A 54489-nucleotide genomic window follows, 5' to 3' on the forward strand; every position below is an offset into this window, starting at 1 on the left:
GACAACCTTGATCCGACCAGACCTTTCATTTTCTGGGCTAGAGTTGCGTCTGCTGGTCATACTGCAACAATTCAGCTTTTGCGGAGGTTGCTGAGCTAAGATGAACTTAGGCCTCTGCTTTAGTTCCAAATAAAACGGAACTCCTGTAATTGCTCTCGACGAATATACTTAACAGGTAAGCGGAATTGTGGTCACTGGAATCACAGGCACTGTTTACTGAGGTTGCAGTGATTGGCGTGTCGTCCTTTAGGATCATTGCCTGATTCGATCCTGTACGAAGCCACCCGGGTATCGCTTCCTGGGCGCTACGGTAGAAACTCGTTCGCAACGTACAACCGGCTCGTTGCTAAGTTGATTATGATTTCACCGGGGCGGAGGATGATTTTGCGTAAAGAGTTTATGGTCAGATTGCACCTTCGCAGCAGCTACCGCACGCCTGACCCTTCAACGAGTACTGGAACGGCACCTTGGTCCAGCAGATCACTGCCAATCCGGCATACACCGTGGAGTGCAATCGTTTGGTGCTGGTCAGAACAAAAAGCAATTGACATCAACACCCAAATGCGAATGGAAGTGAGGCACTCCCACCGCTTTATGCCATTCGTGGTCACATTGCATACCGTCTTCCTTCAACGGCGCAACTCTTTGGGGTGACAAAACGAGATTCCTACGGCCAGATTGCGGTAGATGTTCGTTCCGGTGTTAATGTTGTTTGAAGTACCAATGAACGCCGTGAAGAAATCTATTCTACTCGACCATTTGAAAGTCACATGGTAAAACCATCAAACTTGAGGGGTAAAATAGGAATCTGTAATTGTGTTCATCGACGGTCCAGCACCGACAGAAGACGGGGATGTTTTGCCGAGAAGACTTGGCGCCAACCAGTTTGTCAACAGGCATTTGCACGGTGATGCTGTCATTAAGCACTCCTGGGCAACTGCTGTCAGCCCGAGTTCATTCCAGAAGGTGTGGACCAAGCAGCCTAAGCCTTCCGAGGAAGCCAAGGCCCTGTCATCAACCCGACAGCGCCCGTCCAAGTTCCCAAGGAAGGTTCCATCGGCATCCTGCCGAGAACACTCTCCTGTGGCTGTGGAACACCCGCCCCGCCCTTTCCCGGCGGAAGGCGTGACTCAAGATGGCTCTGACGGTCGAAGACGGTACAGGGCTCGCGTGGGCTGACAGCTACGTGTCTGCTGCCGCGTTCCCAAACCCGTTACGGATCGAGGGTGTTCCGCATCCCGACCACTTGCCGATCTGGAACCCTTGTTTTCAAAGGTCGTGATTTCATCGAGCGGAAACGCTTTTGGGTGAAATTGAAGTTGGGGATTCAAGGGCTTATTTCCACGTCTGATTACAGACAAAGAAGGAACTGCCGTTTCCTGACCGGATTCCTGCAAAGTTGAAGACTGCTCAAATGCTCTGGCTTTGGAAAGCATGAACGGTCCTTTGACAGCAGCCAAGCTGAGCCAATGTAAGTATTTGGCATCCAAGATTGATTCAAATCTACTTGAAGTATGCCGACAGCTACAAGGGATCTGGCGATATTAGCTTCCCAAGATTGATGATTTGTTGGAAGAGGAACAATACATGCAATTGTATCATTTTGGAGGTGCGTGCGTAATGCACGAAGTTCATTCCGATGCCACCAGATTGCAATTGCACAAGATTGTTGAGTTCGGAATGGACGTTGCAATAACGCAAGGGCCGTTTGTTTATGATCCTCTCAAAGGTGAGCTTATTAGGATCTACAACAACCATCACACGCAAAGGTTTAAAAGATTACGGACTTTAGCCGTTTGATCTCAGACTTTAGAATTATCGGCAACGCATCGACAACGAAGGTTGATGTTGGCATTATGTTTGGCGGTGATGTCGAATTGCACTACGATGATGTGATGGAAGTTGAAGGGACTATAGGCACCATTGTTCAAATCAAAACACGTTGCTCGGCTGGTTTGAACATCTTTGCAGTATGCTTTTAGGGGCGTGTGTAATGTCCACGTTCGAGCAGCACCTGACGCTGCTGTTCAAAACAGGCTTGCTTATGCGAAAAGGATTCGCAACAAGTGACGCTTGACACAATGGTGAAATTATTGATAAGACGCCACACCTTACAGGTGCTTTGAAAGGCCTTTGGCATAGGAGGTTGGAGCACCTTCCGCAGACTCAAGCACTCCGTATAACCTGTAAAGACGGCAGAGCCTAAAGCCGAATTGAAAGCTGCTGTCGAGCGTTGGCCTAGCGAAGGCTCTCTTGTTTGCGACTAACAGAGAACGTCACGCAGAAGGGGTGTTGAGTTTGACGGTTGGGCAAGCAATCAAGCACCCATGGGAATGGTTCGTGGAAGTTATCGCAGGAAAAGCGGGACCTTGTAAAGCTGACTACAGGTGGTGGGAGAACAGAATGAGCTACAAAAAGATTCGCGAAGCTCTTGCAACTTCCGCATTTACCATCTGGTCAAGGAAGCCCAATTTCAATCTTGGCTGCGAACATCATTGCTGAAAATATGCCATCACCCGAGTCAACGAGAAATGGGCGCAATGCTGTTCTCGCTTAGACCGCCTTCTGTGGCCACATTGGGAAGCGGTGGACCAAAGACCGTTACTGGCGTGCTCTTGGTCAACATCCGAACAAGTTCTCGCTCGATCAAGGAACTTCCCAGGGGTTACAGGCCATAGACGCTTTCAGGGCTGCCTCTACCTGCTGGTTCCCGTCTTACCCCTTTGAAGGTCAAGAGGTTACAGTCCTTTCCATTGGGGCGGTGGATGGCGGGTGGTTGACGGCTTCTGGAGAACAGATATAACCATCCCCCTACAGAGCTTCATCCAACGAGGAGCCTAGTCATGGCAAATGAGCAACACACGCCGCCTTATTACATCGAAGAAGGGACTTACGGCAGAAATCGCAAGTCCAACGATGATTGCTGTCGCCATACCGATTTCGACATTGGTTTGACAGGCGACACCATTCGAGCGCGGAAATTCGTTCTGACCGAAACGTGAACTGATTTGCGTATGGCGCAAAACAAGTGCGGCGGTTCGTCGGAATGGAAGTCTTGAACGATGTTGGTTTCGAGACATTCATGGCCGCTGTTTTCGAAGCGACTGGAGCATCTGGCGAACTTGTTAACGGCTCTGTCCGTAAGTCATTTTCTCATGCTGCGCTATTTCGCTGATTTGGGTGCTGGAAACAAGCCTTACCACTCGATTAAAGGAATTGAATTCGCAATTTGCGATCTAAAAATCCCCACCAGTGGAATTGCAATCCGTGTCGTTTGACACCATCGCCAAGACTTATGTTCCTGGCGCTACGGCTCCTGCAACTTCAACGCTGACACCCGCAACCACAACTTCGCCAATGGATTCGTTCACCGGTGTTGTGCAAGAAGGCGGTTCTGTCATTGTTATTACGGAAGCCAACATCAAGTTCGATAACAAGATGGATCGTCGTTTCGTGATTGGTTCCAAGGATACCTTGCGGTCCTTCTTTTGCAGGGAAAATTTCCGGCTTCCGCAATATCACTTGTTATTACGAGTCGGCTGCGATGCTTGACAAGTTCCTTTGATTCTGCAAGCTCGCTTTCCATTCAGCTTTCCAACGGTAGTGACACCTTCACGTTGGATCTGCCAAACACTCGTTACACGGTTGGCGTGTTCCCGCAAAGACGATGGCCCCATCACCATCAACATGCCGTTCCAGGCCATCTATGATGCGACCACAGGCGGCGGTGCAAAAACGCAGGCGAACCGACAACATGAGGGTTTATAAATTTTTCTCGCGCCAAAAGCACGAAGAGGGGATCAAGGTTTTCCTTCCCTTCCAAACGGCACCGACACGACAGAATTTGTCATTCCTGCGGGTCGCGACTCCGCAGCTTTCCGCAAGGCTCAGGCTGCTTACCGCGACCGCAAGTTTGCGGCGGCTGCTGGTGAAAAGAAGGAATCTTGACTCCGAACTTGAAGGCATTAAGCTGACCGCTTCTGCAATCAAGTCCTGGTCGCTGGAAGAACCTTTCACCCAGGAAGCTGCTGTTGAGCTTTTGAGCAATGCGCCCTTACCCGCTCGACAAGCTGGACGAAGCGATGGTTGACAACTCGTTTTTTCCAGTCGAGGAGTAACGCAACTCTTTGTTTTTTACAAGGCGTTGTGTGCTGCAAACTCCCTGTAAAAGGGGAGCTCTACACTCCGGGAGAGCGACAGTCAAGCGAAGAAGACAATTGAAAAGCTGGGATTGCAAATTGCGAAACCAGAATCGAGACTTCGAAGTGTACCCAAAAGAGTTGCACTTAGTTCATTGGGCGCAAGCGTTACACATGAAAGATCCGTTAACGTATAGCAAAGTTAAGGTTTGGTCAGAATTGATGCAGATAGCCTTGAACCCTTGGGAAGTTGACATTTTAATGCGCCTGGATACAACGTACCACGCACTAAGGACTTGACAAAATGAGCGAGAATCTTGGGCTTACAATTGAAACCAAATCAACTGGTGAAGCTCAAGTTATCAAGAACCTTGATGATGTAAAATAAAGTCTAAGAAATGTAAAAGAGATTGAAACGTCTCAGCAAATTTTTACAACACCAAACAAACCTAGCGAGAGATTGGTTTGACGCCGTTGATAAAAGAATTGCCGAAAGGGCTAGGAGAAGAACAGAATCGCCAACCAAGTGATTTCAAAAGCACACGAAACAAACTTGCTGAAATAAAAGTTCGTTGAAGATGCTGATTTCAGAACTTGGCAAAAATCAACAAAAGGAGAAAGTAGCTTATTCCAAAAGATTTTGCAGGTCGTGACAGGTATGGGGGCCAAGAGATTCCCATGCGTTCAACTGTATAAGAAACTGCGTAGCCGACCAGCTTGCTTTAAAGGTGCTAACGCCGCCGAGTCTGTTAGAATTAGCAAGATTACACGAGCAGCAAGATGCTCATGTAAAAGCATTTTATCGCAACCAGAAGACGCTCAAGCAAACAAGCTCTAAGATTGCAACAGCGTGACGCTGCTTTGAAGCCAAGCTGCTCAGAATCGCGGCTTTAGGGTTGGTGTTGGTGCTGTAGCTGGTCAAGGCTTCTCGGTTGGTGGAATTGCCTCAGTCAATCCGTATGCCGCTGCTGGACTTGCTGCTGCCTACGCTGTCAAGAATGTGGCCACAGATCTTGTAGCCGAAGCAACTGTTTGGGAGAAGTTCAAGGTTGCGCTTACCGACATTGGGGAAGGATCTACAAAGGCTGCTCAGGCTACAGACGATCTTTACGAGCTTGCCAAACGTCCTGGTATTGGCTTGAAGGAAGCGGAACAAACCTACATCCAATTCCGTGCCTTGAATATGGAAGGTGCTAAAGCGCAAAAGGTTATCGCCGCTGTTTCAAATGCGGTTGCGTGGGGGTGGTGCTACTGAGTTCCAGCGAGTCAATTACCAGATTACCCAAATGCTTTCTTAAGGGTAAGGTTCCTCGAAGAAGACTTGCGTATCATGCGTAACTCTTTACCTCGCCTTACCGTTGCCATGCGCGATGCGTTTGGTACTACTACCGCCGAAGGTATCCGCAAAGCTGGTGTAAACGCCGAAGAGTTCCTTGCGAAGATTGTAACACAGTTTGAAAAGCTGCCGCAAGCAAGTCAGACTTTGGAATCGGCTCAGGAGAATGCTGCTACAGCAATGAGCAGGTTGAAAGCTGCGCTGGTGCCTGACTCTGCTGTAAAGTCTGGTATTGAAACTTGGACATCGGTTCTTGAAACTCTAACAGACGCGATCAATGGGGTTAAAGACGCTGCGTCTTCTAGCGGTGGAATTATTGGAAACTCGATGGATAATCTTGATAACGCTGAGTTAATCAAGAGAGCTGCTAAGTACGGAATTGATACCAAGTCCGTTATGAGCGGATATTCTACAGATAGCAACTCCCAATCAAGAATGTCTTTGGCGGCTTATAATGAAGCCAAGCAGCTTGCTGATTTGGAAGCCAAGCGTAAGAAGGATGAAGAAATTGCTAAGTTGATGGGGTCTATCAACTTCTCGAAAACGAGAAGTTGAAGATCCAGCTTAGAGATATTTCCGAGTACGAAAAGCAGCGGTTGATTACAATTGTCGAATATAACTATAAGATTGATGAAGCTAAGACCAAGGAAGAAAAGGCCGGTCTTGCTTCTCAGAAGAAGTTGCAACTTCAATTGCTGCTTTTGAAGCACAAGCAAGAGGAACTTGAAAAGCAGGAGAAGATTAAAGAAGAGATTGAGAAGACAATCCAAGCAGAGCAGAAGTTTGCCGACGAAACCTTTACAAACGCAACTGGCATTTCCTACGCTGCTTATAGCGTTGCAAATCCTGGTGGTGTAGATAGTGAGTTTGACCAGACCAAGTCTAGAACCAAGACAATGCGCGATGCTGACGACAAGCGTATTCAGGAGCAAGCTGACGCTTGGCAAAAGTCCGTAGACGCTGGTAAAGATTTGTCGATGAAATACGCACCTGAGTTTGACAAACTCCAAATGGAATACGAGAAGCAAAGACAAGCGATTGTTGATGCAACTTTCCGCACTGGTGAAGAACGCAACCGAGTGATGAAAGCGTTGAACGATCAGTACTTGCGCGATCAAGCTGAAATGCTTGCTAAGTCTGCAACTGCTGTGACTTCTGCTGGACAGTCCTTGTTCGGTGATATTGCCGGAGCCATGAAAATGCGCTCCGACTATGAGTACAACACGCAGAAGACGAACATTGAAAAGCGCCTGTCTCTTAACGGTCTTGAAGGTGATGCGCGGGTTGCCCAACAGCGCCGCCGTGATGAAGCCTTGGAAGCCCTTGACGAGAAGCGTCAGAATGATATGCAAGGTTCTTACCTAACCATGTTCATGATCGCTAAAGGCTTCGCCCTGGCTGAATCCGCCATCAAGCTGAATCTAGCCATTGCCAACGCCGCTGCTAGTGGACCTTTCCCGGCCAACCTCGCTGCAATGGCCGCTGTAGCCGCTGCTGCTGGATCTGTGGTCACAAACATTGCCGAGATCAACTATGCAGGTGCCCTATGACAAGGGTGGGTTCATTCCAGCCGGACAAGTCGGTCTTGTTGGTGAAGTTGGTCCTGAGCTTGTTTCTGGTCCTGCCAGAGTTACAAGCCGCGCCGATACAGCGGCGATGTTTGGTGCCAAGCCAACCGTAAACATCTACAACTACGGAAACGATAATGTTAATGTAAAGCAAAGCAGTGACGGTAAGTCTATTGATGTATTTGTTGGTGAAGTAGCTAAACGTGCCGAATCCCAAATGGCTACAGGTCTTCGTTCTGGTCGCGGTGAATTTTCATCCGCTTTGAAAGACACATTCAACTTGACAAGGCAGGGTGGATAATGGCTACAATAGCTTGGCCATTATCATTGCCTTTGCCAACCGCAAACGGCTTTAACGTAAACCCAAAACTGACTGGAAATACAACTACATTCCAGTCTGGAAGAACTAGGGTTACTAGAACAAGGTCTTTGCAAAACGACCGTTGTTACATTTCCTCATCTTTGAAGTTCATTTTTACGCTGCAAGAATACTCAGTCTTTGCAGAGTTTTACGACTCCAATTGGAAGAAGTTATCACCACAACAAAACTCTTTGTATTTCACAATTGGCGGAAACATTTGGTCTGGTTGGCCGTCTAGCAGAGTGCGTTGTTCTTTAGACGAAAACACTTGGTCAGTTTCTTTTGACTTTGAAGGATTCTTGCCGCAAGAAGCCTTTATCTTTTCCACTGACGAGCTAGACCCAATCAATCCTCTGTGGCCACAAGATGAGTTTCCTTTGCAGATAGGTTCTAAGTTTGATAGGTTTTCTTCCGATGTAATTGAAGCAAGTGACAACTTTCTGTTGTCCAGGTCAAATCTTGGCAAAGATGTTTTTTCATATTGCACAGTTAGTACAAAACCTTCTGACATTTCCAGAATCTTTAGGTTGTTGGTTTGGTGGAGTAGAGCTTGTTGTTGCGGAGCTTTGCCTTTCAAGCTATCGGCTGACAATTTAGATTTGGGATTGATTAACGGTATTCCAGCAACAGCTTCCGGTTTTTATGTCGGTAAGTTCTTAGCTCCCCCAACATTTACTTTTGACGGTTGGTTTGGAAAAGCGTCAGCAAACTTGGTTTTGCAACCTTTCCGTACTAGTTTTACAACAGTATCCATAATGATTGGAAACGATGGGGGCTTGGCTGGCTGGTGACAACGGATCTGTAATGGAAGGTGTTTCAAATGGCTGATCCTATCTTGAAAAGACTTTACGAGTATCCTTTAGCTTCAATCTTTAACGGGGTTTTGCTCAGGATAAACTTGGTGGAATTACCGAATCTGTTGGGCCGGATCAAGTATTTGCGGCTTTAGACGCTGAGGGTTTTGCAAGAGATATTGATTTGCCAGCGCCTTCGAGCGAGATGCCGCAAGATCTCGGAACTGCAAGTTCTGGTAGCGGTGACGATTATTCCCGCGCCGATCATCGGCATAAGAAACCCTCTTTAGCAGATCTTGGCGCGGCTGCTACATCGCACACGCACACAACGTCTCAGGTTACCGAGTTAGACTCTGCATTATTGGGCAAACTGCCACTAATCCAACTTTCAGGCATAGTTGCATTCGATAGCGTCAACGGCGAGCTTCCGTGCGCTGCTGAGATCAACGCGACAAGCGCCACGAATTCCCCGGCCAACATCTTGGCATCGGGCGGCAGGGGCTTCCTGATACAGGGGCGCGGTGCTGCTGGATATTTGACGCAACTGTTGACCGTGCCCGAGTTTGCCGCCTACCGCATGATGCCGTCCTCCGGCGTCTGGGCGGCGTGGAGGATCTTCTGGGATCGTGAGGCGCTTCCGATTTCGACGCTTGGGCGCGACTTGCTCAATGACACGACGGCCCCCGAAATGCGCGCAACGATTGGAGCGGCGGAGGCTCCGGCACTCATCACGAAATCGACAGCGTACAACTTCACCGGGATCACGGCGTCGCTCATCAAGCACGCGAATGGCGATGTCGTTGCGACGCTTTCTGGCGGCATCCCTGGCCGATCCTACACGCTCGTATCTGCATCGACGCTGCTGATAGTGATCCCCGCTGGCGTGACGCTTTACGGAACGAGCGGAATCTGGGATAACGCTTCCGGTTTCTCGCTTGGCGGTATGCGTCCGGTCACGCTCCAATGCCTGTCTGACACAGAGTGGCTTATTCCCAATTACGTACCATAGCAGCGATAGGATTTTGCAATGGATTTAGAATCGGAAGCCTTGAGAGAAGCCTACGCCGTAGCACCTGTTGACACGGTAGTTTTGGACACTCTTGAAGTTTCCAGATCTGGTCAACCTAGCATTTTCATAACAAACAACTACACACCTTTTTCAGCAGCTTTGGAAACAGGTTCTACAGTTACGTTTTTGCCAATACCTTTCAAAGTAAATCTTCCTAGTAAGGCAAAAGACACACTGCCTGTTATGAAGATTAGTATTGCAAATCCAGACCAATTGGTTAGTAACTATCTAAGATCTGCGTTGGTTGATAAATCTCCAGTTGTTGTCAAGTTTAGGCCGTTTTTATTAACCACAAACCAAGATCCACAATACCAACTGCCAACTCCTATGATTTTTCACATCGGGCCTGTTAATTTTGGATTAGCGCAAGTTGATGTTCAGTGTCTGTTTCCAAACATTGCTAACAAAAGATTTCCAAATGAATCTTACACCGTGCGACTGTTCCCCGGCTTGCGTGGATGGTAGGGTAGAAGCTGCCTTGGGCACCCGCTGGGTAGCCCTGGGGAAGGATTTGAGGGGGTTTGACTGCTGGGGCTTCGTTCGCTACGCACTAGGGTTGCTCGACGCTCCAGAAGCCCCGTTCTTCGACCAGCAGGCGCGGCCTGGGCAGATCCAGGAGCTTGCCAAGAGCTTTCAGCAGCTTCCGAACAAGACCGCCTACAGCATCATCCTGCTTGGCACCAAAGGCCACTTCAACCATGTTGGAGTCTACCACCCGACCGGAACAGTGTACCATTGCATAGAGCATGGCGGTGTCTGTGGCCACAGGTTTGACAGGCTTGGAATGTTGGGCTTTGATTGTTTTGAGTATTACAAGTGGGGTGCTTTGTGATAACGGTAAAATACAAGACAAATCCTTTTAAGAACTACGTTGTCAGCGAAGTTTGTTTTTGTGAACAGAGTTTACAGGATGTATTAAAACCTTTTATGCAAGGTTCTGAGTTTCAACACCCTACGGTAGTTAGAGTTGATACGGTTCCAGTTTTGCGTAAAGATTGGAACACCAAACTGTCTGACAACTCTGTTGTTGAAATTACCCCTGTCGTTGGGGCACCTTTGGCGACTGTTCTTTTGGTTGCTAATGTTGTAATGCTTGTAGGCAGCGTAGCCTTCACAGCCTATGGTGTCTACAAAGCTCGCAAAGCTATGCAGGCTTTTAGGGCTGGCCAGGGTCAAGCCGAAGCGAGTCCGTTTTTCTCCATTGACGGCAAGTCAAATAGAGCAAACTTGAACAACCCTGTTGAAGTTGGTTACGGCAGAAACAGAATGTGGCCAAGCTACATAACTCGCCCTTACAGAACTTTTAAGGATGATAGGTTGCACGGTTGGGACGGTACAGGTTTTGTAAAGAACTTAAACTACACCCAAATTTTCTGCATTGGTCAAGGTGCTTATGACATCCATTGTGTCAAGATTGGCGATACCCCTATTGAAACTTTTAGAGGTGTTACTTATGAAATTGTACCGCCTGGAGAATCTTCAAAATCCTTAGCTCATATTGTTTACGTTCAACCGGATTTCAAAGAGATTTCCATAACAAGTTCAAGTTCTACAGATTTGTTTTTAATGACTCCGGCAGGAGTCGCTTCAAACAGGTTTGAAATTGATGTAGAATTTCCAACAGACGGAGAGTTTACAATTGCTGTATTACTGTGGGAAGTAGACATAAATTCAGGCTCTATCATATCAGAAGATCCTTTGTTGCAAGTTCTACACAGACCTTATCATGTTTACATTGACGGAACCCCCAGTTACGCAGAATCAAATCCTCCTGCACATAGACATACGTTTTCTTTTGTTGTTGGTGATAGCACCAAACGTTACAAATTGAAGATTGAAAATACCGCAACAGGTCAAACTTTCAAAATACTGGAAATTAGATCTTTTTTCAATCCGAAAACACCAATCGGTTATGCTGACAAAACATTGCTTATTGTAAACTACTTCTTAATTGGAAGTTTGGAAAAAGACATTGATGATAAGGTTAATGTAATTGCTACAAGAAAACTTGAAGTTGTGTCCTATTCTGGATCTAACAAGTTAATTGTGGTGCAGCCGACACGGTCTATGCCTTGGGCGTTTAGAGACGCTTTGATTAACAAGGTTTACGGCGGAGGTCTTGACGATTCGTTTTTAGACATTGAAACGTTAATGGAACTAGATCAAGAGTTTAGCAGATCTGGTTTGACGTTTGACAACGTGTTTAATCAGAACTCCACCGTTGAAGATGTTTGCAAAGTAATAACAGCGGCAGGTAGATGTTCAATGGCCTACAACGGCTCCAGGCTGACATTGGTTAGAGATTCCTGCAAAGGTCCGGCAGAAGCAATGTTTTCTTGCGAGAACATTTTGGAAGGCTCTTTCTCATGGTCTTCTGAAATGTTTGATCCGGTAGAGCCGGATTGCATTGAAGCAAGCTACGTTGAGACAGAAACTGGTCAACAAAACACTGTAATTTTCACACCGGAAAATTCTCCAAGCAACAATGTTCAAAAAGTGTCAATTGTTGGAGTAAACAAAACAACAGCTTGGCGAGAAGCTGCCAACAAAATGAGAAGGCTGCAACTTGTTAGAGACACTTTCAAATTCAAAACAGGAATGGAAGGGTATATACCAAGCATAGGATCTGTCGCAATTCTGTCGTCAGAAATGCTTGGTATGGGCTACTCCGGATACGTTGTTAATTTCGTAGATGGGTTTGTAACACTGTCGAGATACGTTTCTGTGGCCACAGGTTCTGTCATAGCTAAAATGGTTTTTAGAAGAGACGATGGTTCGGTGTGTGGACCTTTCAACATTTCGAGCGCATCTGGATTTGATTCTAACGGATTGTGCAATGTTGTTAAGCTCGAAACCTCTGCCGATTTTGGTATTGATTTTTCAAGAACCAACAAAGAGCCTGTTCATTTTGTGTGCTGGCCTGGGAATTTGGATGCTCCCAAAGACACAAAGATTCAAATTGAAAGCGTAACGCCTTCCGACGATGGTGTTATTGAAATAAGCGCAAGCAATTACAACGCTAAGGTGTATGAGTTTGATAACAACGAACCTCCAGAAGATGAATACGCCCAACTAGATCCTATTGGGGAAATTCCGCAAATAAGTTGGGTTGAAGTCAGTTCTGTAAAAACCCCAAAAACCGACGAGGGTTTGCCTTATACAAGGCTTGTTTGGGGTAGTGTTTACGGAGCTACCAAATACCAAGTATCTAAAAGACCGTCACAAGCAGGCCCTAAAACACTGCTTTGGGAAGGTATTGAAACTTTTGTCGAGTTGGCTTTAGAAGCCGCTACTGATATTTATTTGCAAGTTGACGTTTTCAACGGGGCTGTTGCTGGTGTTGGATACCTAACCTGCTTGGATCTTGTACGGCCAATAAGCTCGACTGAGATTAAAACCAACTCAATCAGTTACGATTTCGATAACAATGGGGTTGTTGTAAGCTGGGATGGTGTTTTAGGGGTTAAGCATTACGAGGTTAGAGTTGTTGAAAGATTCACCCCTTTCACAGCATCGCCTTGGTACGTTTCAAATGCGTCAAGTTTCAAATACACAAAAGCTCAGTTCAAAATAGACTTTGGTAAAATTTCAACAAGCATGACAAGTCTGTCTTTTGATGTTGAGATTAGAGCAGTATTTGAGTCTTCAACTTCTCAAACAGCATCAATTGTGCTTATTATTGAAAGCGCCAAATCTGCCGAAAGTTTCAACATTGTCCAAGATCCTCAGCTTGTTATAGATAACTCGGTTTCCAGGCATAGAACGCTAACCTGGAAAGATCCGGCTTATCAAGTTCCTGGAACTGTATACAACATTCACATGGAAACTTATATATCCGGTTACGATCCTGCAACATTTACACCTAAACCTTGGAACAAAATTGTAAGCACTGAAACCTGTTCGGTGTCTACTAACAAATCTGTTGGTAGAGTTGAGTTGTCAGATATTGATATTCAGTACCTGCCAATTTCTTATGGTGGCGCTCCGTTGGATTCAGAAGGTAATCACCCTGTTTACGGTCCCGGTTGCATGGCGGATGTAAAAACATCTGGTGGTGACTCTGCTTTGATGAATCCTGGCGAATTGCAGAGCAACACTTTGTTTATCTACAATCCGGAAGATCCGGATAGCGGTTATTGGCATCCTTTGATAAAGTTTGGCACTAACCAAGTTGACGGAATTATATGGGTTGCAAAAGCAACACAATCTTACCTTACAGGCAAGAAGTTCTCAATTTTGTACCCTATAACCAGTGAGGATTCGGCAAGCGGTAGTGACTATAGAGTCAAGGGCGCTGTAATTGCTGACAACGGTTGGTTTGATTCATCAACAGTTAGTTTGGTCAGCTTTGACGTAGACCATTAAAACAGAGATAGCTTCTTAGCTTTAGGTCTTTGATAGTATCCGCAGTCGAATAACAATTCGACTGCTTTTTCTATGTACCAGTCATAGTCAAGGTCTTCCGGCAAGGTGTCTGGCAAGTCCATCAAGGGCTTGGCACCGTCACTGGTCGGCACCTTGTTGCCTGACAGGACGTAGGAGATGCACCCAGGCTCACCCTTGGCGTAGTACCAGCGCACGACCTTCCCCAGGTAAACGCCGTCCTTGTGGCCACCTCCCTTGACGTTCTTGACCGAGACGAAGCGGTGGATGTCGGTGCATTCCTTGATAGTCTGATCCACAGGCTTACCGTTGACAATGAATTGCAAGACTGCATCAACGCAAACCAATGTTTCAGGATTCTTGGACAAGATAGAGTTAAGGGCCGATCCCCTTTCAGAGAACGTGCCTTTGGTCTTGCAGCCAAGTTGTTCGTCAAGGAATCTAGCGTCTTTGTCACCGCCTTCAACCTTGATTGCGATGTAGGAGTTTACGTCTCGGCTGTAGACAGCTTTGTAACGGCTTTCTTCCGTCTTAAAGCAGGTCTGGTTTTCCCACTCGGCAATAACCGCTCTAACTTCTTCATGCCTGGACTTGTGATACTTGGAAATGATACCGTCAGTGTTTCCGCTAACAACATCAATTCCAATGTCAGTCAGCATTTCGATAAGCATAAGCAAGCAAAGCTGACCAGTGATTGTAACTTGCAGCATCAAGTCTGGTGCGTACAGTCTTGAGTATTTGTTTCCGAACTTGCCGAAGCTACCGTTAATAACAATCTTTAGCGAGTTAGCTTTCTTCTTATCAGTCTTCTTGGCTTGGATTCGCGTTTGTACAATGGTTTCATAAACCCGAAGGAAGGCTTCCCCAAGGTGAGATGGACATAGCTTCTGATTAAGAATTGTGATTGGATAATACGAGACAACGTCATTATCAACAACAATAATCTCATCTGTGGCCACATGAGAAACACAACTTTCGGTTGAGTGCAGCCCACCCATTCCCAGCTTGTAAACACTATTGCCGAGCTTAACAGATAAGTCGTCAAGCTCGGCTGGCATTATTGGCGAACCGTTCTTGTCTAGTTCAAATCTTGCGTTTGCAATAGTTTGCAAAATCTTATTCAGTTCTTGTGAACGGAACTTTACAAACTCAGGAACTTTGTATTGCAGAATAGCGTCTTCTGCCAAAGCCGATTTGCTTGGGTACCTGCCCAACACCTTTTGCAATTCGCTGCAAATAACAGTCTCGGCCAACTGAGCATCCGACTTGGACCTAAGATCCACGTTGTAAGTCGTACTCATTTCGCTACGCAGCTTTATTTCTGGATATAACTCATCCTTCAAAAGCTCGGTGTTGGACAAGTCATTGCAGCAATAATTCTTAATGCCAATCTGATCTTCGTAAGACAAGAAAGCGTCTGGTTCTATGGGAAGATCCTGCATTCGTTTGCAGTGAAGTCTTCCGGCATACAGCTTCAAAGAACCATCCAAAGGTGCAACTTCAATCAAGTCAATGTGATTAAGGTTTGGAATTTCAACCTTGTACTTGTGCTTGAACGCCAACAAAGTTTGACCTTCTTTGATTATGAAGTCAGACGCTTCTTTAAGCTGCTGGCAGGTTGCACCTTTCAAAGCCAATTGAATGATTGGCATATCGTACTTAATGCCGTTGAAGCTGACCAGACAAGCTCTGTTTAGAATCCAGTGCAGTTTGTCAATGTTCAAGGTGCAATAGTCTGACTGCTCAAACTCAACAATCTTGCCAGTTTTAGCGCATTTGAAAGCAACGTAAAAGAAGTTCTGGTAACACTCTACGTCGAACACGAAAGTACTACCATACGGCGTTTGCAAAAGTTCTTCGTCAGTCATGTATTCAACAACGGACAAAGCTCTATCCAGCTTTTGCAATGAAGGAAAACCAGCAAAGGCTTTCTTCGCTGGCTTCCTTTTAAGATCCCTGGGATCAACTTTTAGCGCCGTATCAAACAAGTCCATTATGCAATCTTTCCAAGACGTGCACGGCCTTCAATTCCATCACCTGCCCAAGAGACATAACCATTTTCAAATCTCAAGGCTGTTGCATTTGCTTCAATTAGTTTGACAGAAGCGTAAAGCCAATACCAGTTTCCAACCAAGCCTTCAACATCGGCCTTGGCCCCTCGATTGTCTGAGGATGAACAGACGTATCCATCCCTTATGTAGAAGGTTGTCTTTTCTTGCCCAACTTTGCCGAAAGGTTTTATGTCCTTGACAGCTTTGAAAAACCCTGGCAAGATTCCGTCAGGTAAATTGGCAGACTTGCCAATCTTTGCAACTGATTCCCATTTGGTGTAAATCGGTGGGCAGGACAAATACCTACCACCGCTAAAAACGGCAATGAAGCGATCTTCACGAATGGCTAGGTAGTCAGGGTCTTCACCAATTGCAACAATCGCTTCCGCAGCTTCCAAAGGAATTTGCATTTCGATTGAAGGATCTAAAGCAATGGAACAGAACGCAGCAGTGTGGCCACAGCTTGCGTACATCTTTCCTTGTCTTACCAGAATTGACGCTTGCCAAGGAAAGTTATCATCAACGGTTGTGAAAGGAAGCAACTTCTTCAAGTTGTTTACTAGTCCAACACCACCCATTACAGGCTGGCCGCTAAAGTCAGGCATTGGAAACTCATCCGTTGTGCAAGGGATTGTAACCGAGAAGCCTTTTCCCTGGAAGAACAAATCCCCATTTGTTAACTGTGTTGCTGCAAACTCATCGCCAAACCGCTTAACACCTTGCTCAAGCAATGTGCCATTTGGCGTGCAAGTTAAAGGGATTCCTACAGGCGCGGCCATAGCCAAAACACCATCATAGGCAATAGCATAGCCCTGGGTAATCCGAACGTGCTCCAGAACTGGATTCAGCTTGTTGCGCTTATCAATCGCAGGAGATAGAAAGTGCATCACTTCTGTAAGTTTCATGTTAGCCCTCAGAACGGTAAGTTGTCCCATTTACTACAGCCAATTACAGCTACAGATACGGGAATTTGAAGTCCGTTTTCTTTGCAGATTGAATCGTTGCGAACTGACAAGCAGTTTGAGCAACATCGCCAGCCGTGCTCTTTTACAAGTTTTACTTGCGCCGTGTATTGCTCGTAAGACTCTGTTCTGCAAGCATCAGAAATGTTAGGCAAACTCATAGTCTATAACCCTCGGCTTGTCAAGGTTGACATGAACCTTAATTCTGACAGGTGTTGCAAGGTAAGGCGTTGCTGTGGTTGCCATTTCAGCAGAGCTTGGAAACTCAACCTGTGTACGTCTTTGCCACCAACGCTTTGCGTTGACTTTTGCAAAGCCTTCGTGCGCGACACAGACGTACTCAGAGAAGGTGCGGAAGCCATTGCAGCAAACATAGTCAACTCTTAGGCTTGGCGGCTTATCTCTTTTTCGATGGACAGAATAAAGTATCTGGTTGACATCGAAGACTTCGACAATCGGACCTTCGGGCGGTCCCGCGATCAACTGAGCTTCGCTGGCCACCTGCCGTAGGTCGTTCTGGCTTGGCGGGAACTCAGCCCCACAAGATGAACAGATTGACGCCCTGGTGTGGTTGTAGGCCATGCAGGTAGGGCAGACCTTGACAGGGCAAGCTCCAGGCTCGTCCTTCTTCTTGGCCTTCATTGATGGCAAGACAGGGTCGTTGATCGGTCCCAGGCGCTGAGTGTTCCTGGCGAAGTCCAAGACAAGACAGTTAGCCTTGCCGGGGAACGGTCTGGTGCCACGGCCAAGCATTTGCACCCACAAGGAAGCCGATCTTGTTGGCCGTAAAATGCCAAGCAAGTCAATCTCTGGATAGTCAAACCCTGTGGTCAATACGTTGTTGTTTACGACAGCACGGTATTTGCCGTCCATGAAGTCAGCCAAGACCACGTCTCGGTTCTTCATGTTGCCTGTGACCACAGCACAAGAAATGTTGTACCGCTTCAACTCGTCAGCAATGTGTTCTGCGTGCTTGATTCCAGACGAGAACAAAAGCCAATGGTTTCTGTCTTGGCCTAACGTAACCAATTCACGCACGGCGGCTGCGGTAATGTCTGAGCGATCAACAGCGGCTTGCAATTCCTTTTCGGAATACTCACCACCGCGAATGGTAACGCCTTCTGCCGAAAGCTCGGTGTTGGTTTGCTTAGGGATCAAGCGGCAAAGGTAGCCTTCCGAAAGCAGCCTGTTGAAATCGTCTTTTCCAGTCAGATCATAGCAGCGGTCGGTAAAGATTCCACCAAGGGTCAAATCACCAAGACCGTGACGGTAAGGTGTGGCTGTGAATCCAATCACTTTCATGTAAGGATTAAGCGCCAACCCTTGTTCAAGAAAGGTGCGGTACATTGTGGTTTCTTTTTGAGATACCAAATGGCATTCATCAATAAGCACAATGTCAACCGGGAAAAACAGGTTAGGCTTTTTGGCCACAGATTGAATACCTGCAAATGTAATTGGTCGGCCTGTTTCCTTACGGCCAACACCGTCTGAGTAAATACCGATAGGCGCTGTAGGCCAATTGGAAACCAGTTTCGCGGCGTTCTGCTTAATCAGTTCTTCGCGGTGCGTAAGCATCAAAACCCTTGTGCCTGGGTAATGCTGCAAGGCTTCCTTAACAAAGATTGCAATTACAACCGACTTACCTGTTCCTGTAGGCAAGGCTTCAATTGGATTGCCAGTATTGCCAGCCGTGTAATACTCGAAAATGGCGTTTACCGCTTCACGCTGGTACCATCGAGATTCAAAGCTCATCGGAACATACTCGAAAGGATGTAGGTTTCGCAAGCTGCGAACTGTTCTTCGGCTGTTAGAATCTTATTCTTGTGGCCACACCACCAAACCCCGTTGTCACAAACCAAAACGTGTTGGCAAGACCGACAAGTTTTCATTATCGGTTGGTTCTCATGGCAGACAGAGTAAGCGTCACACCACTTGCAGGTTTGGTAAAGCGGTGAAGCGGAGCACTTTGTAGGCGCTGCAACAGCCGATACTACAGTGGTTGCCCTTGCTTCGTAAAGCCCCGCATTGATCCTGTCTGCTCTTATGATTTCCAAATGGATTTCATCGTTGTCTTTGCAGACTGCACAATACAAAGCAAAGCTAAGGTTGTGCTTGGCCATGTACTGTTGGCATTGAACATAGTGCTCATGCTTCGACGTTTGCACGCCATCTTTTACTAGCTTTAGGAAGGTCTTTAGGCTGAAAGTCTTGAACTCCAGAAGACCCCATTCGTTAGGCACTTCTGGACAGCCGAAAATCATACCGTCTAACGAGCCGCCGTAATGCCCACCAGCACCAGAAATACGGATCTGCTTACCGTTGTCAAGGTGAACTGTGTGAAAGCCAGCAGCACGAACCAAGGCAATCCAACGAGCTTCTTCCAGGTGTCCGCGATTGAAAAGCCTGAGCATTCTTGCATCAAACTTTTTCCAGAAAGCCCACCGCCATGATAGCCACAGAAAGCGGGTGCATTCTCGACCGATCAGCGAAGCCCCGAGATGCTTGCGTGGGTGCTTCTCCTGCTCAGGTTCAAATGCATCGCCAATTTCTTTAACAGCTTCCCCCAATAGACCACGGTACTTAGCTCCGCCGTCAAGTTCAAGGGCTGCGTTGATTAGTGCTTTTGATTGTGTTGCAAGTTCCATATAGCAGGGGTGTGGACTCGAACCACACGCTCGGCAACGTGGTATTACCCACCTCGTCAGTCTTTCCACTTGACTCACCCTGCAAAGACAAATGCCAACAGCAGGACTCGAACCTGCGACCTACTGATTACAAATCAGTTGCTCTACCGACTGAGCTACTTGTGCGTTTTGGCATACAATTCAGGTATGCCAGCCTAGCCGCCTTGTACTGTGGCAAAGTGATGGTACGTTTTCGGCTACCAACTGCTTACTTGTCTTTCCAAGAGTCCTGCCACGGTGTAGCCGTGACTATGCTAACTTAGGCGCTTGTACCTTTCGACCAAACTGGTCCATACGAATACCATCTATTCGCGGTGTCGGTTTGTTTTGGTCGAGTAGGCAATTTGCCTGTTTTCTGCTACGGTAAGCCAAGCGTTCTTCCGCAACAGAACTGTCTTGCTTGATCTCGTACTTAAAGGTTATGAACCAAATCAATCCGAGACAAGCAAGACAGCACAGGTCCAGTTCGATCAACGACCTGGAGCGCCGAACGGCGAAGGCGCACCCGGAACAGGCTGGAACGGTGCCGGAGCAGCGGGAGCCGGGAACGCACCAGGAGCAGCGGGAGCAAACCCCTGGGGTGCGTAGGCGACAGGCGCGGGTGCTGCCGGAGCCTGGGGCATCTGGAACCCAGCAGGTGCGGCCATCGGAGCCGGAGCCGCACCAGGGAAGCCCATTGGCGCTGCGGGTGCCGGAAACGCACCTCCTGGAGCCTGGGGCACTGCGAAGCCGCCACCGAAGCCAGCAGGACCAGCCTGAGCCGCAGGAGCGACCGGGGCTTGGGGCTGGTTCGCGTCAGCACCAGCGACATTGCCAGGACCAGCGTAAGGCTTGAAGGTCTTGATTTCTGCAAACCCGATGAACTCGCCAGGAGCGTTGTTCTTGGGAGAAAACTTGATGTCGGTCTTGATGGTCAAGGGCTTGCCGTGGAAAATGGCAGTGTCCTGGAACGAACCTTGATGACCGATTGCAGCCAACAAAGTTGTCATCTTGCGACGGCAAATTTCACCCGAACCGCCCGACTTGGAACCGTCCTTGGGAAGCCACAGGAAAAGGTTTTCGGAAATTTCGCTGCCACGTTCGGAGCCTTCAACAATCTGGAATGTGACCACAAGTTTCGGCTTTTCGGCGTTGGACTGGTCAACTTCCGTCTTGAGCAAGATGGCGTTGTACTCGCCCTTGGGCAAAGTGCTGTAATCCTCGAAAGGTTTGTAGTCAGCAGGGTTGAAAACGAATCCGAGATTTGCCATGTTCTTTTTCTCCAGGTTTAGGGGTTAAGCTCTATTGAAAACGTCTATGCCTGACACTGAATATACAGCTTCGGCTAACGCATTCCAACTGTTTTGTGGTGGCACTGGAAGATTTATTTCTTGCACAATGCCAAAGCGGTTTCCCGCAACGTAGGAAGGGGTACGGGAACAGCCCATAACACGCCCCTTGTTCTGCGAAATTCCCTTAGAGACTCGTCCTGCCTCAGAGACAAACAAAGGCTCGTAGATAAAGCCTAAGATGTCCGCCCACTGAGTCAGCATTTCACGCTTGCCGTAATTTTTGCCATTCTTGGGAGAATGTAGCAACAAATCCCAGCAGTCAAACTCACCAGCGGTAGGGTCGATGATCTTGCTACTGAAAACATGGCAAGTCAACACAATGTTAATGCCATAGGTAACCGCAAGAGTATCGAACGTGTTTAGAAGCAACGTAAACTGCGTGTTGGCCACAGCATAGGCTTTGCCGAAGCCGCCGTAAGCTGTTTCCATTGTGACAGTTTTTGCACCACGGCTTGCAACATACTCAGGCGAGTTTGATACCACCCATTCATGGATGAAACGCTCGATAGCTGTAGCACTATCAAAAGCAAGCGTTTTGTAAGGAAACTGGCCAGCAGCAACGTACTGGCAAATTTCATTGATGCAAACCCACAACTGATCCCAGCTTTGGACCATTGGTGTTTTTGGACAAGGCACACCAGCGAAACCGACTTCGCAAGGGACAAGCAAAACCCCAGGCGCACCAGCGCATAAGGTAGTTTTGCCCATCTTTTCTTGCGCTGCGGTTACGACACGCAAGCCAGACTTGGAAGCCCCTTGCGTGATTCCGCTTAGAAAGCTCACTTAGCGGCCTTGACTTCCAATTGTGGCGACCCATCCTTTTCCGTGACGGCGACAGCAAGGATTTGCTTGTCTTCATACGAAAGATCGCGGAACGCCTTTTTGTCAACAACGTGTTTGGTCTTGAACAGGCCAGCAGGAGCGTAACCGTTCTTCGCAGTCAGGTTGGCAATTGCAGCGTCCAGGTGGTCTTCGTCCACAGGGCGATTGATAACGCCAGTGATGTTCAAAACCCGACCGTCGATCAACGCGCACTTGTTGACGCCTTCGCGCAAGCCGTTGGGGAAACAGGTTTTGACCAGCTTGTTGCGAAGCTCGTCCTTGACTTCCTCGAAAGCCGCAATCTGAGCCTTAACAGCTTCCCAGGCCGTAACCCAAGCCGAAACCTCGTTGGGGTCGGCAGCGGAAGTGGCTTCCACCGGAAGCTCGGTGGGAACATACGCAGCCGGAGCCTGGGGCTGGACAGGTGCTGGACTTGGGAACGGAATCACGTTGGCTGGCATGACCTGGACCACAGGCAAGGCAACTGGAATCGCCGCTGGTGTTGCCGGAAGCGGAATGATGGGGGTTGCCTGGGGAACGATCGGTGCAAGGACCGGAAGCGGAGCCAAGACCGGAGCGGCCACAGGTGCGACAGGAGCCGGGAACGGCGAAGGCGCGGCGAAGGGCAGACCAGGAGCAACAGGCGCGGCGAAGCTGGGAGGAACCACAGGAGCCGGAGCAACGTAGTTCGGATCGCGAACAATCAAGCAGGTTAGGCCATTTGCCCAAGCTGTGTTGAACTCGGCAGGTGCGCCCGCTCTGGTCGATTTTCAATTCCAGCCAGCACGGGTCACCAGGTGACCAAAACTGCAACGTGTTGGTCGTCAGTTGGACGCACAAGGGGTGGTCGTGGTCAACGATCATCCAACCAGCAGGCACTGGAACTGTGTTCTTGGTGTTGTTGTAGTTGGTCCACTGTTGATCTGACATGGTTTTCCTCGGTGATTTTGTGGTGCCGCAGCCCTCTTGCGGCGGCGATAGTATAAAGTATAAAGCAACCACTTCCAAAATCCAAGTGAAAGGTTTATACTTTACAACATGGTCGAAAAGATACCCTTGCAAATGCGTGAGTTGCCTCAATGGATCGTCTCTAAACCTGTAGTTAGAGAGGATGGAAAAATCGACATCCCGCCGTTAAGCTCTGTCACTGGCTATGGTGTCGATCCGTGCAACCCTTGTAACTGGTCGAGCTTCGATCAATCTGTGGCCACAGGAATGCCCTACATAGGCTTCTGCCTGTCGCACTCCGATCCGTACACCATCATCGACCTTGACGACAAAGCGGAGAAACCAGCAACCGACGAGCAACGCGCGTTTTTCGGTCAGTTAATTCAAGCGTTTGGCAGCTACACCGAAGTTTCAAGGTCTGGTCACGGCTATCACATTGTCGTTCGCGGTAGGATTCCTGTAGGTCGCCGTAGCGACAAGCACAAGATTGAAGTGTACTCGGCAGATCGCTATTTCGTTATGACTGGAAACGTGATTCCAGGCTACACCGAGATTGTAGACGGTCAGCGCGGCCTAGACTGGCTTATGAGCCAAGTTCTAAGCGCCACGATCCCAGGCCACCACTCTTACGAGCTTGACCAGCATCTAGAACAGCCTGAGACAGATCAGGAAATGATGAACCGCATGGCAGCGGCAAGCAACGCAGACAAAATCATAGCCCTTTGGAACGGAAGTTGGCAACAGTTTGATTACCCTTCCCAATCCGAAGCTGACATGGCTCTTATGGACATCCTATGTCACTACTCGCCTAATGATGAGCAGTGCAGGAGGATGTTCCGTTTTAGCCAGCTCGGTCAACGCGAAAAGGCAAAGCGTAACAACTACCTGGATTTCATGCTTCGCAAGAAGCGCGTTGAACAGATTGAAGTTGATTATAGTCAGTTGTTGCCGATCAAGAAACCTGTATCTGTGGCCACAGAATCGGAACCTATGGAAGCACCAACCACAGAACGCGAAACAACAAGCGGTGTTAAGCAACTACAGTTTGCGCCTGGAGCCTTGGGCTGGTTGCAATGGTACTCGTACTGTTCTGCCGAACGTCCGGCGTTGGATATTTCCCTTGCCGCTGCAATTGGCTTCCTGTCAGGAATGGTAGGCAGGTCTTACAACTGCGAACGCAGCGGATTGAACCAGTACATTTTGCTACTTGCACCTACAGGAACTGGCAAGGATGAGCTTGGCAAACTGCCTGAGCGTATTATCAACCAGCTTTCCGACACAATTCCTGCAATCAAGACTTTCGCGGCCCTGGCACTTTTGCCAGCGGCCAAGCTCTGATTAAGCGGTTGAACAAGCAATCTTGCTTCTGCTCTGTGATGGGTGAGTTTGCCGAGACAATTGCACCGCTTTGCGGAAGTAACCTAAGCTCTGCTGACAGTATGCTAAAGCGTGCGCTGCTTATGCTTTACAGTTCGTCAGGTGCAGACGGTACTTTGCAGTCAATGGCCTACTCGGATGCAGACAAAACCACCGACGAAGTTAAGTCACCAGCCTTGACAATGTTGGCTGAGACTGCACCGGAAAAGTATTTTGCAGCCTTGTCAGAAGAACAGATTGACAACGGTTTGCTTCCAAGATTCTTGACTATTGACTATCGCGGTATGCGCCCACCAGCAAACCCAAATAGCGGCATGAAAATGCCACAGGAAATGAAGAACTGGTTGGTTGAACTTGCATCAATTTGCTTATCCCAATCGCAGCGCGGTGGACCGATCCAAGTACAAATGGACCCGGAAGCCGCCGAAATCCTACGCAAAGGCGGCGACTTTGACACAAACTGCGACAACCTAATTAATAACGGCGACAACAGCGAAAGACAACTATGGAATCGTGCTCACCTTAAAGCAATAAGGTTGGCAGGTCTTGTCGCTGCTGTAACATATCCTCATCAACCAGTAGTAACAAAAGAGTTTGCGGCTTGGGCTGTGGAACTCGTAACAAGGGACATTAAAGCTATGCTCAAGAGATTTGAAGAAGGTGTTGGAGAAGGTGACGCGAAACAGCTTGCCGACCTGCGTAAGGCTTTGTGGCAGTACAAGGAATCCAGCCCTGAGAAGGTCATGGAGTCCTATGGCATTAAGGAAGCGGCTGTACGCTCTGGCCTTGTGCCTTACGTCTACCTGCAACGCAAGCTGGCTGGCATCACCAGTTTCCGCAAGGATCGAGCAGGTAGCAGCGTTGCAATTAACAGGTCTTTGGCCACATTGATTGCAACTGGGGAAATTGTCGAAGCGTCAAGGGAAAAGGCGCTATCTCTAGGTTACTCAGGTAAGCTATACATTTGTAACTTTGGAGACTAAGAAAAAGGCCGGGAGATCCGGCCTTTACTTTTACATCGAATCTGTTTGCAAAGCCCAAGCTCCAGCCTGTAAAGCTGGTTTTGGTAGTTCCGGTTTTAGTTCGTGAGCATTCACACCCAAAAACGGACCACCTTTCTTGCGGTCGCTTTGCCAGGACCAGCAACTGTGAATTGCGCGGTGAATGTAGTTCTGAGCCTTGGCCAATTCCTTTTCAGCGTTGTCCTTTTCCCCGCAACGCATCATGTACTTGTTGGCCTGAGCAAGGTTGAAGTTACGTTTGACAATCGCGTGTAGCTCAGGCGGAATATCGTTGCAAATGATTGTTTCTTGAACCTCGATTGGTTCAACTCCACGGCCTTCAATCTTGCGATAGTGTTCGTCGTGTACGTTGGTGGTCATTGTTTTCTCCAACCAGCCATAGCGCGGTATTGCGCCAAATCGCGCTGGAACTTAGGGGTGTTGTCGAAGTTTTCGTTGCACTTGGTCATTTCAGGACAAAAGCCGCGATAGATGCACTCAGGCACCATGACCGCAGCAACATCTTCATCAAGTGTGGCCACAGATTGTTTTACGCCAAGCCACTCCCTACGGGTTTCAGGGTGAGCATTAAAGCAAAGTCGCTTCCTGGACACCGTGATTAGCGACTGTGGGTTAAGGTCCATCGAATGTTCGACGCTTGCGCTTTGCGGCTTGTCGTCTCTGGAAACGCCTGTACGGTCGTCGCGTTGGGTTGTTACGAAATGCTCAACACCAATCTTGTGCCGGACAAAGTGAACCGAGATCCAGGATTTCAGCCTTAGCTTTACACCAAAACCAAGTACACGGATTGGGGAATGTTCGGCAAGCAAGATTGCTCTGCGAAACTTGCGTGTTACTTCCTTGGAAGCGTCCTGGTCAGGCTTGTTTACTGTGGATCGAGCAAGGTTCAAAACCCTTAGCCAAGATCCATCCATCCATTTGTCGATAACCATTTTGCTCTTTCTGGATAAAAGAAAACCCCAAGGGGGTCGAATCCCTTGGGGCTGGTCCCACACTAGACACCAACTCTCCTAAAAGGTTTGCGGGTCAGTGGCTTTTGTGTAGGGCCGGATTACACGGCAGGAGCGTCAGCCTTGGGCTTGCGAGGAGCGCGGGGCTTCGGGGTGTCGTTCCATGTCAGGGTGTAGCCCACAAGCTGACCCGTCGTTCAGGACATCGTCCAAAGGGGTTTCGTCGGGAGCGCCAACGGCCTTCTTGAGCAGTCCACCAATCTGCTCGGCGGTAATGTTGACGTGCTTGCGAACGGACTTGGTGACTTCCTTGGTGACTTCGATCTTCGTGCTCATGATGTTCTCGTTTCTCGTTTGGGTTTGTGCTTAGGCGATTTCGCCGTTGCGGTCGATGCGAACTCCAACCATGTAGGAAGGAACGTTGCTGGCAGGATACTCGCTTGCAACAGTGTTGTGCAAGCGGGTTTCAAGTTCAAATGCCTTATTCTCGGCTGAGATTCGGCGCTTTCGTTCGTAGTCCAGGTCGCGGATCAAAGCGTTTGCACGCTTGTGACCAGCTTCAAATTCCTTGATGAAATTGTCACGCTGGTCCAGAGCTTGTTTCAGGTTGCTTGCTTCGTTAGCCAACTGCGTGCGAAGGTTTGCGATGGTTGTGTTTGCTTCTTCTGCCGAACCCTTGAACAGATTGCGTTCGGAGTGCAACGTCTTTGTTGCGTTGTTCAACTCTGTGGCAAGCTCTTTGTAATGCTCACAGGTGTTTTTGAGACTTGCATTTTCCTTCTCCGCTGCGATCAGTCGGGTGGTAAGTTCTTTGGTTGTAAGACCCTTGTAGCTCGACATAGTGTTTGCCCTCACTTGTTTCTGTAGACTAAGTTACAGTGTTATTTCCTAAAAGTCAAGCCCTCTTTGACTTTACTTCTTTGGAATCTTTTATTCGTACTTGGCCACTTTCCAGTAGACACCAGTACGCTCGTACTCACGGTCCCGCAGATCGTTGATTTCTTTGCTGGTTGACCTTACGGAGTTGTCTAGGGCGATTTCACGCCCATTGGATAGAGTTCTGGTCAGTCGCCAAGGTCCGTCCATCTGGAGCTTCGCACGGCACTGTACAGCCGCTTGATCTTCCTGGCTACCGTACTTGGCAATGTACTCTTCCTGTGTCTTCCATTCTGAATTGCTCATGGTCGAAATATACTCAGTACTTTCCACCAAAGTTCTTATTTGTCATACCCATTGGTATAATCGAGTTGGGCGGAACCACACCAGCATAGACCAAAACCGATAGGATCTTGGCACAATTGTAAAGTTGGTTCATGCTCATCTTGGAATGGTCGTCAGCTTCAATCAGTCGCCAAGCCCACTCGCAAAGTTCCACGGCTGGCAGTCCCCAGGGTGCCATAGGAATTTGGTCCGGTGCGTGGTAGATGATAGCGCGGCCACCAGGGTTCTTCTTGGCGTGCTTCCTGGACACCTTAGAAGGTGCTTGCTCTAGCACAGGACGGCTCTTGGCGGTCAGGTCAGGCTTCTCCAGGGGTTTCGGCGCGGCTGGCTTGATGGTGCTTGGGAGCAAGGCTACGCCTGGGATGTCGAAGGCCGGACCTTCATAGGCTGTAGCCTTGGGAGTCTCGAAGACTTTGGCTGCTGTGATGGGCTTTTCTGTGGCCACAGAAGCGAACTCAGGTCGCCAAGCGGCGTTTGCATTAAGCAACCCAACGGCACATTCTTTGTCCATTCCAGTTACAATAAGGAATGATTCAAAAAGCGCGTTACCAAACGCAATTTCGTATTGAGATTGCTTGACAGTTTTTGCAGCAGCGGCCTTGTCGTGAGCTTCCGAGATCATGTACTCGGCTTTTTTAGAGCATTGGTTGTTAACCATCTTCATTGTAGACACAACAAGCATTGCTGAGTTGTCTTCATCCCAATCAAGCATCATTTAGCCTTAATGTAAAGGTGTTTGGACTCTTCGCGTTTACGCCTTATTACCAACAGACGAGCTATAGACGGGCAAGCCACAATAAGCAACGGTATTGCTGAAACAACTACACCAACAATAGCACAAGTCAATAGCATTTCATCCACTAGTCTTTTTCCTTAAAGACATGATGGCAGTGCTGACAGTAAACATGACCGTCACGCGAACGGGTGTATTCATGGCCAAGAAAGCCACAAATCTTTACGGCAATATATACAATCAAGTTGTCAATCCAGTTTACCATTTGAAACATCCTCTGTGTTTTTTCAAATTTCTAACAAAACGGGACAAGTCGCAATGGTTTTCACCAACAGGATTGTCCCAAGTCACCCTGGTTAGTATTGGTTTGTAAGTTGTGCTATCTGCATTGAAACAGGCCGAATCTTCTGTCTCAACAAGAGAGTAAAACATATCTGTAAAAACCTCACAATTTGGTTTCTGAGGTTCTGTGTAGGTAACGTCGCAGCTTGTTAGAAAAGCTGTTAGTAAAAGCATTAGCAATAGCTTTTTCATTTTAGTTGTCATCTTTCTTCCAACAACCCCTACAACCGTTACAAGGATCGTCAGAGCTAGTGGTTAAGTCGTTAAAGGTTAAGGCTTCACACTCTTTGCAGTCGGTGGCAGTGGTGTCCAGCTTGTAGCTCTTGCCATCGGCTGTCATTGTGTCGCCACTGATAGAGCATTCGGTCATCGGCTCACCGCGATAGTAACCAAAACTATAGCTCATAGGCTTCACCTTTCATAAGCTCCAACTCAAGTTCCGCAATGTACTTATCCTTGCACGTTGGACATTGGCCGTTTTCTATGTCGCAATCTGCCGTTTCATAATAACCAAAATGGTCAAATGTTTGTAAGGCAAATTTCTTTCCACAGTATTGTTTTACGATCATCCTAAAACCACCACTTCTTTTGCTTCCAGGTACTGAGCTAAGAGCTTTTCAGACTTCTCAAGCAAGTGCCTGTAGTGTGCCAAAGCGTGTTCGTCAAGCAGGATTCTACGGTCGGTGTCGAACTTCTCGCAGTAAATCTTAATCAATTTACGTTGAGCAAGGATCAAAAGCTCCAAGGCTGGTAGCGCAAGGTTTCCAGACTCACCATGGCAAATAAGCATTTGCACATGACAAGGCTCCGGCTCGATGATATGGAAGTAGCTCTTGCCGACTTGTGCAACAAGGTCTGCTGTGACTTCGATGTGTATGTAACGCACAGCCTTAAACCTTATCAACAAAGTTTGGGGTAGTGGCGTTTTCGCGAAGCCAATTTGCTTGCGCCGCCCACGCCGACTCCGCCGCCCACGCCGACTCCGCCGCCGACCACGCCGACTCCGCCGCCGACTCCGCCGCCGACCGCGCCGCCGACCACGCGGCCGACTCCGCCGACCACGCGGCCGACTCCGCCGACCACGCGGCCGACCACGCCGCTAACAGTTCTTGGTCGGTTACAGTTCCTTCCAACCATCCGCGACGAGCTTCAATAGCCTGTTTTGGCCTGTGGTCTTCTAGATAGACCTTGTACCAGTTCACCAAGCTCTGTTCTGCACACCAGCAAGCGAACAACCAAAGCGTGCGATCATCCAAGACTCCTGGGCGGGTGTAGACCCAAATAGCCCAATCTGGACGAGCGGTAGCCACAACTTCTGCAAGCGTGGTGCATTCCTTGGAAGCCCAAGTAAAACCTTCGTAGCAAGCCGAGTTTTCTTTGAGCCAGTTGATTGCGGTTTGGTTGAGCTTCATGGTAAGTCTTTCTTGTTAGCGGTTAGCGACTAAGAACTAAGTTACAGTCGTTAGCGTTAGAAGTCTACTTCTTTTTCAACTTTCTTTTGGCTCGGTTCTTAGCCACAGTTTTAGGGTTAGGCTTGCAGGATGTTGGAGCTTCACCTTTAGCAGGTTGGAAGCTGTGTGGTTTGTAGGTTTTCTTAGGCTTTGGTGTTAAAGGCCATTCGTTTTCAATAATACTTAGGAAAGCATCCGTTTGCATTTGTGTTTTGCCAGGACTCAGACCAGGAAGCATTGCGTATCGGTGCAGGTCTGCAATGTGGTCTTCGGCTTTGAACTTTCCGTATCTGGAGTTTTGCAAAAGGTGTATTGAATCCAGATCAATAATTTCCTTAGTTTCCCAGGCTTCCAAAACTTTCCTAAATACTTCCGTTTGTTGATCGGACTTACCTGGACCGCGATGCATTCGCAGAACGCTTAGACCTGGAACTAGTAGAACCTTTTGAAGTTCCTCCATTGACAAGAAGCGAACAACTTTGCATTCAGCTTCTAAGCCGTCTGGTCCTAGCTCGAAGTCTTGGTACTCCTTGCTCATCTTACTTGTTCCTGAAAATTAGAATGGTTTTCTCAGCAACAAGAGCTTGACCGATGAACAAGCCTGTAAGACAAGAGAACTTCTTGCCAGAAGCCTTAGCCCAACGCTCTTGTGTGCGCTGCCTGACTTGACGTTCTTCAAGCTCTGTGGCCACAGATACTGCAATCACATCGCCAACGGACATTGCTTCCATTAGCTTGCGGGTGTTGCTCTGTGCGTTTGTATTTGGACCAACAGCCCCAGGCTTGCGACCACGCTTCTTTGGTGCTGGCTTTTCATCAACACCAAACAAAGTCTGTTTGTACTTAGCTTCGCGGCTCATTCGCTAACCATTGGGCAAGGCATTTCAGGCAACTTGACAACATCCATGTTGCCAAGCTCGGTTACTGCTTCGATCAGTTCTTGGCGTTTGGCTTCAAGCGTTGTGATTGCAATGCTGTGACAGTAAGTGTTGTTGTCTGGGATTGGTTGACATTCCAAAGTCTTGATACTATGCTGCAAATCCGAAATCATCCGTTCGAGCTTCTTGGTTCGGTCGTATGCTTCTGACATTTTCATTGGTTAGTTCTCCACTTTAGGAAGTTCAATCACAAGCCAGCGCGGATCTTTCAAGTTGATCGAGCCGTAAGGCATTTGGCGGAAGCCCAAATAAGGCAAAACCTTTTCAAGACATGGACAACCTTCGTTGGAGTTTTCACATGGGCGCAAGTTGTTGCACAAGTCACCCATGCCACAGCGCGGAACTTCTTGACTGGAAGGCTTAACCCACAAGGTTTTGGCATAAGGTTTAACCTCTTTAACATTCACACCTTCGTCACGGTTAGCCTTAGTCAACAAGACAGAGAGTTTAGCATCAACCAAACCTGGGTGATTGCACTTCTGACAGTGCTTGTTCTTTGGGCTTGTGTAACCCTGCGGGTAGCCATCATGGTAGTGGCCACATTCAGGACACATGAGAATGTCATCGGTAACACCTGCTGCTAGGCACATTACTTAACCTCCACTGCTTGATTTTTAACACAACCGAAATATCGACGGATGCCACTCATTCCGCCAAGCACGTCACTAACCTTATCGACATGGCAAGTACCGTTAGTGCTTAACCATTCGATCTTAGCAAGTCGTGGCGCAGATCCATCGCCACAGGTAGAAGTACTGTCAACGTACTCAGCAACAACGCGCTTGGTAGTACGGCACCATGTACCCAGGCCACCGTTACGCTCGTCCTTCAAGCTGTAAGGGTTGACAGGTTCGGTGTCCACCAGACAGCCGCTTAGTGTGGCCACAAGGACGAGCAGGGTGAGTAGGTGTTTCATTGCTTGGACTCCTCTTCCAACAGTTCAATCTCGTCAGCAAAGACGTTCCAGCCGTTGCCAGAAGGTACAACACCGTTGCAATTGTGCGAGTCCCCAAACTCCTGGTCAAGCTCAACCTGGATGCCCAAAAAGCCTTTGGAAAAGCCGCGAATGGTTCCGGTGTAGTCACAAGCGGGAAGGTCGTAAGCCTTCACCTTAACACGTTGGCCAATTGCAAAAGTCATAGTCAACTCCTTTAGTTTTTCTCGGTCTTTGTAGCCAGAACAAGTGTGGTTGCAGACAGTAATTCTCTTGCCAGACTCTTCTTCGTTGCCACACTGACCAAAGATATTGGATCTATCCTGAGTCATGCCCAAGAAGTTCCACCAGTAGCAGCCGTGGCAAATGTCTTTGTTTGTGTTAGTCATGTACCTAAGATATAGCAGCTAACGACAAACAGCAACAAGTTTCTGCACCAACGCTAAAATAGTTCTGTAGCCACAGATTAACAGCTAGGTAAAGCGCACTAAGGGCTAAGAGTGTGGACAAGTGTAGTGAGTATGAAAGGTCGGGAATGTTGATAGTGATTCCGGGAATTTCATAGTTTGAGACAAAGTTGCTAAACGAAAAAGTGAACTATTTTTGGGCTGCCATTATACTTTCTTCATACGTATGAAGCTGGGGGAGGGTTTGAAATTTTCCGAAGGGTATGAAATTTCCGGAAGAGTATGAAAAAAGTCTACCAAAATTTCATAGCTGCGATTCTGGCGAAATTTCGACGGTATGAAAAAAGTACCCCTGAAGTTTCATACAAGTATGATTCCGGACCTTTTATACTTGTATAAAGTATGACGAGTATAAGGGGACCCCCTCGACGGGAAAAGTTCTGGCGACCTTTCATACTCTAGGGGGGTGTGTCCCCCGGTATATTTCATACTTAAAAGGGGGGTGATGCAAAAAAGTAATCAACATTCCTACCTTTTATACTTTAAATCTATCAACAGTCTACTTTTCATACTCATAAATCTTGTCCTTATCCTTAGTTCTTATGTATTATATATGTATGTATAAAGTATAACTATAGACGCAAGCAATTTTTGTTAATAAGAAGCACTATACGCTAAGGCTTAATCTTAGTGCTTGTTGATAGGGGTTATGTTCCTAGGATAAGAGCCGTTCTGACTTTAGGTAGGGGGTGCTTTCCTAGGGTGTAAGCCGTTCTAACTTTTCGAGCCTGGGGACTGTTTCCTAGGTTGCCAGCCGTTCTAATTGTGGCTACATTCTATTACATGACAAGAATCAATGTTCGCACTAAAGGCGCTGTTGGTGAACGTGAAGCCGCTGCGATCTTGCAAAAGGTTGTCGACGAGGTTTTCACTTCCTGTGGCCACGAACCACCTAAGCTGAGGCGCAATGTTGAACAAGCGCAAGTCGGTGGTGAAGACTTGGTAGGCTTGCCGTGGTACTCGTTTGAGATCAAGCGGGTTGAGCGAATTGACCTCGACAAGTGGTGGCAGCAAACGTTGACGCAAGCGGCACGCAAACCGCCGTTAGCGTCGATGGCATTGGCGCAACGCTTCGGCGGCTGGAAGTCGCTGGCTGCTGGCTCGGCTAAGGTCGGCACGGGTGCCTTGGGTGAGGCGGTCGGCTCGGTGCCTGGGGCTGGCTGTGGGGCGGCTGGGGCCGGGCGGGTGGAGGTCGGCTCGGCTGGGTCGCATGAGGCTGCTGTACGGCCTGTGGCAGGGCAAGGTGTGGGTGTGGATAGGCCAGCTTGGGCACTGCCAAGGCTGGACGAGGCGATGCAGGGCACAATTGAGCAGTGTTCGTTTGTGCGCGGATCGGTGGCACCTTCCCAGGCAATACCGTTGCCGATATGGGCTAGTGCTAGGACGTTGGAGCTAGTTCCTAGTGCTAACGGTGGTCCGGTTGGTAGTTTGGGCTCTGTAGGTGGTCCCTTGCCTGTTGCTTGCGTTGGTGGACTGGGGGAGGGACAAGGAAAGCCAGTTTCTAGCCCTTTGGAGGGTGGATCACCCCTTGTGGCCACATTGACTAGGTCGGAAGGTCCGAACGCCGAAAAACCCCTTCCTATGGCTAGGGAAGGGGTTTTGATCTGGAGACAGAACTCTAGATCGTGGCAAGTTAGGTTTTTAGGCACTTTGGTTTCCCACAACGGCACAAGGCTCGCATCCGTTGTGGATGCGAGCCTAGAGAGTTGGCTAAAACTGTTTAGGGAAGATCTAAGGGCTAGGCTTCGCACATAAGAGTTTCGAGCCTACATCTAGGACAATTACTAGAGACGTTAGGTTTAGGAATAGGCTTGAAAGTTACAGTCCTAGTATTATGTCCACATTGAAAGGTGGTTATGTTGACATATTCACATAAACCAGATTGATAGTTTAGAACCTGTTTTTCTGTTTTTATCTTATTCATTGATTTTAAATCCTTCATAGTAATTTTCACCAAGACTCCTGTTTAGTGGTAAGGGACTAGCTTCTATAAATAGGTAAAACACGCCTTTTATGAGACGTGTTTTAACAATGATTTGAGATTTATTTAGTAATCAATCAAAGATACCGAAAATTCCAGTTTTCTACCTTCGTCGTTAACTGTTATTTTCGGCAAAATTCCCCGAACTAAATACCAACGCGAATTAAAAAGAATGTAAATCTTTCCATTTTCTTCGCTAAATTCGCATCTAATCGAACGAAAACAGAATTTTTCTTCAAACTTGTTTTGTGAGTAGGAATGTACTAAGTAATAAGGATATTTGTTAGACATTACATTACCTCAATTTCTAAGGTTTCTGGATTGTGCCAAAGGTCACATTCTCCAAACGTCTTAGATGCTTTTGTTAAAATGTCGCCAATTTCACCCAAGCCGCGATCCCAAAAACCAGCACCGTGCCAGTTTCGAGTTAGCCAAAAATCATGCGCGAATTGTTCAGGCGTTCCACCTTCATTTTCGTAATCTTCCAAGGTTTTCGCGTGTTCTGTTTGGCAATACTCGACAAACTTGTCCAGATCTTCCTTCATTTTGGTTTCTGCACTATCGGAGAATTGATAGGAGTCTAAAGGCTCGCCGTTTTCGTCTGTGCTGGACCAAGCTGCACACGTTAGATAGTCGTCATAGCTTGCGTACATATCATCCTCCGAAAGTTACGAAAAGAATAGTGCAAGATCCGTAAGGCTTAAAAGAAATCATATCGCCGGATTTGCTTGTAACTCCCTGCGTTCCGGAAAGCTGCATTTCTTTCTTTGCACGCCTTAGAATCATCCTTTTTGTGGCATTTTCAGGCATTTCTACAGTTGATCTTTTCACCCAACTATAGTTAGCCTCGCCGGAAAATGTATCGGTGTATTCGATGTTAATTTGCATCATGCTTTCCTTCCACGTTTTACAATAATGTTAGGATTGTATCCGTCATGATTGATTAGAGACTTTTCAACCTCTTCTACAGTGTAATCTGTAAAGAAAACTGTATCAATCAATTTTCCGTTTAAGTAAACATTATATCCAAAGGTTTTATTAAACATTAGAAACCTACCCCGAAACCTTTGGAGTTGTAATACAGTTTCCGATTAAATACCTTGGTTTGTAGTTTGGATTCAATGCGAAAAATGCAGGTGATTTTCCAGCTAACATATCACAAACCGTCCTTAGGTTTTCTAAATACGGTACGTTATTCAAATCGCAACCAATTCTAGATTTCCAAGGTATAAGATGATGCCTTATGTTTATTTTGTGGTCGATTTTCATTTTTAAGCCTTTCGAGATTGTTCAAAATGCATTCCAGCGCGAAATTGTTGGATTCTATCGTAAGTTTCGCGCTTGGTTTGGAATCCGCTTGTAATGTCGCGACATCCTCCGCCATTGTTGCAAGTTTGAACAAGTTTTGTTCCTCCATAAGCAAAATCAATATGAAAGTTTCCCGGATTGCATTTTCCAGTTTCCTTATTGAAATAGTCAACAGGATTTCCAGTCTCCTCGTTCAAGATTTGAGCGAGATTTTTCAAGTCTTTTTCTGTAATTCTACGGTTCATTGTCTTATTCCTTATGATTGTGTGGATTACAGGTTTTCGTACAGATCAAAATAGTATTGATCGTTACGAGTAGGGAAATTTTCTTGGGCAGCTTGGAAAGCATCTTCACTGGAATAGAACCCCCAGCAGGAGTCTATTTCGTTTCCATCCTTGTCCCCAGTAACAAAACCCACACATTCACCTTCCAACCATTGACGGTAGGTTTTTGCTACCGAGTCGACATATTGTTGGGCGGAAAGTGTAGAACCTTCCTTAGTCCATTCCTTGACGTTTACAACAATTTCTAACCAAGTACGATCGTGTGTAGGTATTTGCGACCTTGCAAAATGCTTTTTTACAATAGCTTCGCGATGGGATTCTAACTTTTCATCATCCGGGAAATCTTGGTGAACATCGGTCGCTAAATACTGTAAATGATCTGATTCTGTTCTACCTGTTGAAATTGCACTACGGTATTCATTCCTACCATATTGATACAGTTTGCATACCTCGTCACAAGATTCTAAAGGGCTATAACAATCTGTATCCGCATACAGTTTAACAATGAAATCCCCAAAGGTTTTTGAGTCTAGTACTTCCATCTTATCACCCCTTTACCCAATAGTGTAAAGCAAAGAACGTAATTACAGTAGGAGCTACGATGTAGGTAGCTAGTGCATGTATGTAGATTGTAGTGTCCATGATTCAGTTTTCCGACCAGCAAGAGCCGTAAGCATTTTGGTAGCAAGTGGAAAGGCTTTCCGCCTTATGCACTTCCCTTGTAACAACCTGCACAAGTGCAGTGCTAACAGGAGCAACAAACTTGCTAACACGCTCCATGTTAGGACGTGTAACAGGTGCAGTGACAATCAAGAGAGCTAGTGTGAGAGAGTCAATCATTTTGTTTCTCCAAGTCTAGTGTTGGTGGCCAGTTGCTTTCTCTTCTATAAATATACACTATCCACTAGCGCTAGTCAATAGATGTGACGAAAATAAATGCGATAATGCAAAATAGTTTGGCGCTTGTGCATAGATCTTATGCACAAAGTATTAACACAATGTGGATAAGGGTAATACCCCTAATCATATATGGTAGGTAGGGAGTGGGTGCTCGAAGTAAAATTATAGAAAAGAAACGGAATTTCATACTTTCCAAAATTATAGAAAGACCTTTTAACTTCATACTCTATAAGCCTTAACACTTACCCACTATGACTTAGTGCCTATCCCCAAAAAGAAAAGCCAACCCTAGCTTCATACTCTACCTACTATCCTGGATACGAAAAAGCGGCCCAAGGTAAACCCTGAACCGCTCTTGCGTGTACCACAGTCTCTTTCCCATTCCCAATTGCATTCCGTTGTTGGTTCCCCGTTGAGTTTCCTAACCAACAATCTGTGGCCACGACTTCTACAGCAATGTAGTTTAATCGTGCTCGATGCTACCGTCTGGTCCAAGCCGCTTGTTCAACCGATCAAGAGTTATGGACACCAGCCCAACAACTTCAAAGTGGTTGCCTTCGCTTGCCCAAGTATAACTGTGGCCAGTGGACTTGTCATCATTCTCCAAAGCGAAGGACGCTGTAATCACAACAGCACTAGCACCAAGTTCAATCAGTTCTTCACGAACTCTTGCAATCTTGGCCACAAGCGTTTTCTGCTCGTCTTCGTCTAATCTTGTTGCGATCATTTCAAGACCCAATAGCCGAACGTAAGCCAGCAAGCCAGGGCGATGCCTACAAGCAACGGCGAAGCTCCACAGTCAACAGCCCTTGCGTAGCAAATGCCAGCGCAAGCCGAGCCTGACAAAACCATGATTTTTCTGTTCATACTTCTTCAAACCATTCGGCAATTTTTTCATTGTCATCGCCCCAAACCTCATAAACAACCTCACCGAACGTATCCGGTGTCAGGCCAATGGTGGTTTGTGCAAAGCTGGAGTCCCTTGTTGTTTTGGTTGCTGCTGGTGTAAAGATTGTACCAGCCGGGATTATCAAATCTTTCTTAAGCCTTACGGCTTTAGTCTTGCTCATACTTTCCTGAATCCTTGCAGCTTGAGTTTCAATTCCAGATCGGTTGTCGCACCTGCTTTAGACGTGTGCCAGCCGCTGTACTGGATTCCAGCGTAGCAAGGGATGTTGCCACCACCAATTGCATTCTGCAACCTGAAAGGCTTTTGGAACGCCTGAGCACAAAACATCCCAGGCATTTCCTTAGACTCCAAGAACCTGACATCGACGTTGTTTGGATCTTCACCAGCGATTGTGCTCAAGGTTAACCCCATACGTTGACGAACACCCAACTGGAGCCGTCTGCTAAAAGGAATGGAAAGATCTTGTCTGGTTGGTAAGATACACACTTGCTAATGTGTGGCCACAACCTTTTGTACTTGTACTTAGACTCATGGCCTACAACCAGTTTCCCAACTGCATATTGCGGATACGCTGAGAACCTAGTCAAGACCATTACTTGCTCTCAACCAACTTGGTTTCAAGCTCCGCAATCTTACTTTTCAAATCTCGGATTGTTTGGCAAACCTTGCTGGTGTACGCAATCCGCTGCCCTGAATGGCGATCAATCCCACGCACAGTACCGCACGGCCATTCGTCGCGGTCGCCAAGCTCAGGGAACCAGTCGTGAAATTTGCCGCCATCCATCCCGCACCCAGGGCACAGGTCTTTGATTGGTTTTCCTGGCATTACAAAACCTGTGACGCGATGATTAGAAGCAAGCCGATCAAGACCAGACCGATTTGCAAAGCTGTTATGGCTACCCTGCTCATGGCTTAAACTCCACCGAGTTAGTTGTGTCACACTTAGCAGTATCTGAGCAACCGCAAACAACAGTTTGAACTTTGGTTGTTTTTCTTAGGACTGTGTTTTCGTTAACTGTGTTGATAGTAAGTCCTAGCAAAATTAAACACCCTGCTAGAATTGCTACCAAAAAGAGTTCATCCTTGCTCATCGCAAATACCGCTTGAACTCAAGCACACGCCGACCGTTCTGGCACTTCTTAGCCTTCTGGCCACAGCCGCAAGGACATAGGCCGTTGCGCTCCGTTTGCTTGATGGCTTTGACACCAGCCGCACGCTGTTCCGCAGTCATGGTCGGTTTGGTGGTCGGTTCGATCCTGGTGCCGAGCTTGGTAGCAAGATCTTGTGCGGTAGGTTCGGTGTTCACAGTGTCAGTCCTTTTGGATGTTGTTCGAGAAGGGAGCCAAGTGTCAGGTGTTCGGTGTATTGGAAGTGTGGACGGTCTTTCTTCTTGCGCCAATCCCCACCCCATTCAAGCCCAAGGTCGCGGCCAATTTTGCCGATCTTTCCCCAAACCAAATCATCATCCCAAACAGCTTTGCCTTTGACCACTGGAACAACGTCGAAAGCACGCTGCCAGTTGTGCCAGGACTCGCCAGCTTCGGCCCAAGTGACAATCTCGCCAATTTGTGTACGGCCTTGCGCGTACAGCTTGGTTTGAGCTTCAAAGTCGCTGTACGTCCTGGTGACGATCAAGTCAATACTAGCTTCACCACACAAGCGTACAAGTTCCAAAGCAAGGTCCTCAACCTGTGGCAACAGATCGCTTGTCTTCCTGCTGGTAATCATTTCTTGAAAGCCTTTGGAACTCGGAGTTGTACCCAACCCCCGTTGGTTGTTTCAGTTGCTTTGACGTATCCGACCAAGTGTTTAGCCTTCATCTCGTCAAGCACTGTTCTTACGTCATAGAAGTTAAGCTCAGAATCTTGTAATTCCAAGCGAATTTTTATGCGTTGGAAGATTTTTATTGCCGAAGGTCCGTCATGGCCAATAACTGCCAAGATTTCCTTTTCAAGATCTAAGCCCTTCTTAGGCTCAGACTTAGGCTTGTTCTGTGGCGTGACTTCAAACTTACCTCAACTCTTTCAACAAATTAAGACTTGTTTTCTCGGTAGCTTTGCAAACAGGTAAAGCTACCCACGTTTCAAAAGTAGTCTTCCAGTCTAGCTTACGCTCAGGATGTGCAGCCCTGGTCCTGACAATCTCTGCGGTACCTTCCGGTTCCCACTTGCGCTGTTCCGTAAGCTCGTACACCATCCCGTTCATGTTCGGTGCGTGTGACCGCTTGACGGTACCTACAAAGAGCAATCCATCAAGGATGTTCTGTAGGTCTGGAACTTTAACACCTGCAACGTGCAAACGCAGCCGGATGCCTTCAACCGTTGTTGCATCACCGCTGTTGATCGCGGTTAGGACTAAAGCGGTTGTCATGTTTTTATACCGTCTGTAGCAGCCTTTAGCTTGATTTTCAAATCCTCAATCTTTTTTTCCAACTCCCAAATGTCTTTGTTGGTGTTAGGGCAATAAAACCACCCAGTTCCTTCTACGCACAGCTTTCCGTTTTTATTGCTAGTTTTAGTTTCTTCGGTACACCTTGACGCTTTACGACAAGAATTGCAAAAGTTCATGGCTTCTTCACCGAGATAACAACACCTTCTTCCCGTAGTGCTTTGATGAAGTTTCCAGCCATGATCGCCATGTTGCAATCAGTCTCTGCATGGCTAAGTGCCAAAATAACTCTAGACTCAAGGTCCAGGTTTTCGGTTAGGATTTGGCCATCGCTAACGTACTCTTCCTTCTTGGATTCCATTTCTTCAATTGTGGCCACAGCTTCACTGTAGCCCAACGAAGCGGTCAGCATTGTCGGTTTTGTCATCGGAATCAACCCCTTTGTTGTCGGTTTGTTCGTATCGTTTGGTTAATCGTTTCTCAAGTAAGCGAACTTGCAAAATTCCGTGATGCTTGCAGAACTCGCCAAGCACAAGGTTTTCATTGCTTACAAGAACTTCAACCAAGCCAAGTTCTTCAAGCTCAAAAATTGCGTTTAGCACCGCATAGCGGTGCTTAGGGCTTGGCTCGTTGGCGTAGTCTGCGTTCCAGCTAAACACCCGAATCCGGCACTGTTCATAAGTCATCCAACCATAGCGGCGAAGACCAAGCATGATTGCAAATTCAGGATCTTTAACAACTGCACGTTGTTCACACTTCGTACCAAAAGCGTGCTCTGCAATCTGTGGTGTTTCTTCGCGCAACTGGAAGCCCTCCCTTGTGCTAAAGGGAAGTTAAGTATAAACCTACAGTCTGGCAAGAAACTTTTACGCTAAGAAAATCTTTTTCTGGTTCCAGCGATCAGTTGCTTCAACCATTGCTTGCAGATCGTCAGACGCTTCTTCGGCAGATCCGTCGTTCCAAGCGCCTTTACCGCCAACGCGAACGCCACTGAAAAGAAGGTTTGCGCGAAAGCGCGAAGCTCCAGAATCTACAGCGGCGTCAAACAGGATTTGGTCGGCCATAGCACGCGCATCGCCTTCGTCCTGGTCCGGTAAGGAAAAGCGGGTGCCGTAGAGCAAGTCATGGGGAAAGGCACCCCAGACACCTTGGCCGAACGGCGACAGGATAGGCCACAGTGGGCGCGGGATCGAGAGTAGGTCTGTCTGGTACCCTGCTGGGACCGCAATGTCCAGGGGTGCCCATTTGCCGTATCCAGGCCACAGGTACACGAAGTCGGCAACCAGGATAAAGGGGTACTTTGGTCGCCCTGGGGGAAGCTCAACTCTTGGCCGTCCGAGTGGGAATCTGTCGAGGTTCACTGTTCATCCTCGCTACGCCAAGCCAGGGGTGATGTTGCTGGGCGAATTTTATCTTTGGCAGGTGTTGGTTCTTTGTCAGGCTTAACCGCAAGTTCTAGTAGCGGTGCGTTTGCGCTTCTGCGATCTTCACAAGTCTTTTCCAGAACTAACAATCTCGTGTCCTGGACAGCGTTCGTCTCTCTTGTGGCCACAGTGCTTGTCAATTGCCAAACCGCAATTGGTAGCAGCAAAGCGTTCATAACCCCCATGAACAAAACACCCGCTTTGATGATGCCTTTTGATTCCGAAATTGTTTCCTGTACTCCATCCATCTTGGTTTCCAGGGTGGATAGGCGGTCGGTAAGTTCGGTGTGCTGGTCCATGTCGGAAAAGATACAGGCCAAGTCGGGTATAAACTCCCGTGGTATATTAAGGGCATGAATTTACAGACTCCGGCTTGGGCGGTCGGGGCCGAAAAGCCCAAAACACCGCTCAAAAATCCATTTGAGACACCGCTTGCCTTGAAAACCCAAAGCTCCGCTAAGGGTGCAAAGGATGTTGTTGCGGTCAACGACGATGATGTAATAGAGCCTGTTGAAGTAACAGACGAAATTAGAGTCTTATCGGCAGATCAACATTTGGGGCCAAGAGACTTCATAATGTTGTCTTCAATCTCCATCTTAGGGCAAATGCCTAAAGAGGAGCGTGTTTTACGGACAACCTTTGTTCGTGAATACCTTTACGATTTTGACGCTGTTGAAGCTAGTACAAGGCTTGGATACCTTAACGTAAAGACACCTTATGAAAGGTGGTCCCCTGCTGAGAAGGTTGCGCGGGTGCTTATGGGCGAACCTGCTGTAAAGCGTTTGATTAAAGAATGTATGTTGGAGCTTATCAACCAGGAAGACTCTGACAAAGTTGTTTTCACTATGCTTTTGCGTGAAGCAACAAACTGTGGACCTTCGGGTAATGCTGCGGCAAGAAACACCGCAACTAAGCAATTGATGGATTTGTTATTGCGTGCTAAGGATAACCGTAACCAAGGTGAGGTTGTTCGCGGTAACGTGATGGTAATGCCAAGTGCAATTGAAAGTGAAACTGATTGGGAAAAACGCGCAAAGGCTTCGCAAAAAGAACTAAAGGATAGCATTGGTGCTTGACGTTACACCTAACGTAGGCGAAATTGTCAACGGTTATCGCGTTGTATGGAAGCCGCTTCCTGGTATGCAAGAGTTGGCGTTAACCTGTCCTGCTAACGAATTGCTTTTGGAAGGCACTCGCGGCCCTGGCAAGTCCGAAATTCAGTTAGCTTGTTTCCGCAAACACGTTGGTCAAGGCTACGGATCGCATTGGCGCGGTGTCATTTTTGACCGTGCTTACAAGAATCTTGACGACTTGATAACCAAATCCAAGCGTTACTTTGGCTCTTTGAACGATGGTGCGGAATGGAAAGCAAGTAACAAGGATTACAAGTGGGTTTGGCCTACTGGTGAAGAACTGCTGTTTCGACAGCTAAGAACCAAAGACGAATACTCTAACTTCCACGGTCAAGAGTATCCTTTTATTGGCTGGAACGAACTTACAAAGTATCCTGACAATTCGCTTTACGAAGATATGCTTTCTTGCAACCGTTCTTCGTTCTTGCCACCTGTCGGTAGTGGTATTCCAGAAATGCCTTTGCGGGTGGTTTCTACCACAAACCCGCTAGGCCCTGGACATAACTGGGTCAAGACTAAGTTCATTGATCCTGTGGCCCCAGGCGAGTTGCAGGTAATTTGGCGCGAAGTGTTTAACCCTAGAACCAAAAAACGTGAGCAAATTAAGCGCACAATCTGTAGCCTTTTCTGCTCTTACAAAGAGAACATTTACCTAGCTCCAGAGTATATTGCTTACCTAGAAAGCATTAAAGACGAAAACAAGCGCCGTGCTTGGCTGCTTGGCGACTGGTCAATTACATCCGGTGGTGCGCTTGACGATGTTTGGACATCGGCTAACACGGTTCCAAGGTTTGTAATCCCGTCAAATTGGCGCGTAGATAGGTCTTTTGACTGGGGATCTTCACATCCATTCAGCGTTGGTTGGTGGGCAGAAGCAAACGGCGAGGAAGTTACGCTTCAAAATGGCCAGAAATGGGCACCTGTAAAAGGATCTTTGTTCCGTATTTATGAGTTGTACGGTGCAGAAAACTTAGAAGCTGGTGTTAATACTGGACTTCGTTTGCCACCTAGCCGCATTGCTGATGAAATAATCCTTATTGAAAAGAAGCTGAAAGAGCTTGGCTGGATCAATAGCAAAGTGCAACCTGGACCTGCGGATAACCAAATTGACAATGTTGTCCTTCCAGGAACGCCAACTATAGCCACAGAATTTGCTAGTAAAGGGATTCGTTGGACTAAATCTGATAAGAGTAAAGGATCTCGCAAGATTGGTCTTGAAGTTACGCGCCAAATGGTTGACAACGCAAAGACTGGTGAAGCGCCTGCTTTGTACGTTATGAGCAATTGTAAGGCTGCTTTGAAGCTACTTCCGACCATTCCGAGGGATGAAGATGACTTGGACGATGTAGATACCAACAGTCCTGACCATATTTATGATGAAACCCGTTATAGGGTTCTTGCCGCTTCGTTCCGGCCAGGGGTCTTGGCTGTTTCATAACCGAGGTTGATATGTCCGTCACAGGCTCCGCATACTCTTCACAGCATCCTGACTATACCAAAAACTTGCAAAAGTGGAGTCTTATCAAAGATGTTTTGGAAGGCGAGATTGCTGTCAAGTTTAGAAAGCAATTATACCTTCCTTTAGAAAATACCGAACGTGACAAAAAGCGTTACGACGAACGGTACAAAGTCTACATCCAAAGGGCCAAGCTCTACAACGCAACTGCACGAACTCTTGCGGGTTTTGTTGGTCAGGTTTTCAACAAACAACCTGCTCAGGAATTTCCTGCCGAGTTGAGCTATTTGAAGGACGATCCTACAGGTACTGGTGCTAACCTTGAGCAGTTTGCAAAAGGCATTACTGGTGACGTGGTTTCGTTTGGCCGCTGCGGTATCTGGATTGACTTTCCAAAATTTGAAAAAGGCTATTCCGTTAAGGATGTAACTGACGGGGTTGCGCGGCCAACCTTGAAGCGTTACAACGCTGTTGATGTTGTCAACTGGAGAACAATCCAGCGTGGTGCAAGAACACTGCTTTCGCTGGTTGTCTTGCGCGAACAAGTTTTGGTCGATAGCAACGATGAATTTGTTGCAGAATACCGATACCAATATCGCGTGCTTCGCTTGCGTAATAACATCTACACAGTTCAAGTATACAGAGATTGGGAAAGTGTTGAATCTCCTGCTACAACTCCGCTAAACCATAAAGGCGAACCTTTCGACGAAATTCCTTTTGTCTTCATTGGCATTAAGGAAAATGATTCAACTGTTGATGATGCTCCCATGTATGACATGGCGTCTTTGAATATCTCGCACTATGTTAACAGTGCTGACTATGAAGAAGCCTGTTTCATGGTTGGCCAGCCTATGCTTTGGTACGCTGGCATAGATAAAGGTTTTGCTGACGACTTTTTGCCGGACGGTGTTCGCGTTGGTTCGCGTGGTGGATTGCCTCTTCCTCCTGGTGGTGCTGCTGGCTTACTGCAAGCGCAATCAAACGGCATGGTCAAAGAAGCGATGGACCAAAAAAGAAGCTCAAATGATTGCTTTGGGTGCTCGTATTATCCGTGAATCTGGTGTTGCTAAGACCGCCACCGAAGTCACAGGCGATAAAGTTACAGAAGTTTCGACGCTTGCCGCCGCTGCTCGTAACACTTCTGCTGGATTGCGTAAAGCATTTGAATTTGCTCAGAAATTTGCTGGCACAAACGCTGAAATCAAATTCGAGCTTGCCACTGACTTCGACATGACAACCATGACTTCCCAAATGCTGCTTGCAATTGTGGCAACATGGCAAGCCGGATTGATGGTTTCCGAGGATGTTCATGATGTGTTTACCCGTGCCGGGTTTACCAACTTGACATTCGAGCAAGCCAAAAAGAATGGAATGTTGGAGAAGCCGCCCGAACCACCTGTGGCCACAGGAAGTCCAGCCGCACGATCCGACAACCAAGCAAGCAAAACCTGACAAACTTCCGTGTAAATTGATTGAACCTAGAGGGGGTACAAATGGCTCTGAAACACACTGTTGCAAAAATCGAAGACGTTGAAGAAGTCTTCCGATCCCATTACAAGCCTGTGGACGCTGCCGATCTGTCCAAGGGCTACGTCATTGATCTTGACGGCGCTCCGCAGCCGGAAGATGTTGGCGCGTTGAAGCGCACTGTTGAGCACGTCAAGCGCGAACGCGACGAAGCGATTGCCCTGGCCAAGGCCAACGGTTCCAAGACTACCGAGGAAATTGAAGCCTTGCGTAGGTCTGCGGATGCCCAAATCAAAACCTTGAAGGACCAGATTGCGGAAGCCGACAACCGCGCTCGTCAAGCGTTCTTGGATAAGAGCGTTTCCGAACTGGCTGCTGACCTTGGCGGCACCCGCGCTGGTCTGCTCTTGCCCCATTTGAAGAACCGTCTGGTTGTTGAAGCTCCTGACGGTGTACCTTTGGTGCGCGTGCTTGGCAAGGACGGTAAGGCTTCGGCGTTGTCGCTGGAAGACCTGAAAACCGAGTTCAAGACCGACGAACTTTTCGCTCCAGTGATCCAGGCTGGACGTGCTTCCGGTAGCGGTGCTTCCGGTGGTCAATCTTCCCAAGGCGGTGCCGGGGGTGGTTCTGGAAAAAAGGTAGGCGAACTACCTAAGAACGCAACACCTTCGCAAACAGTGAAGTGGTTGGAAGAACAAGGAACACCCGGATTCGCAAAAGAATCATAAGGAAAGGCACCGATCATGGCATGGCCAGCTTCTGCACCCGCATGGGATATTCTCAACGAACTGTTGTACGGCGCGTACCCTCAGTTGTTGAGCTACAACGCCGACCTGTTTAATCAAAATTCGATGGGCGGTTTGCTGCTTTCAACTGGACCTGACATCCAGGGCGATTTCCAGAAAATGTCCTACTTCAAGTCCATTGCTGGATTGGTTAAGGATCGTGACATCACGGCTGACACCGATTTGAGCACTGTCCGTTTTGAAATGGACAACCTTGCGATGATTAAGTACGCCAAGGGTACGCCTTTGGTCGAACTGATCCCACACCAGTGGGATTGGATTCTCAAGGATCCCAAGGAAGGCATGGCGATGCTTGCCCAACAGCTTGCGGAACAGACGCTTGCTGACAACCTTGCAACCGCCGTCAATGCCCTGGTTGCCGCTAACACCAATGTCGGTTCGACTCTGGTTTGGGATGGCACTGCCGGAACCGCCACGCTCACCGGACTGACCAATGCGGCCAATCTTTGGGGCGACCGGGCAGGCAATGTTGCTTGCTGGGTCATGCACTCCAAAACCTTCAACGATTTGCAGTTGGCCGGACTGACCAACGCGCAAAACCTGTTCAAGTTTGGCGATGTGAACTTCATGCGCGACCAGACCGGACGGCCTTTCATTGTTGCTGACCTGCCCTCGCTGGTCTACACCTCGACCGGAACCAAGTATCACGTCCTTGGCTTGGCCCCTGGTGCTGTCAAGATTGAAGCTGGTCAGGAGTTCCGGTCGTTGTTCCAGGAAATTGGCGGCAAGGAAAACATCAAGACAACTTGGCAGTGCCAGTGGACCAACAACATCGAACTCAAGGGCTTCGGTTGGAACACAGGCGCGGTTGCACGCAACCCGACAACTGCACAGATTGGCACTGGTACCAACTGGACCAAGAAGGCAACTTCGGTCAAGGATTGCGGAGCGGTCCTGGCGAACTTCCAGTAAGCCAGCAGCGCCGCTTCGCCCTCACAGCGGCAAACCTGGGTTGGGGTACTCTGGAAACGGGGTACCCCTTCTATATTTGTGGCTACATCTTGGAGGTTTGAAATGGGAACTTCGACACTGCATTTGAACAATCCTGTACCCTCCAACGGTGCTGTAGCTGCGTCTTTGGGTGGCAAGCATACCGTTACCGCAACGCTGGCTGGTGTTGGTGCAATTTCCTGTAAAGTCCAGGCTTGGGCAAGCTCGAATAACACCGACTCCAAAATGCTTGGCGCTCCGGTTGTCATTTCTGGCACAACTACAGTTTCCCAAACGCTCACATTCGACGCAGGAGATTGCAACCAGTTTTGGTTGGCTCTTGTCGAGATTAGCCCTGCTTGCACTTTCACAGCAACTGTTGAAAACTCCGGCGACGTGCAGTTCGGGGGGCGGTGATTGCTCACAGCGTCTCCCTCCCATCTGGCGTCGGCATCCAGGCCGCGATTGACGGCCCCGTCACCCTCTCGACCTACGGTGACTCAACAGACACGTGGTACAACGGCAAAACCACGGACGCGTCATACGCATCCAACGCCTATTTTGATCGCTCGGCAATCCTGGCAGAAATCCCGGCGAGCGGCACCAACACGTTCCAAGTAAATTACGCCGCCTGCCCCTTGCTGTACCTTGGCCCCAACTACCGCTACCTCGGACAAGGCGGCAAGCCTGGCGACTCGACCACGGCCATCGCAGCGCGCAACACGGCGGTGGCGGCTCTGGATCGCAAATCCCTGTACGACATCGCGTCTCTGCGCGCGCGTGTCGCCATCGTCAATGGGCTCTCGATCAATGACCTCCAGTCCCTCCCGGAAGGCAGTGACGACACCGCGCTGAATGCCATGATTGGCCGATGCTCGGAGATGATCCGCTACCTCGCCGGCACGCATGAGCTGGTGATTTGGACGGGGGTCCTTCGGCTTCCACAATCCTGCATTCCCGGACGCTCAAAACGAGATGATTCGGGGGATGCTGATCCGCTCGCACGCAGCTTTCGCCGCCATCGCCGCGACAATCCCGAATGTCGCATGGATCAATCCTGTCGGGCTGACCTGCGACAGCTCCGGCCAGTGGCTGCCGGGGATGTACGCTTCTGGCACAGTCAGATTGCATCTCAGTCAGCGGGCAGCGCGACTGCATGGCGAAGTCATCAAGTCCATTCTCGATGCGAAATACGCGAGCAGAGAAAACGCGATCCAGAACTACGACACCGTCTCAGCGTGGTACACCGTTTCAAGCGGCGAACCGACTGGCGTTGACACCGCCGCTGTAGGCTCATCGACCATCGGGACGCGCGCCACAGCGAATGGCATGCTGTCGATCCCGTTCACCACCACCGCCGACGCAGACGGCGCACACGTCCTGTTCACCGGCCTCAAAACATGGCTCACAGGCGGCGTCACGGGCGACAAATTCCGTCTGATTTTCGATCACGAGCTTGGGCGCAGATGGCACGCGCCTCCCGTACTGGCAAGCGCAATGGATATCCGCCTTGCTGTCTCCGGCAGGGGACATGTGACCTCCAGCATCCATACAATGAGCGCTCCGGCGGTGACGGGTGCTCGTCGTTCGTGGTCGAGCTGGACCGCGATGTCTCCGCGCTCTCGACAAGCTGCGTTGCATGGCTCCTCATCAAGCCAATGCGCGGCGCTGGCAGCTTCACCTCAAGGTCCGCCCGATGCGGGTACTCCAGCGTGACCCGCCCCTCCCTCCCCTATCCGCCCTGATCCTCGCCACGGTCGTGGGGGTGGGGGCGCTGGTGTGGGCCGCTGAATGACTTTTAAGAAAGGTTGAGCAATGCCTACAAAGTGGATTGATTCGACAGGTGTTGAAATTGACACAAGGTCTGCTGGAATTACAGCCAATGGAACGTATTATCTGGACAAGCTAGGTTCTGACAACCTTGATCCGACCAGACCTTTCATTTTCTGGGCTAGAGTTGCGTCTGCTGGTCATACTGCAACAATTCAGCTTTTTGCGGAGGTTGCTGGAGCTAAGATGAACTTAGGCTCTGCTTTAGTTCCAACAAACGGAACTCCTGTAATTGCTCCTGACGAATATACCTTAACAGGTAAGCGTGGAATTGTGGTCACTGGAATCACAGGCACTGTTTACCCGGAGGTTGGGCAGTGATTGGCGTGTCAAGTCCTTTAGGATCATTGGGCTCGGATTCGATCCTGTACGAAGCCAACTCCGGGTATCAAGCCCTGGGCGCTACGGTAGAAACTCAGTTCGCAACGTACAACTTGCCTGCTGCTAAGTTGATTGGTGATTTCTTCACCAAGCGGAGGATGATTTGCGAAGAGTTTATGGCTGGGATTAACTTCGCAGCAGCTACCGCACGCCTGACCCTTAACGAGTACTGGAACGGCACCTTGGTCCAGCAGATCACGGTCAATCCGCAATTGACCGGAGTGCAATCGTTTGGTGCTGGTCAGAACAAAGCAATTGACATCAACACCCAAATGCGAATGGAGTCAGGTACTACCACCGCTTGCGCCATTCGTGGTCACATTGCATACTCGTCTTCCTTCAACGGCGCAACTCTTTGGGGTGACAAAAATGAGCATTCCTACGGCCAGATTGCGGTAGATGTTCGTTCCGGTGTTAATGTTGTTTGGAAGTACCAATGGAACGCTGCAAGCAATCTATTCTACTTCGATCATTTGAAAGTCACTTGGTAAAACCACTAACCTTGAGGGTAACATGGAATCTGTAATTGTGTTCATCGACGGTCCAGCACCGACAGAAGACGAAGTTGTTTTGTTCGAGAAGGTCAAGGCCAACCAGTTTGTCAACAGGCATTTGCACGGTGATGCTGTCATTAAGCACTCCTGGGCAACTGCTGTCAAGCCTGAGTTCATTCCAGAAGGCTATGTGACCAAGAAGCCCAAGCCTTCCGAGGAAGTCAAGGCTCCTGTCATCAACCCGACAGCGCCTGTCCAAGTTCCCAAGGAAGGTTCCATCGGTATCCAAGCCGAGAACACTCCTCCTGTGGCCACAGGAACACCCGCCCTGCCCTTTCCTGGCGTGAAGGCGGACTAAGATGGCTCTGACGGTCGAAGACGGTACAGGGGTCGCAGGGGCTGACAGCTATGTGTCTGCTGCTGCGTTCCAAACCTGGGCTACGGATCGAGGGTATTCCATCCCGACCACTTTGGCCGATCTGGAACCCTTGCTTCGCAAAGGCTGTGATTTCATCGAGCGGAAACGCTTTTTGGGTGAAATTGAATTTGCGGATCAAGGGCTTTCATTTCCACGTCTGATTACAGACGAAGAAGGAACTGCCGTTTCGACCGGGATTCCTGCAAAGTTGAAGACTGCTCAAATGCTTCTGGCTTTGGAAAGCATGAACGGTCCTTTGACAGCAGCCGCTAGAGCTAACAAGTACTTGGCAACTAAGATTGACCAAATCTACTTGAAGTATGCCGACAGCTACAAGGGATCTGGCGATATTAGCTTCCCTGCGATTGATGATTTGTTGGAAGAGTGGGAATACTACACTTCTACAATTCGCACGGTGCGTGCGTAATGCACGAAGTCTATTCCGATGTTTACCAGATTGCAATTGACAAGATTGCTGAGTTCGGAATGGACGTTGCAATAACGCAAGGGCCGTTTGTTTATGATCCTGTCAAAGGTGAGCGTACAGGATCTACAACAACCATCACACGCAAAGGTTTGAAGATTACGGACTTTAGCCGTTTGATCTCAGACTTTAGAATTATCGGCAACGCATCGACAATGAAGGTTGATGTTGGCATTATGTTTGGCGGTGATGTCGAATTGCACGATGATGATGTGATGGAAGTTGAAGGCACTAAGTACACCATTGTTCAAATCAAACACGTTGCTCCGGCTGGTTTGAACATCTTGCAGTATGCTTTAGGGCGTGTGTAATGTCCACGTTCGAGCAGCAATTTGACGCTGCTGTTCAAAAACAGCTTGCTTATGCGAAAAGGATTCGCAACAAGTGGACGCTTGACACAATGGGTGAAATCATTGACAAGACGCCACACCTTACAGGTGCTTTGAAAGGCTCTTGGCATAGCGAGGTTGGAGCACCTTCCGCAGACTCAAGCACTCGTATAACTGGTAAAGACGGTGCAGAGCCTAAAGCCGAATTGAAAGCTGCTGTCGAGCGTTGGCCTAGCGAAGGCTCTTTGTTTATGACTAACAGAGAACGTCACGCAGAAGGTGTTGAGTTTGACGGTTGGGCAAGCAATCAAGCACCTATGGGAATGGTTCGTGTAGTTATCGCAGGAAAAAGCGGTGACCTTGTAAAGCTGACTACAGGTAGTGGGAGAACAGAATGAGCTACAAAAAGATTCGCGAAGCTCTTGCAACTTCCGCATTTACCATCTTGCAAGCAAGCCCAATTTCAATCTTGGCTGCGAACATCATTGCTGAAAATATGCCATCGCTCCGAGTCAACGAGAAATGGGCGCAAATGCTGTTCTCGCTTAGACCGCCTTCTGTGGCCACATTGGGAAGCGGTGGACAAGACCAAGCGACAGGCGTGCTCTTTGTCAACATCCGAACACCGCTCGATCAAGGAACTTCCCAGGGGCTACAGGCCATAGACGCTTTCAGGGCCGCTCTGCCTGCTGGTTCCCGTCTTACCTTTGAAGGTCAAGAGGTTGCAGTCCTTTCCATTGGGGCGGTGGATGGGCGGGTGGTTGACGGCTTCTGGAGAACAGATATAACCATCCCCTACAGAGCTTTCATTCAACGAGGAGCCTAGTCATGGCAAATGGAGCAACACACGCCGCCTATTACATCGAAGAAGTGACTTACGGTGAAATCCCTGCAAGTCCAACGATGATTGCTGTTCGCCATACCGATTTCGACATTGGTTTGGACAAGGACACCATTCAGAGCGCGGAAATTCGTTCTGACCGAAACGTAACTGATTTGCGTATGGCGCAAAACAAGTGCGGCGGTTCGTTCGGAATGGAAGTCTTGAACGATGTTGGTTTCGAGACATTCATGGCCGCTGTTTTCGGAAGCGACTGGAGCACTGGCGAACTTGTTAACGGCTCTGTCCGTAAGTCATTTTCCATGCTGCGCTATTTCGGTGATTTGGGTGCTGGAAACAAGCCTTACCACTTGATTAAAGGAATTGAATTCGCAACTTGCGATCTAAAAATCCCCACCAGTGGAATTGCAACTGTGTCGTTTGACACCATCGCCAAGACTTATGTTCCTGGCGCTACGGCTCCTGCAACTTCAACGCTGACACCTGCAACCACAACTTCGCCAATGGATTCGTTCACTGGTGTTGTGCAAGAAGGCGGTTCTGTCATTGGTGTTATTACGGAAGCCAACATCAAGTTCGATAACAAGATGGATCGTCGTTTCGTGATTGGTTCCAAGGATACCTTGCGTCCTTCGCAGGGAAAATTCTCGGCTTCCGGCAATATCACTTGCTATTACGAATCGGCAGCAATGCTTGACAAGTTCCTTGCGGATTCTGCAAGCTCGCTTTCGATTCAGCTTTCCAACGGTAGTGACACCTTCACGTTGGATCTGCCAAACATTCGTTACACGGGTGGGCGTGTTCCTGTCAAAGACGATGGCCCCATCACCATCAACATGCCGTTCCAGGCCATCTATGATGCGACCACAGGCGGCGGTGCAAAAATCACAAGGAATCCGACAACATGAGGGCTTCACAATTTTTCTCGCGCCAAAAGCACGAAGAGGGGATCAAGGTTTTCCTTCCCCTTCCAAACGGCACCGACACGACAGAATTTGTCATTCTGCAAGGTCGCGACTCCGCAGCTTTCCGCAAGGCTCAGGCCGCTTACCGCGACCGCAAGTTTGCGGCGGCTGTTGGTGAAAAGAAGGAATCTTTTGACTCCGAACTTGAAGGCATTAAGCTGACCGCTTCTGCAATCAAGTCCTGGTCGCTGGAAGAACCTTTCACCCAGGAAGCTGCTGTTGAGCTTTTGAGCAATGCGCCTTACCTGCTCGACAAGCTGGACGAAGCGATGGTTGACAACTCTCGTTTTTTTCCAGTCGAGGAGTAACGCAACTCTTTGTTTTTTACAAGGCGTTGTGTAAGCTAAACTCCCCTGTAAAAGGGGGAGCTTCTACACTCCGGGAGAGCGACAGTCAAGCGAAGAAGACAATTGAAAAGCTGGGATTGCAAATTGCGAAACCAGAATCGAGACTTCCGAAGTACCCAAAAGAGTTGCAGTACTTAGTTCATTGGGCGCAAGCGTTACACATGAAAGATCCGTTAACGTATAGCGAAGTTAAGGCTTGGTCAGAATTGATGCAGATAGCCTTGAACCCTTGGGAAGTTGACATTTTAATGCGCCTGGATACAACGTACCACGCACTAAGGACTTGACAAAATGAGCGAGAATCTTGGGCTAAACATTGAAGTTAAATCAACTGGTGAAGCTCAAGTTGTCAAGAACCTTGATGATGTAAAAAATAAAGTTGTAAGAAATGTAAAAGAGATTGAAAACGTCTCAGCAAATTTTTACAACACTCAAACAAACCTAGCGAGAGATTGGTTTGACGCTGCTGATAAAAGAATTGCTGAAAGGGCTAGAGAAGAACGAATTGCCAACCAAGCGATTTCAAAAAGCACACGAAACAAACTTGCTGAAATAAAAGCCGTTGAAGATGCTGATTTCAGAACTTGGCAAAATCAACAAAAGGAGAAAGTAGCTTACCAAAAGATTTTGGCAGGTCGTGATACAGGTATGGGGCCAAGAGATTCCCATGTTCAACTGTATAAGAAACTGCAAGCCGACCAGCTTGCTTTGGAAAAAGCTAACGCTGTCCGAGTCTGTTAGAATTAGCAAGATTAAGTACGAGCAGCAAGATGCTCATGTAAAAGCATTTTATCGCAACCAAGACGCTCAAGCAAAACAAGCTCTAAGATTGCAACAGCGTGACGCTGCTCAAAGCCAAGCTGCTCAGAATCGCGGCTTTAGGGTTGGTGTTGGTGCTGTAGCTGGTCAAGGCTTCTCGGTTGGTGGAATTGCCTCAGTCAATCCGTATGCCGCTGCTGGACTTGCTGCTGCCTACGCTGTCAAGAATGTGGCCACAGATCTTGTAGCCGAAGCAACTGTTTGGGAGAAGTTCAAGGTTGCGCTTACCGACATTGAAGGATCTGCTGTAAAGGCTGCTCAGGCTACAGACGATCTTTACGAGCTTGCCAAGCGTCCTGGTATTGGCTTGAAGGAAGCGGAACAAACCTACATCCAATTCCGTGCTTTGAATATGGAAGGTGCTAAAGCGCAAAAGGTTATCGCTGCTGTTTCAAATGCGGTTGCGCTTTCTGGTGGTGGTGCTACTGAGTTCCAGCGAGTCAATTACCAGATTACCCAAATGCTTTCTAAGGGTAAGGTTCTCGAAGAAGACTTGCGTATCATGCGTAACTCTTTACCTCGCCTTACCGTTGCCATGCGCGATGCGTTTGGAACTACTACAGCCGAAGGTATCCGTAAGGCTGGTGTAAATGCGGAACAATTCCTTGACAGAATTGTAACGCAGTTTGAAAAGCTGCCTAAAGCTAGTCAGACTTTGGAATCGGCCACCGAGAACGCTGAAACTGCTTGGAGCAGATTGAAAGCATCTTT

74 protein-coding genes (1 of these 74 only partly in view) are annotated in these 54489 nt (G+C 48.2%); 34 read left to right on the forward strand and 40 right to left on the reverse strand.

Features of this window, described 5'->3' with window-relative positions:
- Window positions 1-425: 425 nt before the first annotated feature.
- From IPP74_13020 to IPP74_13030, 3 genes are all read right to left on the reverse strand, one after another.
- Entirely contained in the window at window positions 426-611 is a 186-nt protein-coding gene (locus IPP74_13020; GenBank protein ID MBL0320190.1) for a hypothetical protein, read from the reverse strand.
- Between the two features lie 519 nt (window positions 612-1130).
- Window positions 1131-1436: a hypothetical protein gene (locus IPP74_13025; protein MBL0320191.1), complete on the reverse strand. Its 306-nt coding sequence runs from the start codon at window positions 1434-1436 to the stop codon at window positions 1131-1133.
- A 1401-nt stretch (window positions 1437-2837) separates the two neighbouring features.
- Window positions 2838-3080, reverse strand: coding sequence for a hypothetical protein (locus IPP74_13030; GenBank protein ID MBL0320192.1), 243 nt, complete (start codon window positions 3078-3080; stop codon window positions 2838-2840).
- A 187-nt stretch (window positions 3081-3267) separates the two neighbouring features.
- On the opposite strand from IPP74_13030, the gene IPP74_13035 reads away from it, so the two are divergent.
- From IPP74_13035 to IPP74_13085, 11 genes are all read left to right on the forward strand, one after another.
- Complete coding sequence (locus tag IPP74_13035) at window positions 3268-3552, forward strand: hypothetical protein (protein MBL0320193.1); 285 nt, start codon at window positions 3268-3270, stop codon at window positions 3550-3552.
- 154 nt (window positions 3553-3706) lie between these two features.
- Window positions 3707-4090 (forward strand): hypothetical protein, encoded by a 384-nt coding sequence (locus IPP74_13040; GenBank protein MBL0320194.1) that lies wholly within the window; start codon window positions 3707-3709, stop codon window positions 4088-4090.
- Between the two features lie 1049 nt (window positions 4091-5139).
- The gene (locus IPP74_13045) at window positions 5140-5394 is read left to right on the forward strand and encodes a hypothetical protein (protein ID MBL0320195.1); all 255 of its coding nucleotides are present in this window, start codon (window positions 5140-5142) and stop codon (window positions 5392-5394) included.
- A gap of 75 nt (window positions 5395-5469) precedes the next feature.
- Window positions 5470-6030: a hypothetical protein gene (locus IPP74_13050; protein ID MBL0320196.1), complete on the forward strand. Its 561-nt coding sequence runs from the start codon at window positions 5470-5472 to the stop codon at window positions 6028-6030.
- Window positions 6027-7025 (forward strand): hypothetical protein, encoded by a 999-nt coding sequence (locus tag IPP74_13055; protein ID MBL0320197.1) that lies wholly within the window; start codon window positions 6027-6029, stop codon window positions 7023-7025. Before IPP74_13050 ends, IPP74_13055 begins: the two co-directional genes overlap by 4 nt.
- Entirely contained in the window at window positions 7009-7344 is a 336-nt protein-coding gene (locus tag IPP74_13060) for a hypothetical protein (protein MBL0320198.1), read from the forward strand. Before IPP74_13055 ends, IPP74_13060 begins: the two co-directional genes overlap by 17 nt.
- Window positions 7344-8195, forward strand: coding sequence for a hypothetical protein (locus tag IPP74_13065; protein MBL0320199.1), 852 nt, complete (start codon window positions 7344-7346; stop codon window positions 8193-8195). Before IPP74_13060 ends, IPP74_13065 begins: the two co-directional genes overlap by 1 nt.
- A 208-nt stretch (window positions 8196-8403) precedes the next feature.
- The gene (locus tag IPP74_13070) at window positions 8404-9207 is read left to right on the forward strand and encodes a hypothetical protein (GenBank protein MBL0320200.1); all 804 of its coding nucleotides are present in this window, start codon (window positions 8404-8406) and stop codon (window positions 9205-9207) included.
- 18 nt (window positions 9208-9225) lie between these two features.
- Window positions 9226-9732, forward strand: a complete 507-nt coding sequence (locus tag IPP74_13075) for a DUF1833 family protein (protein ID MBL0320201.1) — start codon at window positions 9226-9228, stop codon at window positions 9730-9732.
- 13 nt (window positions 9733-9745) lie between these two features.
- On the forward strand, window positions 9746-10099 hold the full coding sequence (locus IPP74_13080) for a C40 family peptidase (protein MBL0320202.1): 354 nt from the start codon (window positions 9746-9748) through the stop codon (window positions 10097-10099).
- The gene (locus tag IPP74_13085; GenBank protein ID MBL0320203.1) at window positions 10096-13632 is read left to right on the forward strand and encodes a hypothetical protein; all 3537 of its coding nucleotides are present in this window, start codon (window positions 10096-10098) and stop codon (window positions 13630-13632) included. The genes IPP74_13080 and IPP74_13085 overlap by 4 nt, the downstream gene beginning before the upstream one ends.
- Here the strand turns inward: IPP74_13085 and IPP74_13090 are convergent.
- The 7 genes from IPP74_13090 to IPP74_13120 all read right to left on the reverse strand — a co-directional run bounded on the left by IPP74_13090 (window position 13629) and on the right by IPP74_13120 (window position 21877).
- Window positions 13629-15644 (reverse strand): hypothetical protein, encoded by a 2016-nt coding sequence (locus tag IPP74_13090; GenBank protein ID MBL0320204.1) that lies wholly within the window; start codon window positions 15642-15644, stop codon window positions 13629-13631. The genes IPP74_13085 and IPP74_13090 overlap by 4 nt on opposite strands.
- Window positions 15644-16606: a hypothetical protein gene (locus IPP74_13095; GenBank protein MBL0320205.1), complete on the reverse strand. Its 963-nt coding sequence runs from the start codon at window positions 16604-16606 to the stop codon at window positions 15644-15646. The genes IPP74_13090 and IPP74_13095 overlap by 1 nt, the downstream gene beginning before the upstream one ends.
- Before the next feature lie 204 nt (window positions 16607-16810).
- Window positions 16811-18415 (reverse strand): DEAD/DEAH box helicase, encoded by a 1605-nt coding sequence (locus IPP74_13100; protein ID MBL0320206.1) that lies wholly within the window; start codon window positions 18413-18415, stop codon window positions 16811-16813.
- Window positions 18412-19308 (reverse strand): oxidoreductase, encoded by an 897-nt coding sequence (locus IPP74_13105; protein MBL0320207.1) that lies wholly within the window; start codon window positions 19306-19308, stop codon window positions 18412-18414. The genes IPP74_13100 and IPP74_13105 overlap by 4 nt, the downstream gene beginning before the upstream one ends.
- Window positions 19309-19817: 509 nt before the next feature.
- Window positions 19818-20597, reverse strand: coding sequence for a DUF669 domain-containing protein (locus tag IPP74_13110; GenBank protein MBL0320208.1), 780 nt, complete (start codon window positions 20595-20597; stop codon window positions 19818-19820).
- Between the two features lie 24 nt (window positions 20598-20621).
- Window positions 20622-21461, reverse strand: coding sequence for an AAA family ATPase (locus tag IPP74_13115; GenBank protein ID MBL0320209.1), 840 nt, complete (start codon window positions 21459-21461; stop codon window positions 20622-20624).
- The gene (locus tag IPP74_13120; protein ID MBL0320210.1) at window positions 21458-21877 is read right to left on the reverse strand and encodes a hypothetical protein; all 420 of its coding nucleotides are present in this window, start codon (window positions 21875-21877) and stop codon (window positions 21458-21460) included. The genes IPP74_13115 and IPP74_13120 overlap by 4 nt, the downstream gene beginning before the upstream one ends.
- A 10-nt stretch (window positions 21878-21887) precedes the next feature.
- Between IPP74_13120 and IPP74_13125 the strand changes: the two genes are divergently transcribed.
- The 3 genes from IPP74_13125 to IPP74_13135 all read left to right on the forward strand — a co-directional run bounded on the left by IPP74_13125 (window position 21888) and on the right by IPP74_13135 (window position 24808).
- A complete protein-coding gene (locus tag IPP74_13125) occupies window positions 21888-22187 on the forward strand; it encodes a hypothetical protein (GenBank protein ID MBL0320211.1) in 300 nt (99 codons plus the stop codon).
- Between the two features lie 375 nt (window positions 22188-22562).
- The gene (locus tag IPP74_13130; protein MBL0320212.1) at window positions 22563-23786 is read left to right on the forward strand and encodes a hypothetical protein; all 1224 of its coding nucleotides are present in this window, start codon (window positions 22563-22565) and stop codon (window positions 23784-23786) included.
- 122 nt (window positions 23787-23908) lie between these two features.
- Window positions 23909-24808, forward strand: a complete 900-nt coding sequence (locus IPP74_13135; GenBank protein MBL0320213.1) for a hypothetical protein — start codon at window positions 23909-23911, stop codon at window positions 24806-24808.
- Between the two features lie 30 nt (window positions 24809-24838).
- Here IPP74_13135 and IPP74_13140 read toward each other — a convergent pair whose 3' ends face one another.
- From IPP74_13140 to IPP74_13210, 15 genes are all read right to left on the reverse strand, one after another.
- Window positions 24839-25207, reverse strand: coding sequence for a DUF3310 domain-containing protein (locus IPP74_13140; GenBank protein MBL0320214.1), 369 nt, complete (start codon window positions 25205-25207; stop codon window positions 24839-24841).
- A complete protein-coding gene (locus IPP74_13145) occupies window positions 25204-25779 on the reverse strand; it encodes a thymidylate synthase ThyX (GenBank protein MBL0320215.1) in 576 nt (191 codons plus the stop codon). The genes IPP74_13140 and IPP74_13145 overlap by 4 nt, the downstream gene beginning before the upstream one ends.
- Window positions 25780-25914: 135 nt before the next feature.
- Complete coding sequence (locus IPP74_13150) at window positions 25915-26133, reverse strand: hypothetical protein (GenBank protein ID MBL0320216.1); 219 nt, start codon at window positions 26131-26133, stop codon at window positions 25915-25917.
- Window positions 26134-26163: 30 nt separating this feature from the next.
- Window positions 26164-26637, reverse strand: a complete 474-nt coding sequence (locus IPP74_13155; protein ID MBL0320217.1) for a hypothetical protein — start codon at window positions 26635-26637, stop codon at window positions 26164-26166.
- 355 nt (window positions 26638-26992) lie between these two features.
- Window positions 26993-27733, reverse strand: a complete 741-nt coding sequence (locus tag IPP74_13160) for a hypothetical protein (GenBank protein MBL0320218.1) — start codon at window positions 27731-27733, stop codon at window positions 26993-26995.
- A 553-nt stretch (window positions 27734-28286) separates the two neighbouring features.
- Complete coding sequence (locus IPP74_13165) at window positions 28287-28463, reverse strand: hypothetical protein (GenBank protein MBL0320219.1); 177 nt, start codon at window positions 28461-28463, stop codon at window positions 28287-28289.
- A gap of 25 nt (window positions 28464-28488) precedes the next feature.
- A complete protein-coding gene (locus IPP74_13170; GenBank protein ID MBL0320220.1) occupies window positions 28489-28662 on the reverse strand; it encodes a hypothetical protein in 174 nt (57 codons plus the stop codon).
- Entirely contained in the window at window positions 28659-28979 is a 321-nt protein-coding gene (locus IPP74_13175; protein MBL0320221.1) for a hypothetical protein, read from the reverse strand. Before IPP74_13175 ends, IPP74_13170 begins: the two co-directional genes overlap by 4 nt.
- Before the next feature lie 4 nt (window positions 28980-28983).
- Window positions 28984-29505: a hypothetical protein gene (locus IPP74_13180; protein ID MBL0320222.1), complete on the reverse strand. Its 522-nt coding sequence runs from the start codon at window positions 29503-29505 to the stop codon at window positions 28984-28986.
- 64 nt (window positions 29506-29569) lie between these two features.
- Window positions 29570-30082 carry a hypothetical protein gene (locus IPP74_13185; protein ID MBL0320223.1) on the reverse strand — a complete coding sequence of 171 codons (513 nt, stop codon included), beginning with the start codon at window positions 30080-30082 and terminating at the stop codon, window positions 29570-29572.
- Between the two features lies 1 nt (window position 30083).
- Window positions 30084-30404: a hypothetical protein gene (locus tag IPP74_13190; GenBank protein ID MBL0320224.1), complete on the reverse strand. Its 321-nt coding sequence runs from the start codon at window positions 30402-30404 to the stop codon at window positions 30084-30086.
- Entirely contained in the window at window positions 30401-30640 is a 240-nt protein-coding gene (locus tag IPP74_13195; GenBank protein ID MBL0320225.1) for a hypothetical protein, read from the reverse strand. Before IPP74_13195 ends, IPP74_13190 begins: the two co-directional genes overlap by 4 nt.
- 3 nt (window positions 30641-30643) lie before the next feature.
- Entirely contained in the window at window positions 30644-31072 is a 429-nt protein-coding gene (locus IPP74_13200) for a hypothetical protein (GenBank protein MBL0320226.1), read from the reverse strand.
- Window positions 31072-31398: a hypothetical protein gene (locus tag IPP74_13205; protein MBL0320227.1), complete on the reverse strand. Its 327-nt coding sequence runs from the start codon at window positions 31396-31398 to the stop codon at window positions 31072-31074. Before IPP74_13205 ends, IPP74_13200 begins: the two co-directional genes overlap by 1 nt.
- Window positions 31395-31622, reverse strand: a complete 228-nt coding sequence (locus IPP74_13210) for a hypothetical protein (GenBank protein ID MBL0320228.1) — start codon at window positions 31620-31622, stop codon at window positions 31395-31397. The genes IPP74_13205 and IPP74_13210 overlap by 4 nt, the downstream gene beginning before the upstream one ends.
- A 1044-nt stretch (window positions 31623-32666) precedes the next feature.
- On the opposite strand from IPP74_13210, the gene IPP74_13215 reads away from it, so the two are divergent.
- Window positions 32667-33638, forward strand: a complete 972-nt coding sequence (locus IPP74_13215) for a hypothetical protein (protein ID MBL0320229.1) — start codon at window positions 32667-32669, stop codon at window positions 33636-33638.
- Window positions 33639-34154: 516 nt separating this feature from the next.
- On the opposite strand, the gene IPP74_13220 is transcribed toward IPP74_13215, so the two are convergent.
- The 15 genes from IPP74_13220 to IPP74_13290 all read right to left on the reverse strand — a co-directional run bounded on the left by IPP74_13220 (window position 34155) and on the right by IPP74_13290 (window position 41377).
- Entirely contained in the window at window positions 34155-34517 is a 363-nt protein-coding gene (locus IPP74_13220; protein MBL0320230.1) for a hypothetical protein, read from the reverse strand.
- 1 nt (window position 34518) lies between these two features.
- Window positions 34519-34755, reverse strand: a complete 237-nt coding sequence (locus IPP74_13225) for a hypothetical protein (protein MBL0320231.1) — start codon at window positions 34753-34755, stop codon at window positions 34519-34521.
- Between the two features lie 380 nt (window positions 34756-35135).
- Window positions 35136-35417, reverse strand: a complete 282-nt coding sequence (locus IPP74_13230) for a hypothetical protein (GenBank protein ID MBL0320232.1) — start codon at window positions 35415-35417, stop codon at window positions 35136-35138.
- A 26-nt stretch (window positions 35418-35443) separates the two neighbouring features.
- Complete coding sequence (locus tag IPP74_13235) at window positions 35444-35998, reverse strand: hypothetical protein (GenBank protein MBL0320233.1); 555 nt, start codon at window positions 35996-35998, stop codon at window positions 35444-35446.
- Window positions 35999-36819: 821 nt separating this feature from the next.
- On the reverse strand, window positions 36820-37083 hold the full coding sequence (locus IPP74_13240; protein ID MBL0320234.1) for a hypothetical protein: 264 nt from the start codon (window positions 37081-37083) through the stop codon (window positions 36820-36822).
- Between the two features lie 136 nt (window positions 37084-37219).
- Window positions 37220-37426, reverse strand: a complete 207-nt coding sequence (locus IPP74_13245) for a hypothetical protein (protein MBL0320235.1) — start codon at window positions 37424-37426, stop codon at window positions 37220-37222.
- Window positions 37423-37665, reverse strand: coding sequence for a hypothetical protein (locus IPP74_13250; GenBank protein ID MBL0320236.1), 243 nt, complete (start codon window positions 37663-37665; stop codon window positions 37423-37425). The genes IPP74_13245 and IPP74_13250 overlap by 4 nt, the downstream gene beginning before the upstream one ends.
- Before the next feature lie 193 nt (window positions 37666-37858).
- A complete protein-coding gene (locus IPP74_13255) occupies window positions 37859-38206 on the reverse strand; it encodes a hypothetical protein (GenBank protein ID MBL0320237.1) in 348 nt (115 codons plus the stop codon).
- Window positions 38207-38568: 362 nt separating this feature from the next.
- Window positions 38569-38994, reverse strand: a complete 426-nt coding sequence (locus IPP74_13260) for a M15 family metallopeptidase (protein MBL0320238.1) — start codon at window positions 38992-38994, stop codon at window positions 38569-38571.
- Complete coding sequence (locus IPP74_13265) at window positions 38991-39206, reverse strand: hypothetical protein (GenBank protein MBL0320239.1); 216 nt, start codon at window positions 39204-39206, stop codon at window positions 38991-38993. The genes IPP74_13260 and IPP74_13265 overlap by 4 nt, the downstream gene beginning before the upstream one ends.
- Window positions 39207-39276: 70 nt before the next feature.
- Complete coding sequence (locus IPP74_13270) at window positions 39277-39636, reverse strand: hypothetical protein (GenBank protein ID MBL0320240.1); 360 nt, start codon at window positions 39634-39636, stop codon at window positions 39277-39279.
- A gap of 193 nt (window positions 39637-39829) precedes the next feature.
- Window positions 39830-40081 carry a hypothetical protein gene (locus IPP74_13275; protein MBL0320241.1) on the reverse strand — a complete coding sequence of 84 codons (252 nt, stop codon included), beginning with the start codon at window positions 40079-40081 and terminating at the stop codon, window positions 39830-39832.
- A complete protein-coding gene (locus tag IPP74_13280) occupies window positions 40038-40457 on the reverse strand; it encodes a hypothetical protein (protein MBL0320242.1) in 420 nt (139 codons plus the stop codon). Before IPP74_13280 ends, IPP74_13275 begins: the two co-directional genes overlap by 44 nt.
- A 63-nt stretch (window positions 40458-40520) precedes the next feature.
- Window positions 40521-41015 carry a DUF1353 domain-containing protein gene (locus tag IPP74_13285; protein ID MBL0320243.1) on the reverse strand — a complete coding sequence of 165 codons (495 nt, stop codon included), beginning with the start codon at window positions 41013-41015 and terminating at the stop codon, window positions 40521-40523.
- Window positions 41012-41377 (reverse strand): hypothetical protein, encoded by a 366-nt coding sequence (locus tag IPP74_13290; GenBank protein MBL0320244.1) that lies wholly within the window; start codon window positions 41375-41377, stop codon window positions 41012-41014. The genes IPP74_13285 and IPP74_13290 overlap by 4 nt, the downstream gene beginning before the upstream one ends.
- Before the next feature lie 54 nt (window positions 41378-41431).
- Here IPP74_13290 and IPP74_13295 point away from each other — a divergent pair, with 54 nt between their 5' ends.
- The 19 genes from IPP74_13295 to IPP74_13385 all read left to right on the forward strand — a co-directional run.
- A complete protein-coding gene (locus IPP74_13295) occupies window positions 41432-42154 on the forward strand; it encodes a hypothetical protein (protein MBL0320245.1) in 723 nt (240 codons plus the stop codon).
- A 64-nt stretch (window positions 42155-42218) separates the two neighbouring features.
- Window positions 42219-43649 (forward strand): terminase, encoded by a 1431-nt coding sequence (locus tag IPP74_13300; GenBank protein MBL0320246.1) that lies wholly within the window; start codon window positions 42219-42221, stop codon window positions 43647-43649.
- Between the two features lie 11 nt (window positions 43650-43660).
- Complete coding sequence (locus IPP74_13305; protein ID MBL0320247.1) at window positions 43661-44722, forward strand: DUF4055 domain-containing protein; 1062 nt, start codon at window positions 43661-43663, stop codon at window positions 44720-44722.
- A complete protein-coding gene (locus tag IPP74_13310; GenBank protein ID MBL0320248.1) occupies window positions 44619-45119 on the forward strand; it encodes a DUF4055 domain-containing protein in 501 nt (166 codons plus the stop codon). The genes IPP74_13305 and IPP74_13310 overlap by 104 nt, the downstream gene beginning before the upstream one ends.
- 41 nt (window positions 45120-45160) lie before the next feature.
- Complete coding sequence (locus IPP74_13315) at window positions 45161-45862, forward strand: hypothetical protein (GenBank protein ID MBL0320249.1); 702 nt, start codon at window positions 45161-45163, stop codon at window positions 45860-45862.
- A gap of 15 nt (window positions 45863-45877) precedes the next feature.
- Entirely contained in the window at window positions 45878-46852 is a 975-nt protein-coding gene (locus IPP74_13320; GenBank protein ID MBL0320250.1) for a hypothetical protein, read from the forward strand.
- A 102-nt stretch (window positions 46853-46954) separates the two neighbouring features.
- On the forward strand, window positions 46955-47287 hold the full coding sequence (locus IPP74_13325; protein MBL0320251.1) for a hypothetical protein: 333 nt from the start codon (window positions 46955-46957) through the stop codon (window positions 47285-47287).
- A 570-nt stretch (window positions 47288-47857) separates the two neighbouring features.
- On the forward strand, window positions 47858-48586 hold the full coding sequence (locus IPP74_13330) for a hypothetical protein (protein MBL0320252.1): 729 nt from the start codon (window positions 47858-47860) through the stop codon (window positions 48584-48586).
- A gap of 99 nt (window positions 48587-48685) precedes the next feature.
- Complete coding sequence (locus IPP74_13335; GenBank protein ID MBL0320253.1) at window positions 48686-49021, forward strand: hypothetical protein; 336 nt, start codon at window positions 48686-48688, stop codon at window positions 49019-49021.
- Window positions 49018-49572: a hypothetical protein gene (locus IPP74_13340; protein ID MBL0320254.1), complete on the forward strand. Its 555-nt coding sequence runs from the start codon at window positions 49018-49020 to the stop codon at window positions 49570-49572. The genes IPP74_13335 and IPP74_13340 overlap by 4 nt, the downstream gene beginning before the upstream one ends.
- Before the next feature lie 22 nt (window positions 49573-49594).
- On the forward strand, window positions 49595-49933 hold the full coding sequence (locus IPP74_13345) for a hypothetical protein (protein ID MBL0320255.1): 339 nt from the start codon (window positions 49595-49597) through the stop codon (window positions 49931-49933).
- A gap of 1 nt (window position 49934) precedes the next feature.
- The gene (locus IPP74_13350) at window positions 49935-50420 is read left to right on the forward strand and encodes a hypothetical protein (GenBank protein MBL0320256.1); all 486 of its coding nucleotides are present in this window, start codon (window positions 49935-49937) and stop codon (window positions 50418-50420) included.
- Window positions 50420-50788: a hypothetical protein gene (locus IPP74_13355; protein MBL0320257.1), complete on the forward strand. Its 369-nt coding sequence runs from the start codon at window positions 50420-50422 to the stop codon at window positions 50786-50788. The genes IPP74_13350 and IPP74_13355 overlap by 1 nt, the downstream gene beginning before the upstream one ends.
- Complete coding sequence (locus IPP74_13360) at window positions 50788-51204, forward strand: hypothetical protein (protein ID MBL0320258.1); 417 nt, start codon at window positions 50788-50790, stop codon at window positions 51202-51204. Before IPP74_13355 ends, IPP74_13360 begins: the two co-directional genes overlap by 1 nt.
- Complete coding sequence (locus tag IPP74_13365; GenBank protein MBL0320259.1) at window positions 51201-51632, forward strand: hypothetical protein; 432 nt, start codon at window positions 51201-51203, stop codon at window positions 51630-51632. Before IPP74_13360 ends, IPP74_13365 begins: the two co-directional genes overlap by 4 nt.
- A 2-nt stretch (window positions 51633-51634) precedes the next feature.
- Window positions 51635-52555, forward strand: a complete 921-nt coding sequence (locus IPP74_13370) for a hypothetical protein (GenBank protein ID MBL0320260.1) — start codon at window positions 51635-51637, stop codon at window positions 52553-52555.
- Window positions 52552-52920, forward strand: a complete 369-nt coding sequence (locus IPP74_13375; protein MBL0320261.1) for a hypothetical protein — start codon at window positions 52552-52554, stop codon at window positions 52918-52920. The genes IPP74_13370 and IPP74_13375 overlap by 4 nt, the downstream gene beginning before the upstream one ends.
- Before the next feature lie 330 nt (window positions 52921-53250).
- Window positions 53251-53700 (forward strand): hypothetical protein, encoded by a 450-nt coding sequence (locus IPP74_13380; GenBank protein MBL0320262.1) that lies wholly within the window; start codon window positions 53251-53253, stop codon window positions 53698-53700.
- Window positions 53663-54489 carry the 5' portion of a tape measure protein gene (locus IPP74_13385; protein ID MBL0320263.1) on the forward strand. 241 nt of this gene lie beyond the right edge of the window, so only the first 827 of its 1068 coding nucleotides appear in the window; its start codon is at window positions 53663-53665; the stop codon falls past the right edge of the window. The genes IPP74_13380 and IPP74_13385 overlap by 38 nt, the downstream gene beginning before the upstream one ends.

It is taken from the genome of Alphaproteobacteria bacterium (genome assembly GCA_016722515.1).
Classification (GTDB): domain Bacteria; phylum Pseudomonadota; class Alphaproteobacteria; order Rickettsiales; family JADKJE01; genus JADKJE01.

Bases quoted from the DNA above. Each gene is read 5' to 3' on its own strand.
- IPP74_13320 (MBL0320250.1), top strand. From the start codon at position 45,878: ATGGCATGGCCAGCTTCTGCACCCGCATGGGATATTCTCAACGAACTG.
- IPP74_13300 (MBL0320246.1), top strand. From the start codon at position 42,219: ATGCAAGAGTTGGCGTTAACCTGTCCTGCTAACGAATTGCTTTTGGAA.
- IPP74_13270 (MBL0320240.1), bottom strand. From the start codon at position 39,636: ATGACAACCGCTTTAGTCCTAACCGCGATCAACAGCGGTGATGCAACA.
- IPP74_13150 (MBL0320216.1), bottom strand. From the start codon at position 26,133: ATGAGCACGAAGATCGAAGTCACCAAGGAAGTCACCAAGTCCGTTCGC.
- IPP74_13165 (MBL0320219.1), bottom strand. From the start codon at position 28,463: ATGACCGAATGCTCTATCAGTGGCGACACAATGACAGCCGATGGCAAG.
- IPP74_13350 (MBL0320256.1), top strand. From the start codon at position 49,935: ATGGCTCTGACGGTCGAAGACGGTACAGGGGTCGCAGGGGCTGACAGC.
- IPP74_13135 (MBL0320213.1), top strand. From the start codon at position 23,909: ATGCTTTACAGTTCGTCAGGTGCAGACGGTACTTTGCAGTCAATGGCC.
- IPP74_13365 (MBL0320259.1), top strand. From the start codon at position 51,201: ATGAGCTACAAAAAGATTCGCGAAGCTCTTGCAACTTCCGCATTTACC.
- IPP74_13360 (MBL0320258.1), top strand. From the start codon at position 50,788: ATGTCCACGTTCGAGCAGCAATTTGACGCTGCTGTTCAAAAACAGCTT.
- IPP74_13070 (MBL0320200.1), top strand. From the start codon at position 8,404: ATGCCGCAAGATCTCGGAACTGCAAGTTCTGGTAGCGGTGACGATTAT.
- IPP74_13330 (MBL0320252.1), top strand. From the start codon at position 47,858: ATGCTGATCCGCTCGCACGCAGCTTTCGCCGCCATCGCCGCGACAATC.
- IPP74_13060 (MBL0320198.1), top strand. From the start codon at position 7,009: ATGCAGGTGCCCTATGACAAGGGTGGGTTCATTCCAGCCGGACAAGTC.
- IPP74_13240 (MBL0320234.1), bottom strand. From the start codon at position 37,083: ATGATCGCAACAAGATTAGACGAAGACGAGCAGAAAACGCTTGTGGCC.
- IPP74_13315 (MBL0320249.1), top strand. From the start codon at position 45,161: ATGGCTCTGAAACACACTGTTGCAAAAATCGAAGACGTTGAAGAAGTC.
- IPP74_13305 (MBL0320247.1), top strand. From the start codon at position 43,661: ATGTCCGTCACAGGCTCCGCATACTCTTCACAGCATCCTGACTATACC.
- IPP74_13075 (MBL0320201.1), top strand. From the start codon at position 9,226: ATGGATTTAGAATCGGAAGCCTTGAGAGAAGCCTACGCCGTAGCACCT.
- IPP74_13160 (MBL0320218.1), bottom strand. From the start codon at position 27,733: ATGATGCTTGATTGGGATGAAGACAACTCAGCAATGCTTGTTGTGTCT.
- IPP74_13370 (MBL0320260.1), top strand. From the start codon at position 51,635: ATGGCAAATGGAGCAACACACGCCGCCTATTACATCGAAGAAGTGACT.
- IPP74_13335 (MBL0320253.1), top strand. From the start codon at position 48,686: ATGCCTACAAAGTGGATTGATTCGACAGGTGTTGAAATTGACACAAGG.
- IPP74_13180 (MBL0320222.1), bottom strand. From the start codon at position 29,505: ATGAAGCTCAACCAAACCGCAATCAACTGGCTCAAAGAAAACTCGGCT.
- IPP74_13130 (MBL0320212.1), top strand. From the start codon at position 22,563: ATGCGTGAGTTGCCTCAATGGATCGTCTCTAAACCTGTAGTTAGAGAG.
- IPP74_13050 (MBL0320196.1), top strand. From the start codon at position 5,470: ATGCGTAACTCTTTACCTCGCCTTACCGTTGCCATGCGCGATGCGTTT.
- IPP74_13025 (MBL0320191.1), bottom strand. From the start codon at position 1,436: ATGCTTTCCAAAGCCAGAGCATTTGAGCAGTCTTCAACTTTGCAGGAA.
- IPP74_13290 (MBL0320244.1), bottom strand. From the start codon at position 41,377: ATGGACCAGCACACCGAACTTACCGACCGCCTATCCACCCTGGAAACC.
- IPP74_13105 (MBL0320207.1), bottom strand. From the start codon at position 19,308: ATGGAACTTGCAACACAATCAAAAGCACTAATCAACGCAGCCCTTGAA.
- IPP74_13185 (MBL0320223.1), bottom strand. From the start codon at position 30,082: ATGAGCAAGGAGTACCAAGACTTCGAGCTAGGACCAGACGGCTTAGAA.
- IPP74_13210 (MBL0320228.1), bottom strand. From the start codon at position 31,622: ATGACTTTTGCAATTGGCCAACGTGTTAAGGTGAAGGCTTACGACCTT.
- IPP74_13100 (MBL0320206.1), bottom strand. From the start codon at position 18,415: ATGAGCTTTGAATCTCGATGGTACCAGCGTGAAGCGGTAAACGCCATT.
- IPP74_13235 (MBL0320233.1), bottom strand. From the start codon at position 35,998: ATGGAAGTACTAGACTCAAAAACCTTTGGGGATTTCATTGTTAAACTG.
- IPP74_13205 (MBL0320227.1), bottom strand. From the start codon at position 31,398: ATGAAACACCTACTCACCCTGCTCGTCCTTGTGGCCACACTAAGCGGC.
- IPP74_13260 (MBL0320238.1), bottom strand. From the start codon at position 38,994: ATGATTACCAGCAGGAAGACAAGCGATCTGTTGCCACAGGTTGAGGAC.
- IPP74_13040 (MBL0320194.1), top strand. From the start codon at position 3,707: ATGATGCGACCACAGGCGGCGGTGCAAAAACGCAGGCGAACCGACAAC.
- IPP74_13225 (MBL0320231.1), bottom strand. From the start codon at position 34,755: ATGATGCAAATTAACATCGAATACACCGATACATTTTCCGGCGAGGCT.
- IPP74_13355 (MBL0320257.1), top strand. From the start codon at position 50,420: ATGCACGAAGTCTATTCCGATGTTTACCAGATTGCAATTGACAAGATT.
- IPP74_13065 (MBL0320199.1), top strand. From the start codon at position 7,344: ATGGCTACAATAGCTTGGCCATTATCATTGCCTTTGCCAACCGCAAAC.
- IPP74_13230 (MBL0320232.1), bottom strand. From the start codon at position 35,417: ATGAACCGTAGAATTACAGAAAAAGACTTGAAAAATCTCGCTCAAATC.
- IPP74_13375 (MBL0320261.1), top strand. From the start codon at position 52,552: ATGAGGGCTTCACAATTTTTCTCGCGCCAAAAGCACGAAGAGGGGATC.
- IPP74_13325 (MBL0320251.1), top strand. From the start codon at position 46,955: ATGGGAACTTCGACACTGCATTTGAACAATCCTGTACCCTCCAACGGT.
- IPP74_13145 (MBL0320215.1), bottom strand. From the start codon at position 25,779: ATGGTTATCGACAAATGGATGGATGGATCTTGGCTAAGGGTTTTGAAC.
- IPP74_13170 (MBL0320220.1), bottom strand. From the start codon at position 28,662: ATGATCGTAAAACAATACTGTGGAAAGAAATTTGCCTTACAAACATTT.
- IPP74_13190 (MBL0320224.1), bottom strand. From the start codon at position 30,404: ATGAGCCGCGAAGCTAAGTACAAACAGACTTTGTTTGGTGTTGATGAA.
- IPP74_13345 (MBL0320255.1), top strand. From the start codon at position 49,595: ATGGAATCTGTAATTGTGTTCATCGACGGTCCAGCACCGACAGAAGAC.
- IPP74_13090 (MBL0320204.1), bottom strand. From the start codon at position 15,644: ATGGACTTGTTTGATACGGCGCTAAAAGTTGATCCCAGGGATCTTAAA.
- IPP74_13380 (MBL0320262.1), top strand. From the start codon at position 53,251: ATGAGCGAGAATCTTGGGCTAAACATTGAAGTTAAATCAACTGGTGAA.
- IPP74_13110 (MBL0320208.1), bottom strand. From the start codon at position 20,597: ATGGCAAATCTCGGATTCGTTTTCAACCCTGCTGACTACAAACCTTTC.
- IPP74_13215 (MBL0320229.1), top strand. From the start codon at position 32,667: ATGACAAGAATCAATGTTCGCACTAAAGGCGCTGTTGGTGAACGTGAA.
- IPP74_13155 (MBL0320217.1), bottom strand. From the start codon at position 26,637: ATGTCGAGCTACAAGGGTCTTACAACCAAAGAACTTACCACCCGACTG.
- IPP74_13195 (MBL0320225.1), bottom strand. From the start codon at position 30,640: ATGAAAATGTCAGAAGCATACGACCGAACCAAGAAGCTCGAACGGATG.
- IPP74_13275 (MBL0320241.1), bottom strand. From the start codon at position 40,081: ATGACAAAACCGACAATGCTGACCGCTTCGTTGGGCTACAGTGAAGCT.
- IPP74_13295 (MBL0320245.1), top strand. From the start codon at position 41,432: ATGAATTTACAGACTCCGGCTTGGGCGGTCGGGGCCGAAAAGCCCAAA.
- IPP74_13030 (MBL0320192.1), bottom strand. From the start codon at position 3,080: ATGTCTCGAAACCAACATCGTTCAAGACTTCCATTCCGACGAACCGCC.
- IPP74_13140 (MBL0320214.1), bottom strand. From the start codon at position 25,207: ATGACCACCAACGTACACGACGAACACTATCGCAAGATTGAAGGCCGT.
- IPP74_13220 (MBL0320230.1), bottom strand. From the start codon at position 34,517: ATGTACGCAAGCTATGACGACTATCTAACGTGTGCAGCTTGGTCCAGC.
- IPP74_13095 (MBL0320205.1), bottom strand. From the start codon at position 16,606: ATGAAACTTACAGAAGTGATGCACTTTCTATCTCCTGCGATTGATAAG.
- IPP74_13245 (MBL0320235.1), bottom strand. From the start codon at position 37,426: ATGAGCAAGACTAAAGCCGTAAGGCTTAAGAAAGATTTGATAATCCCG.
- IPP74_13200 (MBL0320226.1), bottom strand. From the start codon at position 31,072: ATGTGCCTAGCAGCAGGTGTTACCGATGACATTCTCATGTGTCCTGAA.